The organism is Colwellia sp. M166 (assembly GCF_024585285.1).
Classification (GTDB): domain Bacteria; phylum Pseudomonadota; class Gammaproteobacteria; order Enterobacterales; family Alteromonadaceae; genus Cognaticolwellia.
Genome location: NZ_CP040755.1, coordinates 2,422,198 through 2,479,868, shown reverse-complemented (window position 1 = coordinate 2,479,868; position 57,671 = coordinate 2,422,198). Strand labels below are relative to the sequence as shown.

Here is a 57,671-nt window from a genome sequence, read left to right as displayed (position 1 = left end):
CATGTTTAAAGGTGGTAAGCTTTTTCGAATCAGGAGACCATTTTACAACCGGTTTATCATTACGGATCCAACCGGCATTATTGGTGGCATAAGCGAAGTTCTCTATGCCGTCTGTGGTTAATTGCTTTTTGCTATTATCACTTAGCTTACGTAACCATAAGTTGTTGTCATAAATATAAACAGCATACAGGCCATTTGGTGCGACTAACTCATTATTATTAACTGTGTTTTTTGATTGTTGACATGAATAACGCACAATATCACATTGATATAATTCATCTTTTATTTTTACAGAGATCGTTTTTTTATTGATTAAATCAAAAGATATAAAAGGGAATTTTTGAGCTTTAATTTCTTTTTTCGTGGTGAGTGATAGCGCAGCAGCAAGTTTTTGATGATCGAACGCCAAATTCTTTTCTTTGGTTACAGCATCAATAATAAAAAACTGCTCACCTTGCTTGGTATGGCTGCGATAAGTGAGTTGGTTATTATTGGTCCACTGGGGGTGATCTAGTGTGCCAGTCACTAATTTCTCGGTATATTTACTGAGTTGTTGTTCTGCTTGATAATATTTATCAATACTTAACGCTTGAGCATTAGCACTAAAAGTTATGTTGGCTAAACAGGTGAAAACTACTACCGGTGATATATGTTTTATTATAGAAACCATGAATAATCTTGTTTTATCAGTTATAAAATTAGGATTTTCAATATTCTATCATTTCTTCTCTCAATGCTGCTGCAATTATCGACCAGTAGATAAGGTCTTGCGATAATTAACCATCATAGATAGCTAGAATGTATTGAGCGTTGCTAGGGGCTGTAATATTTGGGCTATTTATACAATATGTCGTGCAAATATAGCACTAAAAAATTTAGCGTAGTATAAAAAACAGTATCTGCATGCTACTCAAGTAAGTCAGCGCTAACTGCTCTTTGTTGTTGGGTTTATTGATGGCTTTGTTGTCGTCCACTATCCGTATACCGGCGTTAAGAGCAGCATAACTTTACATTTACCGGAAAGTACAATAGGGCTTCATAAGACAGTAAAATGAAGAAGATTTTTAACTGGTTTTTTAAGCATTTTCTGCCTCAACCTAGACTAAAGTCTATTGCATTTATTTGCTAATGTAGACTTAGGTCTAATTTATAAGTTTGCTCTTACTCTCTAGTGTTAACAATATAAAAAATATTTTGCTTGAAATTTACACAAAATAATAAAAGAGATTAATATGACTAATCAGAGTGTTCAACAAGCACAACTATCTTGGTTGCAATCGAGCAATGGTGAGTGGTTGTATTTCCTTGATGAGAGTCTTGCCAGTGAAGATATGATGTCAGTGATCGAACAAGATTATATTTGGTTAGTTTCTCAGGCGACATCTGCTCATAAAATCAGTGGCTACCGTATTGCCAATGAGACTATTGAAATGTTTATCAACCAATTAGCAGGTGTTGAGCAGGTCGTGGTATTTGGCCTTCCTCACGAGCAAAAAGGTAATGCACTTCATATCTATATTGAATTAAGCAGCACAACAATTGAGCTATCAACATTATCAAACGCTATTAATGCCAAACTTGCTGGCTGTATAGGAGAGTTTGCACATGCAGATGTCATTAAATATGTTGAACAACTGCCAGTGGCTAAAGATAAAGCTATTGCTAGAAAAATATTGAAATCACAAAATATTACCATGAATTACGCAGCATAAAATTATAAAAATAACGATAACGGTTACTTACCGCGATAAAAAGTAAACACGTTATCAAAACTAATAAAACAATAAAAACGCCAGCGAGTAGAGCTATTTTTACTCTAAGGTTAATAATAATTATCGAATAACATAGTGATAAACTGTTGAATTCGATTAGGATCACACATGGGGAAAGTAAAAATGTTTAATAAGAAAAAGCTTCTATTAGCAACAGGTTTATTAACTATGGCTGGCGTTGCACATGCTAGTTATGAAATTAAGTTATCAGATGAGGACTCGATTACTTTTGGTGGTTATATTAAATTAGATACTCGCTATGTTGATGGTAACATCGACAGTATTACTAAAGATTATTGGGTTGGTGCTGGTAACGTTGGTGATATTTCTAAAGTTAGTTTTCGCGCGACAGAATCACGTTTTAACACAAAATATGTACATGGAGACGTAACTGGCTTTATCGAACTTGATTTCCATGGTGGTGGCGGTAATGAAATTGTTTCAAACTCATCTAATCCACGAATTCGTCACGCATTTATCAAATATAAAAATATTCTTGTTGGCCAAACGTGGTCAACTTTTGTTAATACTAGCGCTTTAGCTGAAGGTGCTGATTTTGGTGGTCCACTTAATGCCTCAGCTTTTATCCGACAAGGCCAAATTCGTTATACTCAGGGGAACTTCCAAGTTGCGATAGAAAACCCAGAATCTGATCAAGGTGATCCGAGCCAAGATTCTATACCTGATGTTATCGCTAAATATACCTTTAAAGGTGATTGGGGTAATGTTTCAGTAGCAGGTTTAGCTCGACAGTTAAACACGCTTGGTGGTAATTCTGAGTCAGCATTTGGTTATGGTATTGCCGGTAAAATTAACATTTTTGGTAAAGATGATTTGCGTTTTCAATACCACGGTGGTGAAACCGGTCGTTACGTTGGTGTTGTTGCTGCTCGCGACTTAGTGGGTGAAGAAGTAGAAGAAACCACATCATATATGGTTGCTTATCGCCACTTTTGGTCAGAAGACATTCGCAGTACCGCCTTTTATGGTAATACTTCTACCGATGTTTCTGATGCTGATAGAACCCACTGGGGGGTGAATATCTTTAAAAATTATACCAAAGAACTTTCGTTTGGTTTAGAGGTAGGTAATTTTGACTCAGCTGATCAAAACGCTGATTCAGATTATGTACAGTTCTCAGCTAAATATGTTCTTTAGTGTTAAATTCAGTATTGTTATGGTGTCGCCGTTACCAGTACAAATAGCTTGCGTTAGTTAACCTCCAACCGAGGTTGTTTTTGGGGAAGCTTTTGCTTCCCTTTTTTTATATTCAAAGTGAAAAATGGCGATGTTTATACCAATATATCTAAGAAAGTGCGCGCTTAGCGAGAACTTAAAAGCTTAATTGCACCTTTGTAATTGTATTAGCTAGCTAGAAGTGCGGCAGCAAAGCCAATAAATACACCGCCCGTTGTTTTACCCACCCAGCGTTGACCAATAGCAGATAAGAAATAGTGACGAAAGCGAAAGGCAATAGCAACATAAACAGAAGTAAAAACAAAAGCATTGCACAAGCTTGTGCCAGCAAGCAGTACAAATTGTGGCAAAATAGCTTGCTCTGGCTGTATAAACTGTGGGAATAAAGCTGAGAAAAACACTAAAGCTTTTGGGTTACTGAGCCCTAATAAAAGGCTTTGTTTAAATAAGGTGCGTTTTGCTGGAATTTGAGCATTTTTATCGGCGAATGACCACTGACCTTTACTACGCCAAATCGCAATACCTATATAAATTAAGTAGCCAGCGCCAGCGTATTTAATAAACGCAAACGCTAACTTAGATGTCATTAAAATCAAACCGAGTCCTGAAGCTGAAATGAGCGCTAAAATCATCACGGCACTGACATGACCTAAAACACCCGCTAAGGCTTTTTTACGACCGAAATTTATACCATTACTCGCTGCTAGGATTACTGAAGGACCAATACTGATTGAGGCAAGCAGCGAAATACTAAAATAAAGATAATAATTGTGAAGTTCCATGGTATTCCGCAGAAAATTTAACTGATACCAATTATACTAAGCTCTGAGTGGGAAGAAACTTAATAGACTTGGTATGATATGCCTTAAAGGTGGCTATGGTAGCGGGCTAGCTTAAAAGTGCAAGTTTTAGATGGTGCGGAATGACGTTTTTTTGATCAGTGCCTTTATTACCATGAAAAAAAGCCGCAATTGAGCGGCTTTTTGAATATTTACCAAAGGGTTTAGCTGATTATTTCTTTAGCTTGGCAAAAGCGTCAGCAAAAGCATTACCCATGGCGGCATTATTTTCCACTTTAGGTTTTTGCGTCCTAGTATGGTTTTTATGTTGCTTATTTTTGTGATCTTTATGCATTGCTTTAGGCGCTTTTTCTGGCGCTTGACTGTTAACTTGTGGCGTAGCTTCATCTAAACGCATGGTTAAACTGATACGTTTACGCTGAGGGTCAACCTCAGTAACTTTTACTTTAACCACTTCACCGGCTTTAACAATTTCATGTGGATCACTGACAAACTTATTAGTTAGGGATGAGATATGCACTAAGCCGTCTTGATGAACCCCAACATCAACAAAAGCACCAAAATTAGCAACATTGGATATCACACCTTCTAAAATCATACCGACTTTTAAATCAGCAATAGTGTTTATCCCCTCTTGAAATGTTGCGGTTTTAAATTCAGGGCGTGGATCGCGACCTGGCTTTTCTAACTCGCTAATAATATCTTTTACCGTGATGGCACCAAATGTTTCACTAGTTAGGGTGTCAATATTGATGTTTCCAAGCGCTGATTTATTACCCATGAGATCAGTAATAGTATTTTTATGCTGCTTTAATATCGCCTCGACTACAGGGTAGGTTTCTGGGTGAACCCCTGAACAGTCAAGAGGATTATTACCCTCAGTAATACGTAAAAAACCAGCTGCTTGTTCAAAGGCTTTTGGTCCTAAACGTGCGACTTTTTTTAATTCGTTACGGTTATTGAAGCGGCCATTTTCATTACGAAAATTCACGACATTGTTTGCCATGGTTTTATTTAAACCTGACACTCTTGCAAGTAAAGGCGCAGAAGCACTATTTAAATCTACGCCAACTTTGTTAACACAATCTTCGATAATATTATCTAACGTTTGGCTCAGTTGGCTTTGACTTACGTCATGCTGATATTGTCCAACACCAATGGCTTTAGGGTCAATTTTTACCAACTCTGCAAGTGGGTCTTGCAAGCGTCTAGCAATAGATACAGCGCCGCGTATTGATACATCAAGCTCTGGAAATTCATCTGCGGCTAACTCCGACGCTGAATAAACTGATGCGCCGGCTTCACTCACGATGACTTTTGATAGTTTATGGCTTTCTATTTTAGTGATCACCTCAGCAACTAACTTGTCACTTTCACGAGACCCGGTACCATTACCAATAGCAACCAGTTCTACCTTAAACTGTTGGCATAAGTTAACTAAGGTACGAACAGATTTATCCCAGTGATTTTGTGGAGCATGTGGGAAAATTGTCGCGGTTTGTAATAATTTACCTGTGGCATCTACAATGGCGAGTTTACAACCGGTGCGCATACCCGGATCTAAACCTAAGGTGGTTTTGGGACCCGCAGGAGCAGCCATAAGTAAATCATTTAAATTACGAGAAAAAACTTTTATTGCTTCTACTTCGGCTTGCTCGCGTAAGCTGCCAAGTAGTTCTGTTTCTAAACTTTGGCTAAGTTTTAATTTCCAAGTAGAGCTAACCACTTTCGTTAAAAACTCTGCTGCCGCTTGTCCTGTTAAACGTAAATTGAAATGTTCAGTAATTAATTGCTGGGCACTAGAGAATGCGCCTTCTTGCCCAGGATTAGCATCAATGCGTAATGAAAGAAAGCCTTCGTTACGACCCCGTAACATGGCTAACATGCGATGCGAGGGTACACTTCTTAAAAGCTCTGAATGCTCAAAATAGTCTCTATATTTTGTGGCTTCGCTAGCTTTGCTTTTAACCACTTTGCTGCAAAGGTGAGCTTGTTTAAGTAAATGTCGACGTAACTTTTGGATCAAATTGGCATCTTCAGCAAAGCGCTCGACTAAAATAAAATGAGCACCTTCAAGTACCGATTTTTCATCTATAAAACCGTGCTCTTTATTGATAAATGCTACGGCTTCAAGTTCAGGATTAAGCTGCCAATTATTATAAATATTATTAGCTAAGGGCTCTAAACCACCGGTGATGGCTATTTGCCCTTTGGTTTTTCGTTTTGGCTTAAAGGGTAAGTATAAATCTTCCAAGCGAGTTTTATTATCGGCCTTATTTAGCTCTGTTGTTAATGCTGGCGTTAATTTTCCTTGCTGCTCTATGCTAGCAATAATAACGCTTCTACGAGCGGATAAATCTCTTAAATAGCTTAAACGCTGAGCCAAGTGGCGCAAGTGATTATCGTCAAGGCCTTGTGTGGCTTCTTTACGATAACGAGCGATAAAAGGCACTGTTGAACCTTCGTCTAATAAATTTATCGCGGTATTTATTTGGCTCGTTTTTACATCAAGTTCTTTGGCTATTTGCTCAGCAATTGGCGTCATTTATCGGGGGTCCTAGTGCAATAAGTAATGGGTATGCTTATCGTATTTTCTGTGTGCGTAGTATATACCCAAATAGCGTTGATATGCGATATTCAAGTACTTGTTCTTTTAGCTAAAATAAAGTGAGTTAATTTAACTCACTACGTTGATAGTATTTTAATCGTGTGGCACTTAAAATAACGCTACAATGTTTTTATTCATCACCTAATTATATATAAAACGGAATTATTATGGCTCTCTCTGTTGTTGTTTTAGCCGCGGGTAAAGGTACTCGCATGCGTTCTTCATTACCTAAAGTACTTCATGCTGTTGCTGATAAACCTATGGTAGCGCATGTTATTGATGCCGCCCGCCAAGTTGAAGCAACAAATACCTATGTAGTTTATGGTTTTGGCGGTGATGTGTTAAAAAGTAAAATTACCGGTGATGATTTAATTTTTGTCGAACAAAAAGAACAACTTGGTACTGGCCATGCCGTTGATATGGCATCACCATTTTTAACTGATGAAGAAGATGTGTTAGTGCTTTATGGCGATGTACCTTTAACGAAAGTGAGTACATTACAGCGTTTAATTGCCGCTAAGCCTGACAATGGCATGGCATTATTAACAGTACATTTAGCGAACCCTGCTGGCTACGGTCGCATTATGCGTGATAGCGTCGGCACCGTAGTGGGTATTGTTGAGCAAAAAGATGCCACCCCAGAGCAATTACTTATTAACGAAGCCAATACCGGTATTTTGTTAGCGAATGGCGGTGACCTAAAGCGTTGGTTATCAAACTTATCCAGCGATAATGCCCAAGGCGAGTACTATTTAACCGATATTATTGCTGCATGTCATCAAGAGGGTAAGCTAATTGCTACCGCTCATCCAGATAGTGAAATTGAAGTGGAAGGTGCTAATAACCGCGTACAATTGGCCGGTTTGGAACGCGCATATCAATTAAGGAAAGCGGAAGAGTTAATGATTGCTGGCGCTACGTTACGTGACCCTAATCGCATCGATATTCGCGGTAAGGTTACTGTCGGCCAAGAAGTTGTCATTGATATTAATTGTATTTTTGAGGGCGATGTTGAAATTGCAGAGCATGCTATTATTGGCGCGAATTGCATTCTTAAAAATTGCCGTATCGGTAAAAATGCTGAAATTAAGCCAAATAGCATTGTTGAAGATGCCATTATTGGTGAATTAGCCTCTGTTGGTCCTTTTGCGCGTATTCGTCCTGGTTCAGAATTAAAACGTGATGCCCATGTCGGTAATTTTGTCGAAATGAAAAAAACGACTTTAGGTGAAGGTGCAAAAGCAGGTCACTTGTCTTATTTAGGTGATGCTGAAATAGGCCCTAAGGCAAATATCGGTGCAGGCACGATTACGTGTAATTATGATGGCATAAATAAATCGAAAACCATTATTGGTGCTGGCGCTTTTATTGGTTCAAATACTTCATTAGTGGCACCGGTGACCATTGGCGAAATGGCAACAACAGGCGCAGGTTCAGTTATTGTTAAAAATGTTGCGGATAATGAATTAAGTGTTGCACGAGGTAAGCAGCGTAATATTCCTGGTTGGCAACGACCTAGCAAAAAATAACGTAGTAACGACATTAATCACGACATATTTTGCTATAAATGCACTAGTTTAAAAGCTAGTGCATTTTTATTTTTACTTTATTGAAAAATCATCACCTCACAGCAATAAAAGATGAATAATAGAGATAACACGAGGTTACTGTGCAAACGTAACTAAGTTTATTGATTTTCCTCATATATTGATGTCCGATCTTTAGATAAATATTGTTTTTATTTTCAGCTTTTGTTTTAATAGCTAAGTTTTAAATCGAAACTTTTTAAGAGTAAAACGAAAGCAATGTCAAAACGAAATACGCAACAACGCCGCCATACTATTATTGCGGAGTTAAGCAACCTAGGTGAAGTAAGTGTTGATAGCCTTGCAAAAAAGTTTGATACCTCAGAAGTTACCATTCGTAAGGACTTAGCCGTATTAGAAAATAGTGGTTTACTGCTACGAAGGTATGGTGGTGCGGTACCATTACCTAATGAAATAATTGAACCTAAAACCGAAAAAGTTTCGAAACGAAAGATAATTATAGCGAAAACGGCAGCGTCGCTGATCCGAGATCATAATCGTATTATTTTAGATAGCGGAAGTACAACATCAGCTTTGGTGCGAGAACTAAGTGCTAAACAAGGCTTAGTTGTGATGACCAACTCGCTTGCTATTGCTTCTGACTTACATGCCTTAGAAAATGAACCGACATTATTGATGACCGGTGGTACTTGGGATCCGCATTCAGAATCTTTCCAAGGGCAAGTCGCAGAAAGTGTTTTACGTTCTTATGATTTTGATCAGCTATTCATTGGTGCTGACGGTATTGATTTAGCACGTGGCACAACAACATTTAATGAATTATTGGGCTTAAGCCGTGTCATGGCCGAAGTGTCGCGTGAAGTTATTGTCATGTTAGATTCAGAAAAACTTAATCGAAAAATCCCTAATTTAGAATTACCTTGGGGCAAAATTCACACGTTGATCACAGATGCAGATATGCCTGAAAACGTGCGAAATGAAATAATTAAACAGGGTGTTAACCTCGTTATCGCCAGTTAAAAAAGGATAGAGAATATGTGTGGAATTGTTGGTGCTGTCGCACAACGTGATGTAGCAGACATTTTAGTAGAAGGCTTAAAACGATTAGAATATCGTGGTTATGATTCTGCTGGTGTGGCGATTGTTGATAATGATAATCAACTTAAGCGTGCTCGTCGTTTAGGTAAGGTGCAAGAACTTGCTGATGCGTTACAAGCTAGTCCAATTGTTGGTGGTACTGGCATTGCGCATACACGTTGGGCAACACATGGCGCACCAAGCGAAATTAATGCTCATCCACATGTATCATCAGAGACGATAGCTGTTGTGCACAATGGTATTATTGAAAACCATGATGCTTTACGCACACGTTTACAAGCTTTAGGTTATATCTTTACCTCTGAAACAGACACCGAAGTTATCGCACATTTAGTTCATCATGAACTAAAAACGGCTGATAGCTTGTTAAGTGCGGTGCAAATTACAGCTAAGCAATTAGAAGGTGCTTATGGCACAGTTGTTGTTGATACTCGTGATAAAGACCGTGTTGTGGTTGCGCGTTCAGGCAGCCCATTAGTGATTGGTTATGGTGTTGGTGAAAACTTTATTGCCTCAGACATGTTGGCGCTATTACCTGTTACTCGTAAATTTTCCTTCTTAGAAGAAGGTGATGTTGCAGAAGTTACCCGTTTTGAAGTTAATATTTTTGATACTGACGGCAAGCCAGTAGTGCGCGAAGCAAAAGAGTCAGAAGTGAGTCATGACACGGGCGATAAAGGTGAATACCGTCATTACATGCTAAAAGAAACTTACGAGCAGCCGACCGCTATTCGTAACGCTTTAGAAGGTCGTTTATTAGGTAATGTACTAGATATTCAAACTTTTGGTGATGGCGCCGATGCTATTTTTCAAGAAATTGAACATGTGCAAATTATTGCCTGTGGTACAAGCTACCATTCAGGTATGGTGGCGCGTTATTGGTTAGAAGCCCTTGCAGGTGTTTCATGTAATATTGAAATTGCCAGTGAGTTTAGATATCGCCAATCTCATGTGCCTAAAAATGCCTTACTAGTCACTATTTCACAATCGGGTGAAACCGCTGACACTTTAGCTGCTTTGCGTTTAGCAAAAGAAATAGGTTACCGTGCAAGCTTAACTATTTGTAATGTTGCGGGCTCTTCTTTAGTACGTGAATCAGATTTGGCCTTTATGACCAAAGCGGGTGCAGAAATTGGTGTAGCATCAACCAAAGCCTTTACCACACAACTTGTTGGTTTGTTAATGATGACCTTAGCCATTGGTCAACATCACGGTATGTCACAAGATAAGCAAAACGAAATTGCACTATCGTTGATGACTTTACCTAATAAGCTTGAAGAAGTATTAGCGCTTGCGGGCTCTATTGAAGACTTAGCTGAAGATTTTGCTGACAAGCAGCATGCATTGTTTTTAGGCCGTGGCGATCAGTACCCTATCGCAATGGAAGGTGCATTGAAGCTGAAAGAAATTTCATATATTCATGCTGAAGCTTATGCTGCAGGTGAACTTAAACATGGTCCATTAGCGTTAATTGATGCCGAAATGCCGGTTATTGTTGTGGCACCAAAAAATGATTTAATTGAAAAATTAAAATCAAATGTTGAAGAAGTTCGTGCACGTGGCGGCTTAATGTATGTCTTTGCTGATGCTAGTGCTAACTTTAGTAGTGATGACACCATGAAGGTTATTAATGTTCCGCATTGTGACGATATCATTGCACCCATCGTATATACCTTACCACTACAATTATTGTCTTACTATGTCGCAATAATTAAAGGTACTGATGTTGATCAGCCGCGTAACTTAGCAAAATCAGTGACGGTTGAATAATATAAGCACTTATTAGTAATTTTTTTGTCGCAGGACAATAAAGGGGCGAAGCGATCACCCCAAGGTTACAAACTTTATTGTTTTTCGACATTTTTTAAATTCTAAATAAGGTTGGAAAGTGGAAACTCTGATCGAGTTTCCACTTTTTTAAAATTTTATCCGAAGGTAGTTGTTAAAATTTACAAGCCAATAAAATACGCTACTAGTTTCTCAAGGCCTCTAATTTTTCAAACGCTTTTTGGGCTGTAATTTTTCCTTAATTAAAAGTGTATTGCTCCCAATCAGCAAGATCTTCTGCTAAGAAACTTTCTTCATAATGCTCGGCATTTACTTCACTTCCTATAGCAAAATAACAGTTAGCTAAACTAGCCAAAATCCATTTTCGAGCACTTCTTTCATAAATGTGTACTATGTCGCTTGACCAGAATATCTTTCTTAGTTTTTAAATATAAAAAAAGTAAAACTTGGGGGTGGAAAGTTTAAATCTCAATGAGGAAGATAAAAGAGTTATCGATGACTATTTGATGGTTGTGTGTTGCCAAGACAACTAAAAAGGATGAACTATGTTGCTTAAAATAATTTAAGTTATTAATAACTTTGTTTTTGGCGTCTTGTACCTCGGTTGGCGATAACTTTGCAACACCAACAAAATTTTAATTAGTAGGCTGGGTTATCTTGATCAAGACTTTCACACCACAGCTTTAAATCTAAATCCAATTATTGAAAAATTTATCAATGAACAGTCTTTAGTATTTATCTGATAATTAAAGTGTTTATCAATAATGTGTTTTTATTTGCCAATTTTTGTAACTTATAAGGTTTTTTTGACATCTAAAACTAAAGCATGAAAAACATGCATGCTGATTTTAAATTTAATAACATCTAATGTATCGGGGGTTAATATGTGTAGTACGCCAAGACCTAGAACTAAAGTGAAAGGTAAAGCGGGTAGTAGCGGCAGTATACTATCAACTATGAGTTCTGAGGCTAGAAGTAGCTTTACTGAGCGCGCTAATGCAGCTCAAGAGCGCCGTCATCAAATTTCTATCAAAACCCAGCAAAAAAAACAGCAATCTAACGCCTCTATAAAAAATGCTAAAAAAGTAGCACGTTCGGCTAAAAAGCAAAAAAATAGCTTTAGCTCTTGGTTGCTTAATGCGAGCCTAAAAGATGTTTTTATGATGTTATTCTTTAATAACTCAAAACATACTTAGTTTAATTTATATCGTTATGGTAATGATTTTATTATGAATAATCATGAAAAATCACTTTCAGATTTACGAATATCCTCTATAGCATCTAATAACTTATCGGGTGCTTTTCTGAAGGTACTTGGCCCCTTGCTTGATAGATTATTGGGCATAACAAAATTACGAAAGATATACCTATCTTGTCAATTATCGGGGTTGGACAAACAAAAATTTTCGATGCAGTTGCTAGCAGCATTAGGCGTTCAAATCTCTGGTGGTGAAAGTATTATAGCTAAAACTCCTCTTACTGGACGATGCATTGTGGTATGTAATCATCCTTACGGTATGATTGAGGGGGTTATTATTGCGCACTTACTTACTTCATTACGCTCAGATACTAAAATAATGGCCAATGTCGGTCTAAAAATGTTTAAAGAAATTGATGATTACTTTATTTTTGCCAACCCCTTAAAACCTCAAGTAGCAATAAATAACTCAGCAATTAAGCAGTGTTTTAGACATATCAAACATGAAGGATTATTAGTTATTTTTCCTGCAGGAAGAGTGTCTTTTTATCATTCCGATAAACAACGAATAACAGATGGTGATTGGAATCGGTTGGCCGTTAAAATTGCCACTAAAACAGCAACCCCCATTTTACCTGTGTTCATATCTGGCACTAATAGTAAGCTATTTCATCGAATGGGCCGAATTTATTATCGCTTTCGTTTATTAATGCTGGCGCGTGAAATGTTGAAATTACAGCAGCATCATATCAGCTTAAAAACAAACAATTTAATTCAACCTAAACAACTCAAACAATTTGGTGATATTGAAAAAATGAATGATTTTGTTCGACTGCAATGTTATTTAAATGATGAAAATTACTTTAGGCCCTGGCAAAAAAATGATGAAACAAGCTCATTTAGAGACATTATTCCACCGGCAAACAGTTCAGTAATCATAGCTGAGTTATCTCACTTACCAAGTAAGCAACACCTATTAGATTTTAAATCTTTTTCTGTGTATTACGGTTATCAGCATCAAATACCTGTTTGTGTGCAAGAAATTGCCCGTTTGCGAGAAATTACCTTTCGAAAACTAAATGAAGGTAGTGGTGAATCTTGTGATACTGATAAATTTGATGCGACTTATATGCACTTATTCATCTTCGATCATAAAGAGGAAGAAATTATTGGCGCGTATCGAATTGGTCAAACAGATTTATTGCAAAAAAATGGTGGTGTATCTCAACTCTATCTCTCACAAATGTTTCACTTTCAGGCTAAATTTATTAATCAACAACAGCCCTGTTTAGAAATGGGACGATCATTTATCGTAGAAGCGCACCAGAACAGTTTTCATGGCTTGCTATTATTATGGAAAGGCATAGGCGCTTTTGTTGGCCAAAATCCTCGATATAGAACCTTGTATGGTACGGTATCTCTAAGTAAATTATATGACCCACGTTCAGTGGCCTTGATGAATGAAGTTATGGTAACAACGGGCAGTGGCGTTAAGGCTAAAGCAAGGTTTGATGGGCAACTTCATCCTGAAGTAAAAGATTTTATTAACGCTGAGCCACTAGAACTGAGTCAATTATCAGCATTGGTCATGGGCATTGAACAAGACAACAAAGATATTCCAGTATTATTGAAGCAGTATCATAAATTGGGTGCTAAATTTCACTGTACGGGCATTGATTTAAACTTCAATCATACACCGGGTTTACTGCTCAGTGTTGATTTACCTAGCGCCCCTGATAAATTATTAACGCTTTATCTTGGCAATGATAAAAACAAGTACCTAAATTACGGCAAATAGGTTGGGGGCTATTAATAAAACCTATAATCTTAAGCTAATTATTATTGAATATCGTTATTTAGATGTACTTATAAACAAGTAAAAAACACTATCAAGAGTAACTGTTTTGTAAGAAACTTACCTTTCATCCGTCTAATTTAAAGTATTAGAGAGTTTAAGGAGTTAGAACCTCTTGATTGTAAACGATGGTAACTTTCTTTATATAATATTGCGCTCCATTATATAGCGCTGTAAAAAATGAGCTATAAAGGTGCGCGGTTAATGGTAATAAATGATTCAGAAAGGCAAAACTTTGCAACTATAAAAAATAAATTTGACGATGCAGAATTTATGAATAAAGTAAGGCGAGATATGCATAAGTTTGCGTCATTACAATTAAAAGATGAAGGGCTAGCAGAAGATGCTGTGCAAGAAGCTTTGATAGCAGCACACAAAAACAGAGCATCTTTTGGTCGAAAATCAGCTTTCAAAACATGGGTTTTCGCTATTCTAAAGAATAAAATCATCGATATATTACGCAAGCGAAAAAGAGAAATAAACATCAGTGAATTTTCTGATGACGACTCAGATGATATATCAGATACTTTATTTAATGAGCGTGGTTTTTGGCATTTAGAAGAACGACCTATTGGGTGGACAGCACCTATGGAGTCGGTGAAAGACGAACATTTCTGGAGAGTATTCGAAACATGTTTGGCAGGTTTACCTGAAAACTTGGCTCAACTTTTCATGATGCGAGAGTTCCTTGAACTTGAAAGTACTGAAATTTGTAGTACGTTGGATATTTCTACTAGCAATCTGCACGTTATGCTCTATCGAGCAAGAGTTCGCCTAAGAGAATGCTTAGAGAATAAATGGTTTAAACAGGAGTAGTAGCAATGATGAATTGCAAACAAGCAACACGACTTTTATCCGATGCCCAGGAGCGTAAGTTGACTTTGAAGGAAAAAACAACACTAACAATGCATACTGCTATGTGCTCAGCGTGCCGTAATTTTGGCAAACAGATGGAGAGTATTCGACATATTAGTCTCGATTATGTCCGAGGTAATAACAGTAAAGATGAAAATGAGTTCGATGAATAGGGTTTTATACCAATGCTACTAAGTTTGTTCCCGTTCAGTGAAGTTGAAAAGGTTTAGCGGCAAGGCATTGATTGAAGGTAATGGTTATTCTCGACAACTGCTCCTGCGTTGTTCTAATGACTCACATCCTTGTGATAACCTTGTCGACATCAATAACGTGGCCTGTAAGGCTTTTAAAATCAACCTTGGGGAGCTTACCAGCGATTCGATAACCGCCGTTGATTTCCTTCATATAGAACTATATTCACAAAATGATCATTGTTCTCAAAGCGCTGAGTGGGAACAAATCTAATAGACTTGCTATTAGTTCCTATCTAACCGTTATAAATTTAATTATTCTGCTGGTTGCAATTAACAACAAGTAGCTTAATTTTACTTTTTGAGGGGGAGTCAAATTTTGGTTAGTGCGCCGTGATTTTTTACATGTTGGGCAACCAGTCGCAAAGATGTCAATTGAATAGTCGCCACCATTTTTCTGATGTTAGTGCAATAACGCTTCAGTGAAGGGAGGCTATTGCGCACGAGCTGAATGCTCATTAACGCCAGTAAACAAGCTGCAATTTTTTATGAAAACTCTCTTAAGTTAGTTGCTTATGGTCTTATAAAATAACCTGTTGTTGAGACAGCTCTTTCACTATCGACTGACAAAAACCTTTAAATTTCTCATCACATGGACGATTAAATGCTGTTGCTAAGTTCTCATAGAGTGTTGCTTGAGATAAAGGTTTCGCGGCTAGCATTTGTAACAGCAAGATAGTGGCCGAATTTGTTTCAATAAACCTTGTTTCATTATCTATATCTCGGTAAACAATTAAACAAGTTTCTTGTGGTGATTCTGGCTGAAATGCTTTACAAATTTGATGAACGGGCCACTGATAAATTAACGGCAATAATGGCTGATTAAGGGTGATTTCCCCTGCTTGCGGAGCTATTGGTTGTGTGTCTGCAGTGTCAATGTATAGTTCGACCCATTCATAATGGGCCAGCTCAAAAAACCAAGCAGGTAAATCATCCAAAGTGGAGCTTTGCTGAAGGTACTGTAAAAACTCTTCAGGTATATCCTTGAAAAAGGGTGATCTTGCACGCCAATCTTTAAAAAAGGCACGGCTAATGGTTGTCCATACCGCTGAAGTTGTTAAACTTTTTGATACTGGGAAGCAGGTGTTGATAAAACCACTAACATTATTAAACAACAGTTCTTCGTACACCCTAGCTCGTCGAGCATTAATACCAAAAGGTAAAGCTTCTGTACTGGGAAAACGTAAATATTTTCCAAGCGATAATTGGAATGCTCTAAGCTCGTTTGGCACTGTCATAGATGATCCCGTTACGTTTGGTTAATGCTTGATGTTGTAGCTGCTTAATAATTTCTATTTCATTCATTAAGTCATTCATACCTGGATAATTAAAGTCACGCTCTAAGCAGGTAGGTGTCTTCACATCAGAAATTAATGAATAACTGTGGCTAAGGAGTTGCCAAACTGGGTCTATTACTTTAGCACCATGACTATCAATAATAAGCCCGTCAGACTCAGTAAAGTGACCTGCAACATGAATATAACCGACTTTTTGTAGCGGCAAAGCTTCAAGATAGTGATAAGGGTTGAAGTCGAAATTTTGGCTATTCACATAAATATTATTAACATCTAAATGTAAAAAGCAGCCAGAGCGCTTTACAATTTCACAAATAAATTCTTCTTCAGACATTTCCCCATTTGGCGGGCTTATATAGTAGGAAGCGTTCTCTATACCAATTTGCATACCTAATAATTCTTGGCTTTGCTGTATACGGCTTACAACCCACTGAATAGCCTGTTCCGTAAAGGGAATTGGCAGTAAATCATACAAATGTCCGTCATCAGTACACCAAGACAAGTGCTCAGTATAAAATGCAATATTGTGTTTATTGATAAATTGTTTGATTTGGCCTAACAAGTCTATATCGAGTGGCTCAGTGCCGCCTAGAGACAAAGACAGACCATGACAAATAAACGGATATCGCTCAGTAAATGAACGTAGATCTTTTTGATATTGGCCACCTATGTTCAACCAGTTCTCAGGTGCTAGCTCAAAAAAGTCAACATCAGGTGTATCTAATTGCTTTAGATCACTTAACATTTCTCTGCGAAAGCTCAAACCTGCACCTTGAAGTTTTTTCATAAGTCGACCTTATTAATGTTTTAAAAAATGTCTAGAGAGAATAAATGTACCTCTCTAGACCTAAATCAAGTTTGTTATCACTTAGCTAACACGCTTACTTTCACCGCACTTACCTTCACCACATTTACCTTCTTTGGTTTTTTTACTTTCGGTACTGCGCTTACTCTCGCCGCACTTACCTTCACCGCACTTACCTTCTTTAGCTTTTTTACTTTCGGCATTACCTTTACTTTCGCCGCACTTACCTTCACCACATTTACCTTCTTGAGCCTTGGTATCTACTTGGGCAAGTTGGTAGCCTGAGTCAAGTGCATTAGCTGAAAATGGATTGTCGTAGGCCATTGCAGAGCCAGAAGTCAATGCGATAGATGAACTTAATACCAAACTAGTGATTAATGAAGTTTTCATAAATATATACCTTAAATAGATTTTATACTGTTAATTAAATGGCGGTGTTCACTTAAACAGCGCGTTCATCTTAGTAGTCGTAGTAGACACGCTAGTTCTTACACTTTTTTTTATTTATTTTTTTATTAACCATTTTGAATAAGATTAATTATGACTTTGTAAGAGTTATAGGTGACAGCCTCTAAGCTCTGAGTGGGAACAAACTTAATAGACTTGGTATAAGGTTATTTGAAAGGTAAGAATAGTCACTTTTACCATCAGACTAATGTTAGCTAATCTGTTTTAATATTATAGTGTTAATGGCTATAGTGCCTAAAGTAACTGCCTGTATAGATAAAAAAATAATAGTTATGAAAATAAATATAAAAATAGGTAATAATTCTCTGAATAGACGTGCCAATGTTTTTAATATAGGCACTGAATCAATAGTATTATTTAGCATGGCGATATTATCGCCATAAATGTAATTTGGAATGAATAAGCGCTTAATTGATGTGAGTTCTCTTTCTCTCGTGGCCATTTGGTTATCGGTTAAGTCATTAAAAATAAGATTAATATTTTTGGTATTATGTTCCAATGTCATTAATTGATGAAACCAATTTCGAGGAATGTAAATTAGATCTCCCTGCTCCATAATGAGTGAAATGGCTTGCTTCTTCTTCTTTCTTTGAAAAGGTAAGGCAATGTTATAAAAAGGCCAGCACTTTAATGGCGCATCAGGGGGAAGGAGTAACCACTGCTTAGAGCCACTTAAACATATATTTAATAAATCAGTACTCCTTTGATCGTAGTGAAAATAGGATATATTGCCTTTATTATGATGCCACAAACGCATTTTTTCTCTAAATTGAGTATTTGGGTTATCTAATAAACACTTAATAATAGGGAGATTAAATACATAGTTACGAATGGTACTGTCGTCAAAGTAAGTATAAAGAAACGGCGCTGCACCACGTGAGTACAAAGGTTTTATCTTGTCTTTTTTGTCAGTAACTATTTTGTTTAAGGTATTGGGCTTGAAGGCACTTTTAATTAATATTGGTTTTTTAGACTGAATAAAATCACGATAAAAATTGCGGTATTCAATTTCCTGACTATTAATGATCATGATGCTAATTCAGTTTACTTGTTCTTACAATATGAGGATTGTTTTTAAGCGGCGCTTGATAATCATTTAATAATGTCAGCGTCAAACCTTGTTGATTGACCGCAAGCCAAGTATTTTCACCCTGAGGATTTACTGGATAAATAGCGCTTCTAGCTTGATTAAACTTAGGTGAAATAGCGGGTAACCGTGAGCGCTGTTCATCACGATTGAAAAATAACTCATAGCCAATATCAGTAAGTAAATAACTTAAGGTATACATTAAGCTATCAACAACCTTTTTGTTTGATGTTGGTTCGATTACTTGATTGTCTGAGAAAGGTAGCGGTAGCAGGGGCTAAGCCAAATGACTGAGGTTGTGAGTTTTGTTGTGCAAAAGAAATTTGAGCTATCATGGCGTAATGATGTACCGCATGACTGCTAGCAAAAACCAGTTCTCTGGCAACAGAAGTCTGCACGTGTTGAATGTTTTGCTTACTGATAGACACCTCTGTGGCGAGCGTGATTAATTTATTAAGTTTATCTTCTGTAAGCTGCTCAATCCACTCAGTTATTTCATTTAATTTGCCAATGGCTAGTCTTGGTAATAACTCAAACTGGCTGCCACGACTTCTAACATTATAGTCAATCAGTTCCTTGTTTAGACCTGAAATAATGGCTTGATAATGATCAATTATATGTCTCATGTGAGAGCCTGTTGAACTGATGAAATTCGGTGATATGATAGCGGTATAATCTGCTTTTGATACCGACTCAAGATATGAAATACCTTGTTCAATTATTTTCAACTGACTTGCAATCATTTTATTTTACTTCCGACTTTTTTAGCATAAAACTACTTTTTAGTGCGACTTTTCAAAATCACTTCAATCAATTCTTCAGGTATCTTTTCAATTGGATCTTGCTTTATAAAAGCTGATTGAGACATGCGAATGGCATTTTTATAACTTTTAACATAAGCCTGACATTCAGGGCACATACTCAAATGTAGTTTAAACTTAATTTTTTCAACATAGGTTAATTTGCCTTCATGAAAGTCATATATGAAGCTATCAACTTCTTTACAAGTTAACATGCCTGGCACATATTTAGTCATCAACCGTCTAATCATCAGCACTTTAATTCACCTTCCAATTATTTTCTGAGTTTGCTTTGTCATGTTGCTCTAAAATTGCTTTTAGCAGCAATCTGGCCCGGTGTAACTGTGTTTTTACTGACACTTCAGATATAGACAATATTTTTGCTGTTTCTTTGGTATTCATTTCTTGGATGTCTCTAAGCAGTAAAACGTTACAATATTTTTCTGGGAGTTGATAAATAATTTCATTTAGCGATAGTTTTGTTTCATTTTTTTCAAATACAGTTTCAATATTATTCGCTAAACTGCAGCCTAACTCATTGTTGTTACTATCACTAAATGCTGTTCGCTCTCCATACTCGTTATAATGTTGGGTAAAATCCTCAAATGATGTGGTGTTTTGTCTTTTTCGCCGTCTGATCATCATTAATGCCTCGTTGACAGTAATGCGATGTAGCCATGTAGCTAAACTAGAATCCTTCTTAAAAGATGGAATATTCTTAAATACTTGAATAAAGGCTTTTTGTAAACATTCTTGCGCGTCATCATTGGTGCCAAAAAATCGTCGGGCAACGGCATACATTTTCGAGCTGTATTGGCGCACCAATGTTTCATAGGCCAAATTGTCATTTTTCAATAGCCCCTCAATAAGTTTTTTTTCACTATCTAGAGCTACATTGGCAGAAGTTTGTTTTTTCAAAAAAGTTGTAACCTTTTTAATTGAGTGGCATCAAATAACTAAATTAACGAATATTCATCTAAAAATCACTATTTAATAATTTCCAATGTTAAGTAGTTTTTTACAAGGAGTAGACATTGAAATCACTACTAATAAAAACTCATAGTTTATTAAACAAAACCCGAAAAATTGATTTCTTAGCCCCGCTGATGCTGAGAATGTACTTGGTTCCTGTATTTTGGATGGCAGGCACTAAAAAAATTGAAGGCTTTGAAGGAATTGTTGCATGGTTTGGCAATACTGAATGGGGTTTAGGGCTGCCTTTTCCTTTTCTTATGGCCATTTTAGCTACCGCGACTGAATTTTTTGGTGCGATAGCGCTTTTCTTTGGTTTTGCGGTAAGGTGGTTTTCAATTCCACTGATGTTCACTATGGTTGTTGCCGCAGGAACGGTTCACTGGGACAACGGCTGGCAAGCGATTACCGACCCAAGTGCCCCCTTTGCTAATGAACGAGTAATCGAGGCCTCAAACAAATTGGCGATTGTTAAAGAGGTACTGCAAGAGCACACCAATTACGACTATATTACTTCTTCAGGCAGTGTGGTAATGCTAAATAACGGTATCGAGTTTTCGGTTACTTATTTTATTATGTTATTAGCTTTATTGTTTATTGGCGCTGGACGTTATGTCAGTGTTGATTATTGGGTTGAACGTGCCTTATATAAAGAGCAAAAAGCACTGGCATCCAAAGCATAAACATTGATGTATATTGCTCATGATATGAAAATTAAAAATATTATTCTACCTGCAATCGACGGGACAATATTTGATATGCATAGCATAGCAGGGAAACCTTTTATGCTATCGTTCTTTCGCTTTGCGAGTTGCCCTTTTTGTAATATGAGAATGCATGAACTGGTCAAACGATATGGTGAGTTAGGGGATGATTTTACTATTGTCGCCCTTTTTGATTCACCTATCGATAACTTGACACTACATGCGGAAGGACATAATGCGCCATTTCCTATTTTAGCTGATGAAGATAATTGGTATTACAAGCAATATGGTATTAAGCATTCAGTTCTAGGCGTTATTAAAGGAATGCTTTTTAGAATGCCAACACTGATACAAGGGATGGCAAAGGGTTATATACCCACCACTATTAAAGGCAGCATGACAACAATGCCAGCAGATTTTCTAGTTACTTCAAATGGTATGGTACATCAAGCGTACTATGGAAAAGATGAGGGTGATCATTTGCCTTTTGATCGTATAAAAGAATTTTCACATCAACAATCATTTGAGTAAGCCGAGTTTGCAAAATGCAAAAAGCCAATTTATTAAATCAATTTCAACGAAATGCTGTGGCGATAATAAGCCTTGTGGTGGCATTAACAGGGCTCGGTTATAACACATGGCGTAATGAGCAAACGGAAGGTAATAGAAACCAACGCTTTGCTTCATTTATGGTGTTATCAAAGCTTAATGAATTACAAGAATTAGTCTTTTACCGCAGATACGACCCCATGCTGGAAACTCAAGGTGACTCAATAAAGGGCTGGGCCTATGTGTTAACTATTCATGATCTAGCACAAGTGTTACCAGCACCATTACCTGATAATGCCGATAAACTCAGTGTAACCTGGGAGCTTAATTGGGAGCAGATTGAAAATGATCAGAAAAGTGCTGATGCTATATTAGCTGAACTTGATGAAATGAGAGATAAGACTATATTGCTCTTAAATACACTTAAATAATTCTTGCTGTTAATCAGGCGAAATTTATGGTGTTAGCGTGTCATGATATAAAAAACGCTTTAACTTAAGGTGACTTCATGCTGAATTATCAGACTAATTACTGCTCAAGTTTAGCCTCAATACTACTATAGGTCGAAACTAAATAAGGGACTAAATAAGTCAACATTATTTTTAATCTATGGTGCAGTTCAATTTCTCCAGAAAAAAATAATATCACCATGATTAATTAACATCAGTAGTGTTCCAACGATCGTTGCTACTTTTATACCAATTCTATTAAGTTTCTTCCCAGTCATTGAAGTTTAAAAGGTTTAGCGGCACAGGTTCACAGTGCCAGATTGAACCAAAGTACCTACACTCATGTAGGCAAGGTATTGATTTTGATAATGGTTATTCTCGACAACTGCTCCTGCGTTGTTCTAATGACTCACATCCCTGTGAGAACATTGTCAAAATCAATAACGCGGCCTGTAAGCCTTTTAAAATCAACCTTGGGGAGCTTGCTAGCGATTCGATAACCGCCGATAATTTCTTTCATATAGAATAACTATATTCAAAAAAATGATCGTTGTTCTCAAACCGCTGGTAAGCGCTGAGAGAGAACGAACTTAATAGGTTTGGTATTATCGAGCGCTTTAAGGTATTTCTTTTAATCGCCAAAGAAAATCAATGTATTATCTTGTTCACGTCGATAAAGCCTTAATTAATATTTTCTATGGCTGCGTTTGCCATGAAAGCAATGAGTCTATCTTGCTCCAACGGCTTGCTATACCAGTAACCTTGGATCTCATCACAGTGAATGCTTTTTAAAAAATCAACATGAGCTAATTCTTCTACGCCTTCAGCAATTATGGTTAAGTTAAGATTTTTCCCCAAGGCGACAATGGTACTAATGATTGCTTTATCTTCATCATTAGTGTGGCAGTTTTTAACAAACGATTGATCTATTTTGAGTTTATCTATGGGAAAACGTTTTAGGTAAGATAATGATGAATAACCTGTTCCAAAATCATCAATAGAGAGTTGTATGCCATTTTTCTTCAGTTGATTAAGTACACATAAGGTCATCTCTTCGTTATGCATAAATACACCCTCAGTGATCTCAAGCTCTAAGTTTTTTGCATTTAGTTTTGTATCTTTTAATGTCTGAAGAACTAATTTTAAAAAATCAGGATGCGAAAATTGTCGTGGGGATACATTTACCGCGACCACTATGTCTGCATGACCTAAACTCACTAACTCTTTAGTAAACCGACACGCCTGCTCAAGAATCCATTGGCCAATAGGAACGATCAAACCAGATTGTTCTGCTAAAGGTATAAATTCGGCTGGCGATATTATGCTACCTTCGCGCTTCCATCTAACGAGGGTTTCTATGCCTGTTATTTCTTGTTGGGCTAAATTTAACTGCGGTTGAAAAACTAGAAATAACTCATTTTTTACAACCGCATTTCTCAAATCATCGATCATGTTGGTATTTCGGAAAATTTCATACTCAACTTCAGTGCAAAATAATGAAAAATATTCATGCTGATTAGCGTGGGCAACAGATAATGCTGAAAATGCATTTTTGATTAAACGGTTTTTGTCTTCTCCATGAGTTGGGTATAAACAAAAACCAAAGTCTAATTCAATAAAGAACTCACCATATAGTGTAATTAGTGGTTTTTCAGCAATATAAATAATTTTTTTAGCGATTAATTGCAAAGAGAGTTCATCATTTTTCCCCCGGTAAATTAAAGCAAACTGATTTTCATTAAGGTGATATAAAAGTAGTTCATCAGGGAGGGTTGTTTTTAGATGATCACAGAACTTATCAACTAAAACATTACTGACCTCAACACCGTATGCAGTTACTAGCTTATTAAAATTTCTAATTGAAAAAACACCTAGAGAAAATTCTTTTTGGCGTGTTATTTCTGATACTAAATCATCATTGAGCTTGTATTGGTTGGGGAGATTGGTTACTTGATGATAAAAAGCTAATCTTCTAACTTTTTCTTCCGCTATTTTTCGTTCAGTGATATCAATTATATGGATATCATAAGCGTCGATATCGGGTAAATAATTAATATTGTACTGCAATACATATTTTTTTATCGTTTGCTCAACAGATATAGACTGCAGTTTTCTTTTATTTATTTTCTGGCAAAGCGTAGAATAATTTTGAGGTAGCAATTTATTTATTTCTTTATTGGTGTAATCTAGTTGAAGTAATAATGCTTAACATGCAGGGTTAGAAAAAACTATATTTCCTTTGTTGTTAATGCTCAAAATGGGGTTGGGATTGCGATGAGGAAATAATGCTAAACGATTCATTTTGGCATTATTTACAATAGATTGTCTAATATACCAGGCAATAAGAGCACCAAGAAGAATTATACTGAAACTATAAAGAGCCACCACAGTATGACTCTTTGCCACTTGTTGATGTGTGGCGTTTTTTGCGTTTATGACGTTCTGCTGAGTTGACATTTTTATCGCTGCTAATACTGGCGTCATCTCACGTCTGGTAGCGGATATTTCGGCTAATATTATTCTTAATTCGTCCCAGTAATCATTTTCATTATACCGGTTTCTGTTTTGTATTGTGGAGTGAAAGTTCTCGAATAGCGCGGTTATTTGTTTTTGGCTTTTAAAGAGTAATGTACTTTCATTTGCGAATGCTCCTTGTTGCGTAATAAGTAAGTACTGTGCTGCAAGGGTCTGATTGAATTCATTTTGCTTTGCTAAAAATAATGAATTATTTTGTGTGACAAAATATTCATAAATATTTCGTTCTTGAGCCATTAATATTTCAATGATTTGGCCAGTACTATTTAAAATAGGAATATAGTTGTTCACCAGTTCAAAAGTGTTTTTTTCCACTTTTGTTGACGACTTATAAACAATATAAGAAAGCGATAGCCCTAATATAAGCGCTAGACCAGAAAATAGTGTTGCTCGAAACAAATAGGGTTTTAAAAATCCATTCATTTAAAATACTTAATTTTTATTCCATAAATTATAGATAGGTTTTTTCAGTAATTTATTTCCACTTTTACTGAAAAGCTTCAATTTTATTCAGCTAATACCAAGTCTATTAAGTATTTTCTTATATATAAATTCTCTGGTTTGATTAAAGCTTAAAGTTGCATTTGTCGTGTTTACAGCTCAACACTCAAATGAAGTACCGTTAAATGATTTAAAAACTCTTGCTTTAACTACTTAACCTGAGTCTGGGGTAAGCTAAGTCCGTCAATGCGACGATTTCTGCGTGTATCAGCGTTAAATTTGCTACTAATAGCTCGCTATTAGGTACACAAATCAGCCTTGATTCACGCAAAACTTATCACATTGATAATAAACTATGCGCCAAATTTTATAAAAATTGACTAAAGTGATTGTAAACATTGTATTATACTAATTTCTTCGCACATCCATTATCCCGAACTCAGGTTACCTAGGGTGATGCTTCTTTATTTCGTTCTAGATGAGTTAATTACTCGCTGATACTGCAAGTTATACACGCTTAGCCTGTAAATATTTCACTTTGTGCTATATACCAGTAATCATATAACAAGTGCTTTTTAAATTAATATTGTTTATTATCAATAGTTTAATTTTGTTTTGTTTGTTGGCATGAATTACGCTTTAAGTTAACTGTAGTTTTATACTTAATGAACTGAGGAGAATGTTATGTTGAATTGGGCACTCACTTTTTTAGTTGTTGCTATTATTGCCGCAATCTTCGGCTTTGGTGGTATCGCTGGTGCAGCAGCAGGTATTGCGAAAATTATTTTTTTCATCTTCGTTGTATTGTTGGTTATCTCATTAATCGCCAATGCTGTTCGTGGTAAATCACCCAAAATTTAGGAAGAAATTTATGACTTTTATAAAAAAAATATCAAGCTTACTTATTATCTCTGTTGCAGTATTTGGCTTAGCCGCTTGTAGTGATGATAAAGCTGAAACGACAGGTGAAAAAGTAGATGAAATGGTGCATGATGCAGGTGAAGCTGCTGAAAATGCCGGTGATAACGTCGGCGATATGGTTGACGATGCCGGTAATGCGCTTGAAGAAGCTGGCGAAAAAGCCAGTGATATGGCAACAGATGCTGGTAATGCACTTGAAGATGCTTGTGAAAAAGCAAAAGAGAAAGTTAACGCTGAAGATAAAGATTGTTAATCGGCAGCAACTAAGTTTCAAAAGGCCTGAATAGGCCTTTTTTATTGCCTAGAAAATAGCAATGTGCCGATAAGCTCTGAGTGGGAACAAATTTAATAGACTTGGTATAATATCGTCTACGGCCTATTCATTGTTAATATGGTGTTATCAAATATTCAGCTAACAGCTACACTATATATGCCTAATAGTGAATTTAAATGATTCCTAAAATGTATTACAACATTGTAGCTAAAATTTGATTAGTGATGCTGGTGATTGTGGCGCAATGACTTTTTTATATCTAAAGCAAGGGATCGGCAATGAATAACAAACTCGCTCCACTCATTGAAAAAACGCAGTCCAGTTTTTGGTTTGTACCAAGTTTAATGATTATACTTTCTTTTTTATTGGCTGCTATAACACTCTACATCGATACTACGCATAGCCAAGCGAATAAAGGTGCTATCAGCTTCTTGTATGCAACAGATGTCAATGCTGTGCGCTCGTTGTTAGGTACAATCGCTGCGGCAATGATCACAGTAACCAGTATTGCCTTTTCCATTACTATTGTGGTTTTAACGCTGGCTTCTTCACAATTTGGCCCGCGTTTAATGCGAAATTTTATGATGGATAAAGGTACCCAGATAGTACTAGGTACCTTTATTGCTACTTTTTTATTTTGTATCGTAATATTTTGTGCGCTCAGTTTTAAGGCTCCCTATGCTTTTGAGCCTGGTATAACCATAGCGGTTGCTATTGTGATGACCTGTTTTAGTGTCTGTATATTAGTTTACTTTATTCACCATGTTGCAATGTCAATTCAGGCTGATGTAGTGATTGATGATGTTTATTGTGAATTACAGCAGAATATAGCAAAGCTTTTTCCCAGTGCGACAAATGAAAATGTTGTTAATTCAAAAGTTTCACTTGAGCAAAAAAAATGTCATTTGGCTAAGTTTGAGGTGATAGCTCCATTTAGTGGTTACCTGCAACTCATTGATAAAGATAGCTTAATTGATTTGGCGTCACAGTCACATTGTGTTATACAACTGCACTTTTCAGCAGGTGACTTTATTGTGGAAAAAACAATAATTGCCACTGTTCATAGCAGCAATAAAACAGATCTGGATATCAGCGAAAATATTATAGCGCATACAATTTATGGCTCGTGTAGAACGCCAGTTCAGGACCCTGAGTTTGCTGTACATCAACTGGTAGAAATTGCATTAAGAGCCTTATCTCCAGGCATTAATGATCCATATACCGCGATTACCTGCATAGACAAACTGTCTGCAGTACTTTGTGGTTTAACAGATAAAACTTTTCCTCAGAAAAATATTCTAGCCAATGGCGTCCTTCGTTTAGTCTGTAAAGAGCTAACGTTTACTGATATTGCGAAAGCGGCTTTTGATCAAATCAGGCAACAATGTGAAAGCAACCTTGCGGTTACCATAAAAATGCTGGACTCTTTGCAAGTACTGGCAACGCAAGTAAAGTCAGATGAGCAGCGTAGCTTCGTTTTAACTCAAACAGAGATGATTAAGCAGCAACAAGCAAAACAGTCTTTGAGTGCTCATGACCGAGGTGAACTATTACTTAGAATCGAAAAAATATCCCTCCCACAGGCTAAAAATAATTTACGCTAGCTGTACAAAATGTGCTGGCAAAGCACTGTGAAAATTTTACATAATACTTTGTAATTATCACTAAGTTGAAAAACAAAGACTATGCTATTTTTATTTTTATTGTTATTAATCAATACTATAGATTTTGGCATTATTATCGCATTAAGTAATGTGACCTAATTACAAGGAGATTAATATGAAGCATTCAATTTGTTCTTTATTCGTAGTAGCAGCATTAAGTAGTGTCTCGGTATCAGCTTTAGCTGATAACACATGGAAGGATAGTGCTAAAGACGCATGGATTGATGGTAAAGCAGAAACAACGCTATTACTGAATGGTAACCTTGATTCGTTTGATATCAATACCGATGTTAAAAATGGCAAAGTGACACTCACTGGTAAAGTTGAAAGTGATGTTGATAAAGCGCTTGCGGCAGAATTAATTGCAAACTTAGAAGGCGTTGAAAGCGTTGAAAATAAACTGACTGTGTTGAATAACGACACTATTTCAGACAAAGATATAATGCAGACGCTGAAAGATACCAAAGTCGAAACAGTAGTAAAAACGCGCTTACTTTTTGAATCTGAGGTCCGTGGCACAGACATTGAAGTAGAAGTTGACCGCGGGATAGTAACGCTCACTGGTACTGTTAAATCTAAAGAAGCTAAAGACTTGGCTGGCGCTATCGCTAAAGGTGCAACAGACGTCACTAAAGTGGTTAATGAACTGAAAATATTACCGAGTTAATTATATTAATCCCAACGCGGAATGAAAAATCGCTCAATAAGTTAATTTGAGCCAGATCAGCGCTGACCTTGCTAATAATAGCCAGTGATTAAGCTCCTCTTCTTCTAGAGGAGCTTTTTTATTGTAGCGAAAATAAAGCTCATAATAATTAGTAGTGATATGTAGTGTGCTATACGTTGTTTAAACGGACAAAAAATGTTCGTGTCTCACATATTTCAACCTGTCAATATGTGCCGATAACGTGAAGTTGTTGCTGTAAATATCTCCCAAAAAGATGTTTTCGAGTCTTTTTCATATTGGATAAGTTGCTTTTTAAGCTTGAATGCCATTTTTGTCTGTGATCTAATTAATTTAAATAGCACAATAAATAGCAGACACCCACTCAAACGGTTATTCAGTTTGATGACAGCTAAGCTTAGTCACAGCTGCTTTGATGTCAGATTAAATATTAGCTTGCTTATAACAGTAAGCTAGCGCCAGTTTTGTCTGGCGCTCAAAGGTTTTCGCTCACTAATTATTATCCCTCAGCGGCGTCTTGAATGACTTCTCCCGCACTTTCTATATCTTTTCCTGCGCCTTCTATTGTGGCGCAAGCACCTAAGGCACTACTCAGTAATAATACAGTTAGTACTGATTTTATCTTGCTATAGTATGTTTTATATTTCATTTTTTGTTCCTCTTGGTTTATGAGCTTAACTATCACGAATAATATTCGTTTTTTTTCAGTATCAGTATGGCGTAACTAGGCTTTTTTGCCTTCGACATTTTTTTCGTCCGGAGTGTTTGATTCAGTATCCTCCGTGCCTTTTTTTTGTCTTTCAATATTGGCTTTTTTCTGCCACATGGTATTAAGTTTCTCTCCACCTTTAGCGCCAAAGTCGAGAGTTCTAATTGGAAAGGGTATTAATATATTTGCTTGTTCTAGTGCGGTTTTTATTGTTGCTAGCGCGGTGTGCCTAGCTTGCATAAATCCGGTTTCACCTGGGTAATCTATCCATAACCAAACCAATAAGTTGACACTGCTGTCACCAAAGCTTTCGCCATATACGGCAGTTTCTTCTTTTTTGATAATAAAATCACAGTCATTTAATGCCTCTACAATAACCTTGGCTGCCACTTCAGGATCATCTGCATAAGAAATGCCGACTGGTATTTCGATACGCCTAATGCCATTAGTTGTGTAGTTTGTCAGGATATTTCTAAACAGAATTTTATTGGGAATTATTTTGAGTTGTCCAAAAAAAGTTTCAACGAGGGTATTACGTAAATTAATGGTTTTTACCGTACCAAAGACTTTTTCTGCTTCAATAATATCGCCGATTTGAAAGGGTTTTCTGATGCCCATCGCAATACCGGCAATGAGGTTTTCGGTCATATCTTGGAAGGCAAAGCCGATTGCTAAGCCGATAATACCGGCACCAGCCAGTAGCGAGGTTACGGTACCTTTTAAGCCAATAAAATCTAATGCGACAAACATGCCTGTCAGTAATACACATACTTTGATTATTGACGATAATAAGTCTGCTATTTGTCGAGAATCTAAAGTTTTTCGTAATACATTTTGAGTTACCTGACCAACAATTCTAGCGATGATAGCAAATACAATCGCGATCAAAATGGCTACGACGATATTAGGCAAATGTTTAACGCCAGTTTCTAACCAGAGTTGCAGTTTTTCGTTAATAAGTTGCCAAAATTTTTCTAGTTCAATCAGTTCCATTTTTGTCCTTACTTTCTGGTTATTGGCTTTTTAGTCAATTTTATGGCTCCTAGATATTGCCATTAAACTGCTTGCAAATTATTGATAGTAAAGTTGTTAAGTTGCCAAGCACTATGGTTAGCTGGCAAGAATACTTAATGATTTAGGTATAATCTCAATATGTAAGTCGTCGGCATGAAACACTTCACCGTCAATAACATATTCAATTTCATGGTCGGCAGTTATCGCAATTTTCTTTGCGCTTATATGCTCACTCTGTAAAGGGTTAACTTGCTCAGATAAACCTGAAAGCGCTAATTCAGCTAAGCTCAATACGTTATTTGTCATATCTTGTTGAGGAGGTATCCAGGTGATGTCAAGTAAACCGTCATCAATACCGGGCTCACCGCCTCCTTGTGCTAATATGGTGGTAAAAGGTGCGGCATTAGCGATGACGAGACTCGCCGTTTCAATCGTTTTTGAGGGTAAGTCATCAATGCTAACTTGTAGCGTTAACATTTTATTTCTGCTAACGGCTTGCCACAAGGCTTGCAGATAGGCAAGTTGGCCACTGACATCTTTTGCTTCTCGATTAGCGCTGGCTATCATCTTATGTTCAAACCCTAAACCCACTAGTAACAACATCAGTGCATCGTTGCATTTTGCACTATCAATTTTTTTAACTTGTCCGGCAACAATGACATCACAAGCGACACCGACGGGAATTAATTTGGTGCTAAAGCCTAACAATACATGAGCAAGTGCATTGGCTGTGCCCATAGGTAATATGGCCATCGTTATGTCAGTGCTAACTAACTCTCCAGCTACTTCGGTTACAGTACCGTCACCACCACAGGCGATAATAGTTTTAGCGCCATCGTTAATTGCTTGCTGTGTTAATGTCGCTGCTGAAATTTGTTTGGTAGTTTCTAGAATATGCAGCAAGAAATAAGGCGATAAACGCTCAATAACTTCAGCTTTATTTTCGGGCCATTTACCGCCACCAGACACTGGATTAGCAATTATCCATAATGGTGCTTGCAGTTTAAATAAGCCCTCTTGATGGAAACGTTTTAAGGCATTTAACTGTACTTTGTTTAAGTTTGCGGTGGCGCGTATGCCTTGAATTTTCGCTAATGCTTGCTCGACTGACCAAGATTGATTTTTACTCAATAAATAAGCCGCCATCACTAATACTGATCTACCACGGCCTAATGCACAATGAATAACTACGCCACGGGTATTAGAAATATGATTTTCAAGCCAATAAATTGCTTTTATCAGCTCTTCCGCCTTAGGGCTTTTATGATCTAATACCGGCAAGTTTAAGTAATCTAATTGCTCATTTTCTGCTGTCCAATCAAGGCCATCAAACTCTGCGGTCACATCCAATATTGCAGTCACTCCTGCTTTTTGCAAAGTAGGAATGTCTGAAGGAAACAGTCGACATGCTAGGAATAATTGCTGATCAATTTTTTGGATGGCAGGCACTTTGTCATATTTCCTCGCATAAAAGTTATATAGCTGTGACCCCAGTAGAAACGGAATAAAAAGCCAACGAATATAAAAAGGAATACTGCCATTGATTTTCTTTCTGAAAATCCACGGTAAATCAAAAACATAGGCTAGACTGACTAGCGTTAATGACAGCCCGATCCATGCCCAAATCACCTTGAAATATAACTCAGTACTGAGCAATAGAGAGATAAAGGCAAGGATTGCACCGACAATGTAATATTTTACAATGAACATAAAGCTGCTCCAATTTGTTATTGTTGAATAAGTTACTAGATAAATTTAAGCTGAATACCAACACCTACTCGCTCTTGGTGACGGTTATAGTCCACTAGTGAATCGCCGTAACCATTAAAGTATTGCAATAAAAAATCGTATCTTGTATTGATTGGGTAAGACAAATTAAGTTCTACACTACCTTTGTTCTCGCTAGTTTTAAGGTTATTTCTAACTAACGCCATAATATTAACTTTGCCTAACTTAGTGCCGTAACCAAACTCGGTATGACCCATAAATGTGGTGATATCAGGGTTGTCATCACCGTTGGAGTCAAAGGGATTATTTTTTTTATCTTCCTTAATGCGGTACCAAGCTTTAATGTGATAAAACGAGTCATCGTCACTGAACATGGCAGAAGCAAATACTCGATTCCAACTGCGAGAACGCAAACCACTTTGGCCATTTGACTGATGACTTAACCCTAAGCGAATTTGGTTAAACTTAAATCCCGCGAAAGAAAGTTGATTTCTCCAAGCATAAAACAATTCAGGTTCATAGTTTGTTTCTCTAAACGGTTTTGAGGCCTCACTGTTATAAACTTGCCAATAAGACACGGCGGTAAACCCCATGTAAAGCCCAGAGCTACTTAAGTATTCTTGATAAATAGGTAGCTTTACACTGATTTGATATTTGGCTTCCATATGATCAACATTTTCAGTATTTAAACCACTAGCACTAAGCGTGTTAGGGCTACTGACATAGGTGAATGGCAATATATAGTTTAGTCGATGTTGTGATAAAGCAAAGGGATTAGCTACGGCTTGATTAACCGACTCTGCACGCTCATCAAATATTGATACCGTGCTTGTTTCAATGTGTTTTTGTTGTGCGATAACATTGAAACTAACAAGAAAAATAGCGGTTGCGGTGAATAATGTTTTTTGGCAAGTTAAAATTTTTTTAAACGTTAATTTATTAGAAAAATTATTAGAGAAAAATACTACTGATTTGATCATAATTATCCTATTAATGGGTCGCTGCTAAATTACAGCGACCAGCGGTATTCGAGCGTGTGGTTTAATGGCTCATCTCAGCTTGATATTGTACGGCCAAGTCAGTTTTTTCCGTTGCGCTAAGGTTTTTGCCTGCTTGTTGGAAAAACTCTCTTTCTTCTTCAGCTAAATGATGCAGAACCTTATGCTGTAAGGACTTCATGATTTTAAGCCAAGCAGGAGAGTCCATATCTGTTTGTTCTAATTGGGCAAGAAACTCATCTATTTCGTGATGTTCAGCAATAGCATGTCGAGCTAATTCGATAGTGCTATCGAGTTGCATTAATGGCGCATAAAAATAGCGTTCTTCGGCAAGTGAATGTTGAGTTAATTGCTGCTTTAAATCGATAAAAAAATCTCGACGACTCGCAGAATCACCTGTGGTTTCCACCAGCATTTTCATCAATAAGCGTTGTTTTTCATGATCGCTACGCAGAGCGGCAAAAATATCCATGTTGGTACCTCTATTTATTGATTAACTGATTATAGTTAAGCGAGATATGTACCAAATAATCGTTCTGTTGGTATGTGATTGTTTTATTTTAGTTTATTTTAGTTTATTTGTTTTATTCTTGTTTTTGTGTGTGTAAACAGTAATGATTTTTTTGATGAGTTGGCAAAAATTACACGGTGTAGAGTAATTTTTTTATGGTGCACAAAGCGCCATATAGCTGTAAGCGGAGAGCTAAAGTTGAGCTAGTAGGTTTTGCAAAATCTCACGATTAACTGGTTTTAATATCGCTTGAGTAATTCCGGCTTGTTTTAAGGCTTGTTCAGGTACAGTTGCGCCACTAACGAGTATGAGCTCTATAGCAGGATAAGCATGCTGGATAGTACGTGCTAAATCTAGCCCGTTGGCGTCAGGTAAGTGTAAATCAAGTAATATTTTGCTCCAATTTTCTTCAGTGTTAAGTAGGGCTTGGCATTGCTGTGCGCTGGTGGCTTTTACCGCTTTGGCGCCTAGCGACTCAAGTAGCAGTACGGTAATATCAGCAGCATCATTATCGTCTTCAACGACAATAATACGTTGTTGTAGTACGGTTGCGTTGTTATTAAACATAGCATTAGCGCTGCTGCAAGTGCTTTGATTATCAAGCTTAAGGTAACTTGCTAAGCCACGATATAGCTCAGCCTTGTCAATAGGTTTAGGCACTATCAAGTTAAAGCCAATGTCTATGAGTTCTTGCTTTACACCTTTCATTGTTGCAGCAGTAATAGCGATGATCGGCTTATTAAAGCCTAATTTTCTTAACGCCTTTATCGCCCGTTTGCCGTCTAATTTAGGCATATGAATATCCATCAGCATAAGGTCGAATGGTGTTCCACGAGCACCTGCTAATTTAAACTGTTCAAGCGCTTGTAAGCCATTAGCGGCATAACTTACCGCTAAGCCAAATGATTGGCAGTTATGGCCGATAAGTAAGCGAATATCATCCATATCATCAACCACTAATACCCGTCCCTGTAACTGAGGGAGTGTTAATGCTGTGCTTGATGAATGCTGTTGGTCAAAAGCAAGTGTGGTGCGCGGTTGCGCGGTAATATCGCCGGGGTCAATGCTAAAGGTAAAATGACTACCGCTGTTAATTTCTGATGTCACTTGAATGGTGCCACCCATGTGTGCCACTAACTCAGAGCAAATTGATAACCCCAAACCGGCTCCTTGCTCTTTTCTAGAAATAATATCTTCAACTTGTTCAAATGGTTTAAAGATAGTTTCTAGCATATTTTTTGGGATGCCTTGGCCGGTGTCTGAAACGGTAAAACTGAGCATTTCTTTATTATTGACTATTGTTATGCCGATATTGGGTACAACTTTACCTTGCTCGGTAAACTTAATGCTGTTGTGAATCAAATTAATTAACACTTGCCGTAGCCGTACCGAATCAGCTTGAATGCATAGCGGCAGTGGTGTTTTTGTATGCAAGACCAGCTCAAGTGCTTTTTCAGCGGCGTGCACTTTCATTAAAGAAAAAATATCAGCAATGAAACTGTCTAGTTTTATTTTACCAACATTATATTCAAGTTTTCCGACGGCAATTTTAGATAAATCAAGCACATTGTTTAGCAGTCCGAGTAAGTGTCGACCATTATTTAAAATGATATTGAGCTCAGACTTTGCGTTTGGTGCTTTATTATCATTTAGTAATATTTCGGTATAACCGAGTATTGATGTTAATGGTGTGCGGAGTTCATGGCTTAAATGTGCGAGAAAGCGATCTTTTGATTGGTTGCGAGTTTCAGCGTTAATGCGCTCAACGCGTTCATTTTCAATTTCTTGTCGTGCTAAGGCGTATCTGATTGCACGGGCAAATCGTGAGGTGGTAATTTCGCCTTTAACAAGGTAGTCAACCGCTCCGGCCGCGAGTGCAGACTGATCTAAAGCATCGTCAGATTGTCCGGTCAGCATAATAATAGGGATAGAGCAGCCACTTTTTGAGGCTTTTTCTAATACCGTTAAGCCATTATAAGCACCCAATTGATAATCGAGCAGGCAAATATCATGCTTACCTAAACTCAGTTGCTCAAGTGCTTTTGTTGGGTTGGTTACCCAATCAATCTCAAACTGGTGTGAGTCTAGTTGTCTGAGGTAGTCGCTGGTAAGAATATAATCATCTTCGTCATCTTCAACGAGGAGTACTCGAGCGATTTTATCTGCCATATGCTTCATATCTTAGTGTTATTTATTAGGTAATTTATTCATTGGGTAGTTCAACAAACTCTATCCAATATCGACCTAGTACTTTCATTAGCTCAACCAGACCTTCAAAATTTACTGGTTTAGCAATATAAGAAGCGGCACCTAAATTGTAGCCTTTAATTTTATCTTCTTCTTGTACTGAGGTGGTGAGAATAACCACCGGTATGTTTTTTAGTTCTGGATCGGCTTTAATTTCTTTTAATGCTTCTCGGCCATCTTTTCTTGGCATATTAAGATCAAGTAATATCAAGCCAGGTCTTGGCGAATCTTTTTTATCACTGTACTTACCTTGTCTGCGCAGATATTCAAGCAATTCTACGCCGTCTTCAACGCAAAATAGTGAGTTTCGTACTCGACTTTCTTTTAAGGCATCTTGCGTCAGTATGCGATCATCTTCGTCATCATCAGCCATTAAAATAGTGATAGGTTTGGCGTTACTGTTGTGCATTTAAATTATCTCCGATTATGTTAATTAAAGCGTTATCAACAGGGATTTCTATCCTGAATAATGTGCCATGACCTAGTTCACTGCGGGCTGAAATTTTTCCGCCATGTCGTTCTACTATTCGTCGACAAATGGCTAAACCAATGCCGGTACCCTTGTATTCAGCTCTAGCATGTAATCGCTGAAAGGGCACAAAAATTTTGTCAGCAAATTCTTGTTCAAAACCAATACCGTTATCTTTCACGGTAATAATATGCCATTGCTCCATCGCGACTTCTGCTTGGCAGTATTGTATTTCGACCACAGGTTTAATATCGGGCTGACGAAACTTAATCGCGTTAGAAATTAAGTTGATAAAAAGGTGATGCATTTGGCTTGGATCGGCATTGATGATAGGTAATGCACCTAACACTATGCTTGCATTACTCTCTTTGATGCTGATCTCAAGATCTTCAATAATACTTTCAATAACTGGCTGTAATGAAACCGCTATAAAAGGTTTTCCGCGGGTTGAAATACGAGAGAACTCTAGCAAATCATTGATTAAATTTGACATTCTCTCTGCTGCGTTCCCCATTCTGTTGATGTAATCGGCGCCAGTTTTATCGAGTAATTGGCCGTAATTGCTGCGTAATCTATCACCGAAAGCACGAATTTTTCGTAGCGGTTCTTGTAAGTCGTGTGACGCGACAAAAGCAAAGTCTTCTAATTCTCGGTTACTGCGTGATAGCTCATCTGAATACAGGGTCAGCTCTTTAGTGCGCATAGCAACTTTTTCAGCTAACATCTCATTTTGCTGTTCAAGCTGTAAGCGATGTTTAGCTTCACTTCGGGCATTTAATTTAGCAAAAAATGCCAAACCTAATAGTAATAATGCACTGGTTATGCCGGAAATAATAAAAGTCGCTTTAGCTTCACGTTCAACCGCGGAAAGTACGGTAAACAATGAGTTTCTGTAGTTTATTTCCAACGTTTTTATTTGCTCAAGTTCAGCTCTTAGCTCTTTGTATAGATCTCGGCCTCTACCCGTCATTACTTGTTTTAGCGCGCTTTTTTCTTTCTCAGCTAAGGCTAATTCAACGGTTTTTGTTAATTCATTTATTTTTTGTTCAACAAGTAGGATTAATGATGCGATACGCTTTGCTTGCCCTGGCACTTCAGAACGTAGTTTCTTGGTATCATTAAGCTGTGCGCATAAACGACCTAAAGCATCTTGATAAGGCGTTAAATACTCTGTTATTTCAGTTAGTAAATAACCCCGTTGGCCGGTTTCAGCCATTAACACTAAGTTATGTAAATCATCTAATTCAACAATGATATCGCCGGTATTATATAAGCTATTTTGGGTGGAGGATAAGTCTTCAATGGTTTTTAAAGCCAATATACCATTAGTAATTATCATCAAGATAACAATAGAGGAAATTAAAACCCAGTTGAATACTGCGTTTTCAAAAAGACTTTTAATCGGCATAGTTACTCACTTTGGGTTAAAAACGATCAAGTTAATGTTTTTAGCGATTATTAAAGGTACTTATCACTTGCTTGGTAAAAACTCTGTAATATCCTGTAAGCTCTTGCTGCAATCCTGGCAAGCAATAATAATTTTATTAACCGCCTCTAAGGCTTTTTCCTTCGGCATATCGTTTTCTAGCACCATTTTTATCAGTTCCGCTTGCATGGATATTCTATTAAGAGGACCTCGGGTATCATGTACCAATTGATTGATATCATTTTCTGCTTGATTCACTATACTTCCTTCTTTAGTTTGCTGACAAACTTCGAATATAAAAATATTAAACGCTAAAGTCACCATAGGCATGCAACCTGTTGTACAGGGTTTTTGTGCTAATACCTAACATTTCAGCTGCTTGTGTTTTGTTACCGTCAACTTTATTCAGTGTTACACGAATGAGTTCTTTTTCAAGATCTTCAATCGTTTGACCGGCGGATACTGCAGAAGATGCTTTAGTTTTTGAGGCAAATGGTGAAATAAAAGTATCAGGTAATTGTATTTTTTTACCCGTAGGATCACTCATGATAAAGGCACGGTGGATGGCGTGCCTTAGCTCTCTAACATTACCGGGCCAAGCATTGTTTTTTAGAATATCTAGTTGTTCAGCAGACCATGAAAAATCAGTATTATTTTCACTGTTGAGCTGCTGTAGAAAAACCGCTGCTAGTAATGGAATATCTTCTTTTCGTTCACTCAATGGTGGAATGTTGATAGGAAAAACAGCTAAGCGGTAGTAAATATCCTCTCTAATAATATTACCTTGTGCTAATTCTGACATTTTTCTATTGGTGGCGGATACCACGCGACAATTGACCTCAATCTCGCGTGTACCCCCAACCGGAATAACACGTTTATTTTCTAATACACGTAATAAGTTAGGTTGCATATCTAGCGGCATTTCAGTAACTTCATCGAGAAAAAGTGTGCCGTTACCTGCTCGAACAAATACGCCATCTTTACGGGCGATAGCACCAGTAAACGCGCCCTTCTCATGGCCGAACAGTTCACTATTAATAAGCTCTTTTGATAAAGCGCCACAATTGGTTGCTACGATAGGATCTGTTCCGCCGGTAGAGGCATGAATGGCATTAGCGACCACTTCTTTACCAACGCCACTTTCGCCCATTAACATAACATTAGCAGATGTTTTGGCTACACGTTCAATCATCGTGTATAGCTCTTGCATGGGCTTTGATTCACCCACCAGACAACCAAAGTGTAGTGTTGGCATATTGCTATTTATTTTTTTTGTTTGCTTAGTATTTTTATTCAGTGTTGCTTCAATGTCTTCACGCTGTAATGGTTTGACAATAGAGTTAATTTTTGGACCGCACAAACCGGCAAGCATACCTTTAACTGAAGGATGGCCGGTAATTAAGGTAACATCGGGAGTTAGGTCGTTTTTAGTTAAATAATCAATCAGGTGCAAACCGCTACCGTCCGGTAACATAAAATCGAGCAACACATGATCAAATTTTTGTTGTGCTAACCATTCTTTAGCTTCTTTAAGGTTTGCCGCTACACAGACATCGTGACCAAGAAACTCTATTATTTGGCATGCAACTTCGGTAAATTCTGAGTCGTCATCAACCAAAAGTACTTGTAGCATATTATTTTCCTTTGCAAACGTCATTCATTAACGCTTTTTATAATACGGTGATAGTAACAAATAACACTGACTTACATCTATGCAATTATTTAGGCATAAAATTCATAATGATCAGACAGTGCCAGTGTGGTTAGCGTTACAACATATTTTTAATCAAGTGATTATCTTAGTTTTAAAATTGTTAATATAGTGTTAAAAATAAAACAATAATATGTCAGAATTTCTTTATCTAGAAGCAGTATTGTTAGATAATGTTGTTTTTAAAAGGAATATATTAGAATGGAATTAAGTAGAAAAAAGTCGTTTGGTTTATTTTTAGCGTTGGCGACACTAGTTTCTGGTTGTGCCACAGAAACCTATCAAAAAGTTGCTGTTACTAAAGTAGAAGCTAATAGAACAGCGTATACCGGTCTTAAATCAACGCTTGTATTAGGTGAGTTTAATAATCGCTCAAATTATATGCAAGGGCTATTCTCGTCGAATATAGATAAGCTAGGTAATCAAGGAAAAACAATCCTGAAAACTCATTTACAACAAACCAATCGCTTTAAAGTTGTTGATAGAGAAAACTTAGCAAATTTGCAAAAAGAGGCTGAGTTATTAGGAGTTAAACAAGAAATTAAAGGTGCTCGTTATGTTATCAGCGGTGGTGTTACCGAATTTGGTCGTAAAGTTATCGGTGATAAGCAGTTGTTTGGCATCTTGGGTTCAGGAAAAAGTCAAATTGCTTATGCTAAAGTTTCGTTGAATATTATTGACGTTTTAACATCTGAAATTATCTATTCGACTCAAGGCGCAGGCGAGTTCCAATTAAATGAGAGACAGGTGGTCGGTTTTGGCTCTAAAGCTGGTTATGATGCTACTTTGAATGGCAAAGTATTAGATTTTGCAATTAAAGAAAGCATTAATAATATGACCAAAGACCTAGAAAACGGCACACTTAATTTTGTTTTATAATAAGAGAAATATATGAAAAATAAAGTATTAGCTATATTTACAGCCGTTTTATTATTTTCAGGTTGTGCGTCGAATAACACTCAGTATTACTGGGGAGAGTATGAGAATTTAGTCTATAAAACACATCACACTCCGGGCGAAGTACCACCAAGTATTCAGATTGAGCAATTACAAACAGACATTGAAAAAGCACAAGCTGAAGGTAAACCAATTCCTCCTGGTGTCTATGCTCATTTAGGGTTGATGTATGCTGCAAATGGCAATAAAGAGCTGGCTTTAGCGTCATTAACTAAAGAAAAAGAACTTTTCCCCGAATCTTCAACGTTTATTGATGGTTTAATCAAACGTTCATTAACTAATAGTTAAAGAGTGAAAATGAATACAAATATCTTAAAAATCACATTAATAGCACTTCTCATATTGTCGGGCTGTGCTGCTGTTGAACCATATAATTACAGTGCTTTAAAACAAGAAGCTCCTCGTTCTATCTTAGTACTCCCTCCGATGAATAGTTCGGTTGAAGTCAATGCCCCTTATTCTTATTTGTCGACTATTTCTCAACCGTTAGCTGAGAAAGGTTATTATGTATTTCCTGTTTCAGTAATTGATACATTTTTGAAAGAGAATGGTTTACCGACACCGGCAGAAATGAACGGAATTGCTTTAGATAAAATTGATGAAATTATTGGTGCCGATGCTGTGCTTTATATTGATATCCAAGATTGGGGACAAAAATTCCAAGTTTTATCATCTGTTACTGTTGTGCAAGGCCATATAAAACTTGTTTCTGTTAAAACGGGTGAATTATTATGGGATTCAGTGATTAGTGCGCAATATAATCCTAATAATAATAGCGGTGGCGGTTTAGTTGGTGCATTAGTTGGTGCTGTTGTTTCACAAATTGCCGGGGAAATTTCTGATAATTCACCACAAGTTGCTCGATTGGCAAATGCTGCGGCACTTAATTCAGCAAAGCGTGGTTTACTTACTGGCCCATATAAAATAGAGAAAAAATAAAAGCTAATATTTAGCGGCTGTTGATCTTTCACTTTATAGCTCTGTTGCACTTGAAAAACTTGGCAATCTAGGCGTGTCATATAATATTTGGTTGCTCCAAATGCATATTAAGCACAGCTTACCGCGTCCTGCTCGCCAACAAAGATTAACGCTTTTTCAAGGCAAGCCAAGGGGCTATGGCTTATTTTCAACCTAACACCGTTAGTAGATAACGACATCGCATACTTTTCGCCTTGTTATCTCAAAAATTAGCTAATAGCAGGGACTAAAATGAAAGCTCAATAGCCGCATAGTAACTATGTCAGGCCTTTGTTTTATTTCAGGAGCTTTTTTTGTTCTGAAATTGGCAATGAAAGTTCAATCGGTATAAGCAAACAAAATTTTCGGTCATTGACAGTTTGGATAGTGGTGGGATTTAGCAAGCTCAAGGCAGGTGGATACTTGCATCAGTATTAGAATAATAGTTAGGTAAATGCAACCTAACTATTATACTTTTAATATATGCGGTAAGCATTGTACTTTGGGTGCACTTCTAGGTAATCACACCAAGTGCTAAAGTTTTTATAATTAAAGCGTTTATCGGTAGCGGTGATCCAGTTTGTAGATGATTTAGGACGCAATTGAAATTTTACTTTATGGTCATCAATAGCGACATAACAAGCTAACATTTCAAAGGTATCATTATGAATTTGTATCCGAGCGAAACCACTTTCGGATTCACTGAAGGTAAGATTAACTTTCGGTAAGGCCATGCTCATCGGGCTAATAATCGTTAAAGCCAAGCAAAAATATTGGATGATTTTCATATATTAGCATTCTATTTTGAATTTATTTAACAGTTATTGGCTATGTAAATTAAAATTATCTACAGATAATTTTAATTATACCATTGAAAGCACTGCAGGGTGTCTCCATAATTATTAGTAACAACAAAAAAGTGTCTAAAACGACAACGATTAAAGACGCAGTAAAAAGAGAAATTATTAATGGCCAACGTTACCCCGATTAAAAAAGAAACTCATCAAAGTATTAAAATTGCCGCTAAGCGCGATTTATCACATGCAGAAAAGCAACATATTGCACCGATTACTGCTTCAGAATATACACAAGCAGCAACAAGCTATCCTATTGTTATAGTTAAAGATCAAGGTACTGAGCGCTACCGCAGTGTAGTAATGCTAGGTCTAGAAGCGGGTGAAAACTTATATCATAAAAAAGAAGCTTGGAATGCGGTTTATATCCCGCAAAGTCTTTCAATTGCACCATTTTCTTTAGGCTTAGATCCTGAAAAAGAAAAAACATTAACCGCTTGTGTTGATTTAGATAACCCGTTTGTTGGTGAAGATAAAGAGCATGAGTTATTTGATGCCGAAGGTAAAGACAGCGAATTTTTTAAAGGCGTGCAAGATTCGTTAGGTCGTTTATATGATAGTGAGGTTGTGAACGAAAAGTTTATTAAAGAACTTGTCGATAATGACTTATTATTAGAGCTTGAATTAAATATAAGTTTTATTTCAGGTGAAACTAAAAAGCTTGTTGGTTTATATAATATTGATGAGAAAAAAGTCCAAGAACTCAGCGACGATAAAGTATTAGACTTCCATAAGCGTGGCTTATTTATTCCAATCCATGCCATGTTAGGCTCTGTTGGTCAAGTTAATCGTTTAGCGCAACTGCGTAATCAAAGTGAATCTCCGATTAAAGTGAATGCCATTCGCTTTGCACCAGTGGCAACTGAAACTAAAAAATAAGTAAATGTAATCTAAACACTCGAGTCTTAAAGTAAATATACTTACTTTGATTTGATGACTAAAAAGGACCTGATGGTCCTTTTTTTGTAGGTTGAATTTAACTTTATAAAGTTTTATCTTTACGAGCAGTAGACCGCATAGCTTTTTGATTGAGAAAAAATGGAACCAGTAAAAAACATTGATACTCTTTTAGCGAAATTGAAAAGCCAAGGCGCTATGACCTCAGGTACTCTAGCAAAAGCACTTAACATGACAAGTATGGGGGCAAGGCAACATTTATTGCGTTTAGAGCGAAAAAATTTAGTTAGCCATTTTCTCGAAAAAGCTAGCATCGGGCGCCCTAAACAAATGTGGCAACTCACCGGGCTAGGTCATCAACGCTTTCCCGATCGACATGCAGATTTAACCTTACAACTACTTGATTCGGTCAATAGCGTGTTTGGTGCACAAGGATTAGTACAACTTATTGCGGTTCGTGAGCAGCAAATGCTTAACAGATATCAGACTGCACTCAGTACTTGCAAGACCTTAGCGAGTAAAGTGTCGGCCTTAGCGCTTATTCGCAGTGATGAAGGTTATATTGCGAGCGTGGAAAAAATCTCCGCCCAACACTATTTATTGATAGAAAGTCATTGTCCTATTTGTGCGGCAGCAAGCCAATGCCAAAGCTTATGTCGTTCAGAATTAGCTATTTTTCAACAATGTTTGGGTGAAAAATATATCGTTCAGCGTAGTGAATATTTGCTGACGGGTGATCGGCGTTGTAGTTATAAAATTAGCGTTAATGATTGAGTACTCGCTTAAATTTATCGCATTTTAAGCACACAATGATATATGCCAATATATATCAATAAAGGCCTTAATAGTTGCGCTTTCAATGCTACTGAAACTCGCATCTTTAGATAGTTTGGGTATATACTCACGGTCTATTTTTTATCATTAATTATGAGATTATACGTGGCGATTAACCTACCTTTGACAAAACTGAGCCAATGGCAACAAGTTGCATTTTGTGCTGCATTACTTGAACGCATGTTACCTAATTATCAAATGTTTGCTGAACACGTGGAGTTTGGTAATTTTAAGGTGTTAAGAAACCAACTTGATCTTGTTTGGCAATGGTTAGATAAAGCTAACCGTTGCAAAATTAACTATGATGCGCAAATTAATAAGCTTGAAGAACAAGTACCTGATCCAGATGCGTTTGATTTTTTAGGTGTTTTTCCTGCTCTTGATAGTGCGATGGCACTAATGTCGTTATTCCAAGCAATGCAAGACCCTGAAAGTGATGGTTTCATTAATGTGAGTAAGTTATCAGAAAATAGTGTCAGTTATTATGTAGAGCTGAGCTTGGCACAAGAACTTGATGAAACTACGCCTAGTGAAGATGAAATCGAAATATCCTCAGAACAAGTTGCTGACCACCCATTGATGCAATGGGAAATTGCCACGCAGCACGAACTTTTTGACTTTTTAAGTACTGCCAGCGAAAACAAAGCCAGTTGCATAAAAGCGAAAGCTATGGTGCTTGAAGAAGGCTTATCAAATTTAGGTATAGAAATTAGCGCTTAATTTCTCGTTGTAGGATTGCTATGCCGGTTATTAACTACCAAAACATGACCATTATTCAGCGGCTATTTTTGTTACGAACTGTCGCGATTATTATTCAATTATTAACGGTTTTGATTGTTTATTTTGTCATGTCGCTGCAAATAGCCCTGTTACCTTTAATGGTGGTTATCATTGTTGAAAGCTTATTTCATATTCTCAGTATTTTGATTTTTAGGCAGCGTGATGCGGGTAATGTCGCGATTGTTTTACAATTAATAGCGGATGTGATTTTTTTAACGGTTTTATTATCACTCAGTGGCGGTGCTACTAACGCTTTTGTTTCACTGTTACTGTTACCTATCGTGATTGCTGCGGTCAGTTTACCGGCCAGTTATTTGTTGTTTATTTCGTTTTCTGCCATTGCCTCCTACAGTGCTTTGCTGCTGACTATGCCTGAACATACCATGCACCATATGGACATGAGCAACCACTTTATTGGTATGTGGGCGAACTTCTTATTATCAGTGATTGTGGTCACTTTTGTGGTTGGTGCTATGGCGCGAGTGATCACCAACCGAGAGCGAGCTATTGCCTTACAACGTGAAGACCAGCTGAAAAGTGAGCAGTTGTTAGCGTTAGGTGTAGCATCAGCACAGGTAACTCATCAAGTTGCAACACCACTTGCTAATATCCAGTTACTTTATGAAGAATTGGCAGAAGATTATCCCGAACATGAGGCGATAATCGCTATGGCCCAACCTTTGGCTGCATGTACTAATCAACTCGGCTATTTTCGCTCATTAGCAACCTCTATTAGAGAAAACAAAAAAACACAATTATCAGTTACTGAATTACTTGAGCAACTGGTTGATCAAATGCATTTTCATTTTCCTGAGCAAGCGCTTGATATTATTCAAGCTGACTCTGTGCATGGCTCTATTATCTCTGATGCTATGTTGTTGCCAGCCCTGTTAAATTTAATTCAAAATGCTATTCGTGCCAACGAAGAGAGCCAACAGCAGCACATAACCTTAACGGTTAGTCGCATTAATAACACTTTATCATTGCAATTACGGGATTTTGGCGCAGGTATTGAGGCGAATATGAGCCAAGCGCAACGTGAGGTTTTAGGTGAGCAAATGGTGGTAAGTAAGTCTGGGCTGGGTATGGCTGTTTTCTTATCTAACTCTACATTTCAACGCTTAGGTGGAAAGTTAAAACTTATTAATCATAGTGAGCAAGGTTGTATTGCGTTAGTTACCCTCCCCTTACTGCTCGATAACAAGGAAGATGAGTGATGAAAAAATTATTGATTATTGAAGATGATGTTTCCTTTGCTGCCACGTTAGCACGCCGTATGTCTAAATATGGCTTTAGCTGCCAACAAGTTCATCAAGCTGATCAGGCTCTGCACGCTTGTTTACAGCAAAAACCCGACTGTATTTTACTGGATATGAAATTAGCGGCTGATAATGGTTTAACGTTAATTAAACCGATCAGAGCAACGTTACCTAAAGTCAAAATAGTTTTACTTACTGGCTTTGCCAGTGTGGCAACAGCCGTTCAAGCTATGCGTTTAGGTGCGGATGACTACTTAGCAAAACCGGTTAATACTCAAATGCTGTTAACCGCGTTAGATACCGAACAAGCGCCGAATCACACTATTGATACAGATATTGATAGCGATACTATGTCGACAGAGCGCGTTGAATGGGAGCATATTAATCAGGTACTAAACAGTAATGACGGTAATGTTTCGGCAACTGCTCGTCAATTAGGTATGCATCGTCGAACGTTACAAAGAAAATTACAAAAAAAACCAGTATCAAAATGATACTGGTTTTATAGCCATACAACTTAGCGGTGTGTGCACTACCAAGTTATATGATTATCCAACAGCAAAATATTGGTCATGGCAGAGTGTAACCATGAAACATAGCTGTTAAAACTGGTAGTCCATAGCAAGATAAACATTTCGGCCCATCGCCGTGACTCTTTCACCAACGGCAATATCACTGCCATCAGCGCGATTAACACCGCCTAAGTGATCATTGTATTGTTTGTCTAATAAGTTGTTAGCACCTAAACGTACAACTAAGCCACTACTGACAAAGTAATCAACTTGCCAATCAACAACGGCATATCCAGCAGAAACTTGTTCATTATTTAATGCTGAAACATCATCTTGCGAAGCATATGCATGAACCGCTAAGTTACTTTGCCAATTTTTATAGTGATAAAGTAAGTTGATACGCGTGTTTAATGGTGAAATACGGTATAAATCGTCATTAATATCATCTCGTTCACCTTTAACGTAACTGACAATACCAGATAGCTTAAAGTGCTCATTAAGACGATAATGCCAATTCATATCTACACCGTAGAGAGTAGCGTCGATATTATCGAAGGTTAATGGGCTATCATCACCCATCATGCCGGCGACCATTTTCACGCGCATATCTGTCGAAGGAGTACCTTGAATATAATCATCCACTTTTTGATAGAAAAACTGTGGTGCGATGGCAAAATCACCTTGTTGATATGAAAGTCCGGCATTAATTTGATAAGCGGTTTCAACATCTAAATTAATGTTACCCACGTAAGTTTTACCATCAGCTAAACCGCCAGTTGCTTGCATTGGCATCCATAAGTAACGCTCTTGATAGCTCGGCGCTCGTTGTTTAATCGCCACGGCATAGTTTAAGGCTAATGCATTACTCCATTGATATTCACTATTTAGCGCGAGATCAAAGGTTGTATCTGAAACATCACGATCAGCGTCATTAAACTCATCACGCAGGGCTTTAATATTGGGGTTCATCATTGCCATTGAGCTTGATACTTCACCGGCATCAGCACGGTTATCTTTTAAGCGTAAACCTAAGGTATGTGAAAACTTGCCACTACTTGGTGTCCACTCTACAAAGGCACTATTACGCTGATTTTTTACTTGGTTAAAGTTAGCGATACTAAACATGGCATTTTCAGGGTTGCTAATGTCAGCGTTATGATCTGAATCGTAACCTTCAAGCCCAAATAGCCAGTTGCCTTGACTAAGTAAAAACTTATAATTGCGAGTTTTAGCATCGGTAGTATTGTAGCGATACATGCTGGTATCCATACTGACACGTTGACTGAAGCTATCCATGCCATGAACGGCATCTTGATAACCTAGTTGCCAACTTAATTGCCAGTCACTGAGTTGTAATTTACCATCAAGGCTATATCGATCAGATTCGATATAATCAATATCCATCGGTAATGCCGGTGTGCCTGAATCATCAGTTTCGGCATGGTGCCAGGTTAGACCAATTTCCCAGTCATCTTGCTGGTGACGTAAGTCTGCACCATATTGTTGTTTGTTATATTGAGTTGAAGAGATAGTATTACCATCACCATCTTGATAGTCATCGCCTTGTTGGTCGGTTAAATACAGTAAGACACCGGTATTTTCATTACTGATATTAAGATCACCAGCAAAAGTAGAGGCGTCGTTAATATCGTTATAGCTTAAGGCTAAGTCGCCCCCAAGTGTTGCGCCAGTATCCACTTCTGCTTTTTTTAAATTTACTTTAATGGCCCCGCCAAGTGTATCAATACCCGCACTTACTGGCGCAATACCTCGATAAACGGCAACTGATTTCACCATGATCGGGTTGATGTAAGTCAAAGGGGCATCCATCGCATTTGGTCCGGCACTGACGATGTGTTGACCACCAATGTTTTTCGCTACGCGTTCACCAAACATGCCGCGGTATTGTGCAATACCGGTAATAGGACCATTTTTATTGATGTTGGCACCCGGCACGGTTTTAAGCCAATCAGCGACATCAGGCATAACTAAATTACCTTCTGCCAACGCAGTATCTGACTGAGCTAATTTAGGCGCTTCAATGGTAATAACTTCAATACTACTTTTCGTTATATCTTCAGCGAAAGCAGTCGTTGCTGTCACCGATAAAACAACAGCAAGCGCTTGGGAAATTTTAGAGATCTGCATTTTTTTACATCCTGATGAATAAGCGTGAGTGGCTAACAGGACGATTTTTACTGATATATTGGTTAAAAACAAAAGGAGTTAAACAGAGTGCGACATTATGTCGCAGTTGCGTTTGATGTAGATCAAAGTTGTAGAAAAATACTAAGCCCAGCAATGATTATATTGAGCTTTTATTAATAAAATTAAACGACTAAGTTGCTCAAGCATATAGCAAGCTATGAAAAAAATGGTTTGTTATTTGCTGATTAAAATGACTAACTTTGCAGGCAAATAATTAGTTCGCGAACGACTTTCGCGGCAAAAACATCACTATTACCTGTCGGGTCTATTTTTGGAGAAAGCTCAACCACATCGCAGCCAACTAAGTTTTTATGCTGTAATATTTTGCATAAGCTGACAAATGAATGAAAATCTTCACCACCGGGCTCAGGTGTGCCTGTGCCGGGGAAAAAACTCGGGTCAAAATAATCAAGATCTAAGGTTAAATATATTGCTTGTTGATCATCAATATCAGCAACACTTTGTAAAAATTCTGCCCGTGAATGTTTTAAGCTCTTATGTTGCTGCATCCATTGATATTCAGCTTTTGTGCCTGAACGAATACCGTATTGTATCAGTTGATGTTTTGGACCAAAATGATCATGTACACGACGGATAATTGAGGCATGAGAATGATGAAAACCAAGATAGCCGTCACGTAAATCAGCATGAGCATCTAAATGAAGCAAGATAAGATCATCGTACTGTGCTAAATACGCAGTTATAGGCGCGTAAGAAATCGAATGTTCACCACCTAAGGTGATAACTTTTACTTTATCATTAACTAAGTCTACGGCAGAAAAAAGCTTGCTGAAGTCATTACTAGCACTTTGCCATTGCTGCTCTATAGCACTATGTTCATCACCAGTTTCGATGGTATCGCAAGTAAGGTTGCCTAAATCAAAAAAATTAATATCTGCTATATCGGCATCTAAATAAGGCGAGTATGATTCAATACCATCTGAAACATCGCGTAAGGCATTGGGGCCGTCTTTGGTACCTTTTCTAAAACATGCTGTGCCGTCGAATTCAAAGCCAATTAAATGTACGCTATTGCTAAATATACCGTCACTTAAGTTGGCACACTCAAAGACTGTTTCAGGTTTATTTAAAGAGATATTTATATCGAAAATTTTAGTTTGCATAAGCAAAGTACCTGTTGCGTTATTCACTGATGCTATCAAGTGAGTAATGGCTAGGGCCAAACGGAATCATTGTTTATTGCTAAAGGCTTAATAAACACGTCTGCTTGGTCACGATTAAAATAGCGCAATTATGCTTAAAAGCTCGGTAAAGTATAGCGTTTTTTGTCGATAATTTATTTGTTGAAAAAACAAGTAACTTTTTATTGTAATTGAGATTTTTTTTTGTAAAATAGCGCGCACTTTTTTGCCCATTAATTAGGCAACTTAATTACGCAATCAGCATCGGCTGTTTGGCGTTGAGGATATGTTTTTGTTTTTTGAAGGCTCTGAAAAAAAAGCTGAAATAGTTGTCAAAGCAACGCAAATTTCACTACTTGATGACATTGAAGATGATTTTTGGCCGGTATTGGTACAATGCTGTAATGCACAAATTTTATCGTCAATTCGCAACCATGATTGTAAAGCATTTCTGCTTTCTGAATCGAGCTTGTTTGTTTGGCATGATCGGATATTAATTCTAACTTGTGGCAACACGCGTTTAGTGCATTCAGTAGAGTTCTTTATTCAGCAAATAGGCATGGATAATATTCAACAAGTTATTTATCAACGTAAAAATGAATATTTTGCGCATGCTCAGCCAAGCAGTTTTGGTGATGACATTAAGTTATTGGGGCAATATGTTGCGGGAAAAGCTTATCGCTTTGGTGAGCTAGATAGCCATCACAATTATATTTTCCACCAAGACAATAATTTTCAAGCAGATAATTTAGATAAAACTTATGAATTTCTTGCTTATCAGATCAGCCAACAAGCCTCTGAGAAGTTAACCACAGTAGGGTTAAAAGCCGAAGAAATTCGTCAATTTTTACAGTTAGATAAGCTGATTGGCGACTTTTTATTGGATGATTTTGTTTTTGACCCCTTTGGTTATTCGGTTAACGCCATTAAAGGTAAACATTACCTCACTATACATGTTACGCCACAAGCAAACAGCAGCTATGTCAGTGTTGAGTCGAATATTAATTTAAGAGCGCTTACGGAAAAGTTTTTAACCATATTAGCGCCAAAATCATTTGATTTATTAAGTTTCAATGATTTTGATTTTGTTAACTTAACTGATGAATTTATCCCAACGAATTATGTCAGCAAGTCACGAGTCAGTGAGCATTTAAGTAATAACTACTTAGTTTGCTTTGCTAACTATATATTACCGCAGCAAGGCTTTGCAAAAGCAAAAGCGTTTGATATCGCAGGAGAAAAGCATGCACTCTGATTTATGGGTAGAAGAAAAGTTTCAAGATTTTTTAGGCTTGAAATTTAAAGTAGAAAAAGTCCTTTTTTCAGGAAAAAGTGAATTTCAAACGGTTGACGTCGTTGAAACCAAAGGCCATGGCAAAATGCTACTGAACGATGGCTTAATTATGGTGACCGAGCGTGATGAATTTGCTTACCACGATATGATCACTCATGTGCCTTTGTTTGTTCACCCGGCACCAAAAAATGTTTTAGTTATTGGTGGCGGAGACGGTGGTACTGCCCGTGAAGTCTTGCGTCATAAAGGCGTTGAAAAATGCACTATGGTAGAAATTGATGCCATGGTAGTTGATGCTTGTCGTCAGCATATTCCACAAACGTCAAAAGATTTAGACCATGAAAAAATGCAATTAATTATTGGCGATGGTGTTGAATTTGTTAAGCAAACAACAGAAAAATTCGATGTAATTATTGTTGATAGTACTGATCCTATCGGCCCTGCTCAGCCTTTATTTGGCGAAGCTTTTTATCAAGATGTTTTTAATTGCTTAACAGATGACGGTATTGTGGTTTCTCAAGGTGAATCGTCATGGTATGCCATGGATATTCAGCAATCATTACTGACAGTGCTTAATGCAGTATTTCCACAAAACTACTTATATTCGTTTAGTAATTTAACTTATCCTGGTGGTTTGTGGAGCTTTACTTTCGCCAGTAAACAATACCATCCAGTAAATGACTTTGATGAGCAACGTGTTGCTGCTAGTGGTTTGGATTTTCAGTATTACAACCAAGCATTACATAGTGCAGCATTCGCCCTGCCCAATTTTGTTAAAAAAGGTTTAACTGGATTAATTGATAACAGCTAAAGTTTAGCTGTTATGCATAATAAGCCATAACTTAAGCCATAGTACGGCGCTAAGTTACGGCTTTTTTATTTTTATTGTTTCCTACCCTTACCTCAAAATGTAATTGCGATATGCCCAATTCGAATACTGGTCAGCGTTGGAAGTTTCGGTTACGGTATTGGTCATTAACGCCTATTTGTTAATGGCGTACAAATGGGGAATACTTTTTAGGATCAAAAAATAAAGGTATTCCCTGATTATGAGCTTTTACTTGGCGCTATTTTGATAAAGTCGGTAAACCACTTGTCCGGCTACCTTTTCTTTCAAAAGCTGCCAATGACTCGGCATCACTTGTGCGTTAGTGTCGGCTTCCATTTCGACATATATTAAGGCGTCTTCATCTAAGCCTTTTATAGACAATAATTCTACTGCTTGTTGGGCGAGGCCTTTTCTAAAAGGGGGATCAATAAAAACTAATGAGAAGCTTTGTTGGTTCGTTTGCAAAAAATCTAAAGCGTTTTGTTGCACTACTTGGATGTTATCGATTTTTAGCAGCGCTTTGTTATCTTTTAATTGCTGAGCCGCGGCTTTATTGAGTTCAACTAAGGTCAGTGATTCTGCACCACGCGACATCGCTTCAAAACCAAGACCACCAGAGCCAGCAAAGCAATCTAAACAATTAGCATCTTGTACATAGGGCATCAGCCAATTAAATACCGTTTCTTTCACGCGATCGGTCGTTGGACGTAAACCATCTGCAATTAGTACCGGTAATTTTCGACCACGATGTTGACCTGCAATAATACGGATATGACCGGTTTTGGTGTTTTTATCTGATTGTTTTTTGAGTTTGCTCATAACTTAAACAGCTTTTATTTTTGTGTCGGCAGGTTAGGTGATACTATATCGATAATTTTATCCTTGTTTACTTGTGAATACCATCTGATCTATGAATTGTTCAAGTTGCAACAAACCTTAGATTAATGATTTCAGTAGTAAACGTATACATCAAATACATTTAATTAAGATTGTAAATACATTTATGTCGAAGAAAAAAGGTATGTTTTCCTGGTTAGGTCTAGGCAAAAAAAAGCAAGAAGAAGTTGCTCCTGTCGTTGAAGATGTTAATGAAAATATCATCGAAGAAACTGAGCAAGAGTCGGTTGTTGCGGAACAAGTAACAACTGAAACAGCTACCTCTGAAGAATTTATTGAAAATAATATGCAATCATCAGCAAAAGCACTTGCTATTGATGAACCTGTTGTTGAAGAATTACCTGCAGAGCCAGAGCCAGAGCCAGAGCCAGAGCCAGAGCCAGAGCCAGAGCCAGAGCCAGAGCCAGAGCCAGAGCCAGAGCCAGAGCCAGAGCCAGAGCCAGAGCCAGAGCCAGAGCCAGAGCCAGAGCCAGAGCCAGAGCCAAAAGTTGGCTTTTTTGTGCGCTTAAAGCAAGGATTAACAAAAACACGACAAAACTTTGGTGGCGGACTGTTTAGTCTGTTTCGTGGTAAGAAAATTGATGACGAGCTCTTTGAAGAACTTGAAACTCATTTGTTACTAGCTGATGTTGGGGTTGAAACCACAACAAAAATTATTGATTCTTTAACTGAGTCTGCATCACGTCGACAATTAAAAGATGCTGATGCACTATATGATTTATTAAAAGCAGAACTGAAAAAAATTATTGAACCCGTCAGCCAACCGCTAGTGATTAAATCGGATGATGGCCCTTTTGTGATTTTAATGGTTGGCGTTAATGGGGTTGGTAAAACGACCACTATTGGTAAGTTAGCTAAGCAATTTCAGGCTGAAGGTAAGTCAGTGATGTTAGCGGCAGGTGATACTTTCCGCGCCGCTGCCGTTGAACAGTTACAAGTGTGGGGTGAGCGTAATGATATTCCGGTTATCGCTCAACATACCGGCGCAGATAGTGCTTCGGTTATTTTTGATGCGATTAGTGCAGCAAAATCGCGAGGCATTGATGTATTAATTGCAGACACAGCTGGACGTTTACAAAATAAAAATCATTTAATGGAAGAGCTGAAAAAAGTGGTTCGAGTGATGAAAAAACTTGATGTTAATGCTCCCCATGAAGTGATGCTAACGCTTGATGCTGGCACAGGGCAAAATGCCTTGAGCCAAACTAAGTTGTTTAATGAAGCAGTAGGCTTAACAGGCCTAGCGTTAACAAAACTTGATGGTACCGCAAAAGGTGGTGTCGTTTTCGCGGTTGCCGATAAACATGCTATTCCTATTCGCTATTTAGGTGTGGGTGAAGGCATTGATGATTTACGTCCATTTAATGGCAGCGACTTTATTGATGCACTGTTCACTCACGAAGCACAAGAATAATACGGCTTATGATCCGATTTAATAACGTTAGTAAAACTTATCCAGGGGGCTTTTTAGCGCTCAAACAAGTGAGCTTTACTATTGCTCCGGGTGAAATGGCGTTTTTAACGGGGCACTCGGGCGCTGGTAAAAGTACTTTGCTGAAGCTGATGAGTATGATGGAAAAGCCCAGCGTTGGTAGTATTGAAATTAATGGCAGTGAATTATCAACCATTAAGTATCAACAAATACCTTATGTACGTCGAGGTATTGGTATGATTTTCCAAAACCATAATTTGTTATTAGATCGAACCGTATTCGATAATGTTGCTTTGCCGCTAATTATCGAAGGTTATAGTCATAAGGAAACCCGTAAACGGGTTGAAGCTGCGCTTGATAAAGTACATCTGTCGAGCAAATTAAAATGTTTTCCGAATATGCTTTCTGGTGGCGAACAGCAACGAGTGGGCATAGCACGCGCTATTGTTAATAAACCGCCAATTTTGTTAGCTGATGAGCCTACAGGTAATTTAGATCCTAAATTATCTTTGGATATTATTCGATTATTTGAAGAGTTTAATGATATGGGCGTCAGCGTTTTAATTGCCACTCATGATTTAGGGTTGATTGCTCGCATGAAGTATCGCACGCTGACGTTAAAGCAAGGCCATATGATCACCGATGGTATTGTCGATGGCTTACAGGCTGCAGGTGACCTAAATGCAAACTAATTTTAGTCGTCAAAGTAAGCATCAGCTAGGTTGGACCGGTCGAATTACTGCCCGCGTTATTCGTCATTTACAACAGGGAATAGGTAGCTTAGGTGATTTATGGCGTACGCCGTTTACATCAGTGATGACAGTTTTAGTGTTAGGCATAAGTTTAACTTTACCGGCAACATTGCACCTTTTTGTGAAAAATACTCAAATGGTTACTGAGCAGTGGAACTCTGCATCGGAAATCACACTGTTCTTAAAATTATCAACACCTGATAAATCAGCTCAAAATCTCGTACAACGTATTAAGCTTTATCCTGAGGTGGCTAATGTTGTTTATATTTCTGCTGATCAAGCGCTAACTGAATTTAAAGTGGCGTCTGGCTTTGGCCAAGCGCTAGAATATTTAGATGAAAATCCGCTACCTGCAACTTTATTAGTTACGCCCACCAAGCGTTTTAGCCAAGTACAAGCAGCACGTGAGTTATTACTTAAATTAGAACAAGAGCGTGGTGTTGATCAAGGTAAACTTGATCTTGAATGGTTAACTCGTTTGCAAGCGATGGCAGCACTCATTGAAGATGTAGTGATAGCGATAGCTGTGTTGTTGTGTTTGTCAGTGGTACTGATTATTGGCAATACAATTCGCTTAGCCATTTTAAATCAAAAAGATGCTATTGCTGTGATGAAATTGGTCGGGGCAACCGATAGCTTTATTCAACGGCCATTTTTATATGCTGGAGTTTGGTATGGTGTGCTTGGTGGCTTTGTTGCGAGTATCTGCGTCGCTATTTTAGCGAGTTATATTTCTGGTGCCTTGAGTCAATTAACCGAGCTTTATCAAAGTCAGTTTGTTTTATCGGGCTTATCTTTTACTGAATTAGTTGTTTTGCAGCTTTTAGCTATTGGCTTAGGTTTGTTAGGGAGCTTTATTTCAGTACGCCAACATATACGCGCTATCGAGCCAACAGCAGATTAAATTGTGTAATTAACCTCAGATCGGGTTAAGCCCTAACCATAGCATTCTTCTCTACGTCACTAATATTAAGGGTTGGCTTATTTTCTTTAAGGCAATAAGCCACTAAACCTGCCAGTAAATTCAACATAAAACTATTAGGGCTACGATGACGCGAATGCTCTATTTGAGATATATTCTTCAATTGATCATTTATCGTTTCAATAATAAACCGTCTAGATAACATTGCTCTATCCCATAACGACATAGCTTTGGCTTTCATATTACGGCGCACGGTTGTTATCAAATCAACTCCTTTTTCCTTCAAACCAACTGTTAATTTTTTTGCTTATATAGCCTTTATCTGCATATAACTTCCCTTTTAAGTTTTTAGCTAAGGCTAATACGGGCTTTGTGTCGTGAACATTGCCAGTAGTTAATTTAGCCTCAACTATTTCACCTCTAAAGTTAGTGACTAAATGTAGTTTGAACCCATAAAACCAACCCATTGTTCCTTTGCCCCGTTCGGCTATACCGTCAAATGTTTTATGTCTAGGAATTCTTAAGTTATGGCATACTTTTATGCTTGTAGAGTCAATAAACTCAATACCTGTAGACTCACCTTTAAGTATTGAAAAGTAGCTAGAAAGTGGAACGACCGCTTTAGGCATCACTTCTAAAAATCGAGTGTAGCTCAATAAGCTAGGGAAATGTGAACGATAAAACTTAGCAATATAACCTTTATAATAATTTTTAAAGTCGCGATGATTTGATGTATGAAAAGCAATTAATATAGTGATTATCTCACTCATAGCCATACGGCATGGACGATTTCGCTTGATACTTCCATCAGCAATTAATTGTTTCTCCCATTGTGGGATAAATACGCGACAAAAATCATCGACATCACAGAATATTTCAACTAGTTTATTCATGCCCGTTCCTTATTATCTTTCTGTTTTTTCTTGGTCGAAAGATCGGATCGTGGAACGGGCACTTAGTTCAATTTAATTAATTCTTATCCCGAGCTGAGGTTAATTATTTAAACTGTTAGTAAATAGACCTGCGTTTAATCTTGCAACATTTCATCAGCCCAAGTGATTGCTTTGGTATGCGCGATAAAGCACTGCTCATGAGTTAGTGCTAGTTGTTCAATCAGTAAATCACTTGCTTGCCAATGTCCCATCTCAATACTTTTGGCTAGATTTAAGTAATGGGCTAAATAATTGTCATTAGTCATTAGTGCCTGTTTAATATCAGCATGGACTGGCAATATATTTAATAATGTTGCTAACGTATGATCTAAAATGCCATCGATAAAGGATAAAATACCGGTTAAAAATGCTTTTGGTGGGTTTTCTTGGTTTTTCTGTAACAAAGAAATCTGTTCACAAAACTTAGCTCTTATTAAAGACAAGCGAATAATTTCAGTTGGCTTGTTGTGATTAAGATCAGCTAAGGCTAATAAGGCAATAAATTTCTTTAATTCTATATCACCAAGATATATCAATGCATGTTTTAATGAGGTTATTTCTTGGCTTCTTCCGTAGCAAGGATTATTGATAAAGCGTAATAATTTATATGTTAGGCCTGGATCTGAGCTAAAGATCTCTCCCATAGTGTCAAAGTTTAACTGTTCACAACTTGCATGACCTACTAACTCTAAAATCTTTTGTTTTGTACTCGTCACTTTCTTTTGTTTCAGCATTTCGGGCTTGGCAAAGAAATAACCTTGAAATAAGGTGAAACCCAGTAG

The 57,671-nt window shown here is 37.5% G+C and carries 58 protein-coding genes and 1 pseudogene (2 of these 59 only partly in view); 29 read left to right on the top strand and 30 right to left on the bottom strand.

The window, feature by feature from the left end:
- On the bottom strand, positions 1-670 hold the beginning of the coding sequence (locus tag FGD67_RS11290; RefSeq protein ID WP_257171297.1) for a S9 family peptidase. The gene continues 1,625 nt to the left of window position 1, outside the view; only the first 670 of its 2,295 coding nucleotides appear in the window; its start codon is at positions 668-670; its stop codon lies off the left edge, out of view.
- A gap of 562 nt (positions 671-1,232) precedes the next feature.
- Between FGD67_RS11290 and FGD67_RS11285 the strand changes: the two genes are divergently transcribed.
- Together FGD67_RS11285 and FGD67_RS11280 are read left to right on the top strand one after the other, a co-directional pair.
- Positions 1,233-1,712, top strand: coding sequence for a hypothetical protein (locus FGD67_RS11285; protein WP_257171296.1), 480 nt, complete (start codon positions 1,233-1,235; stop codon positions 1,710-1,712).
- Between the two features lie 168 nt (positions 1,713-1,880).
- Positions 1,881-2,930 carry a DcaP family trimeric outer membrane transporter gene (locus FGD67_RS11280; RefSeq protein ID WP_257171295.1) on the top strand — a complete coding sequence of 350 codons (1,050 nt, stop codon included), beginning with the start codon at positions 1,881-1,883 and terminating at the stop codon, positions 2,928-2,930.
- A 206-nt stretch (positions 2,931-3,136) separates the two neighbouring features.
- Here FGD67_RS11280 and FGD67_RS11275 read toward each other — a convergent pair whose 3' ends face one another.
- Together FGD67_RS11275 and FGD67_RS11270 are read right to left on the bottom strand one after the other, a co-directional pair.
- Positions 3,137-3,751, bottom strand: a complete 615-nt coding sequence (locus tag FGD67_RS11275) for a LysE family translocator (RefSeq protein WP_257171294.1) — start codon at positions 3,749-3,751, stop codon at positions 3,137-3,139.
- Between the two features lie 229 nt (positions 3,752-3,980).
- Positions 3,981-6,314 carry a Tex family protein gene (locus FGD67_RS11270; protein ID WP_257171293.1) on the bottom strand — a complete coding sequence of 778 codons (2,334 nt, stop codon included), beginning with the start codon at positions 6,312-6,314 and terminating at the stop codon, positions 3,981-3,983.
- 230 nt (positions 6,315-6,544) lie between these two features.
- Between FGD67_RS11270 and glmU the strand changes: the two genes are divergently transcribed.
- The 7 genes from glmU to FGD67_RS11235 all read left to right on the top strand — a co-directional run bounded on the left by glmU (position 6,545) and on the right by FGD67_RS11235 (position 14,891).
- Positions 6,545-7,906, top strand: a complete 1,362-nt coding sequence (gene glmU / locus FGD67_RS11265) for a bifunctional UDP-N-acetylglucosamine diphosphorylase/glucosamine-1-phosphate N-acetyltransferase GlmU (RefSeq protein ID WP_257171292.1) — start codon at positions 6,545-6,547, stop codon at positions 7,904-7,906.
- Positions 7,907-8,182: 276 nt separating this feature from the next.
- On the top strand, positions 8,183-8,944 hold the full coding sequence (locus FGD67_RS11260) for a DeoR/GlpR family DNA-binding transcription regulator (RefSeq protein WP_257171291.1): 762 nt from the start codon (positions 8,183-8,185) through the stop codon (positions 8,942-8,944).
- Between the two features lie 15 nt (positions 8,945-8,959).
- Positions 8,960-10,792: a glutamine--fructose-6-phosphate transaminase (isomerizing) gene (gene glmS, locus FGD67_RS11255; protein ID WP_257171290.1), complete on the top strand. Its 1,833-nt coding sequence runs from the start codon at positions 8,960-8,962 to the stop codon at positions 10,790-10,792.
- 857 nt (positions 10,793-11,649) lie between these two features.
- Positions 11,650-12,006: a hypothetical protein gene (locus FGD67_RS11250; protein ID WP_257171289.1), complete on the top strand. Its 357-nt coding sequence runs from the start codon at positions 11,650-11,652 to the stop codon at positions 12,004-12,006.
- 33 nt (positions 12,007-12,039) lie between these two features.
- On the top strand, positions 12,040-13,806 hold the full coding sequence (locus FGD67_RS11245) for a lysophospholipid acyltransferase family protein (RefSeq protein WP_257171288.1): 1,767 nt from the start codon (positions 12,040-12,042) through the stop codon (positions 13,804-13,806).
- Positions 13,807-14,043: 237 nt separating this feature from the next.
- Complete coding sequence (locus FGD67_RS11240; protein ID WP_306556743.1) at positions 14,044-14,679, top strand: sigma-70 family RNA polymerase sigma factor; 636 nt, start codon at positions 14,044-14,046, stop codon at positions 14,677-14,679.
- Positions 14,680-14,684: 5 nt separating this feature from the next.
- On the top strand, positions 14,685-14,891 hold the full coding sequence (locus FGD67_RS11235; protein ID WP_257171286.1) for a zf-HC2 domain-containing protein: 207 nt from the start codon (positions 14,685-14,687) through the stop codon (positions 14,889-14,891).
- 599 nt (positions 14,892-15,490) lie between these two features.
- On the opposite strand, the gene FGD67_RS11230 is transcribed toward FGD67_RS11235, so the two are convergent.
- The 8 genes from FGD67_RS11230 to FGD67_RS11195 form a co-directional block, all read right to left on the bottom strand.
- Positions 15,491-16,207 (bottom strand): DUF2063 domain-containing protein, encoded by a 717-nt coding sequence (locus FGD67_RS11230; RefSeq protein WP_257171285.1) that lies wholly within the window; start codon positions 16,205-16,207, stop codon positions 15,491-15,493.
- Positions 16,185-17,051 (bottom strand): DUF692 domain-containing protein, encoded by an 867-nt coding sequence (locus FGD67_RS11225; RefSeq protein ID WP_257171284.1) that lies wholly within the window; start codon positions 17,049-17,051, stop codon positions 16,185-16,187. Before FGD67_RS11225 ends, FGD67_RS11230 begins: the two co-directional genes overlap by 23 nt.
- Positions 17,052-17,132: 81 nt before the next feature.
- Positions 17,133-17,459, bottom strand: coding sequence for a hypothetical protein (locus FGD67_RS11220; RefSeq protein WP_257171283.1), 327 nt, complete (start codon positions 17,457-17,459; stop codon positions 17,133-17,135).
- Positions 17,460-17,727: 268 nt separating this feature from the next.
- Complete coding sequence (locus FGD67_RS11215) at positions 17,728-18,567, bottom strand: cupin-like domain-containing protein (protein ID WP_257171282.1); 840 nt, start codon at positions 18,565-18,567, stop codon at positions 17,728-17,730.
- Positions 18,568-18,571: 4 nt separating this feature from the next.
- Positions 18,572-18,826, bottom strand: coding sequence for a hypothetical protein (locus FGD67_RS11210; RefSeq protein ID WP_257171281.1), 255 nt, complete (start codon positions 18,824-18,826; stop codon positions 18,572-18,574).
- A gap of 7 nt (positions 18,827-18,833) precedes the next feature.
- A complete protein-coding gene (locus FGD67_RS11205; protein ID WP_257171280.1) occupies positions 18,834-19,367 on the bottom strand; it encodes a DinB family protein in 534 nt (177 codons plus the stop codon).
- 32 nt (positions 19,368-19,399) lie between these two features.
- A complete protein-coding gene (locus tag FGD67_RS11200) occupies positions 19,400-19,675 on the bottom strand; it encodes an anti-sigma factor (protein ID WP_257175103.1) in 276 nt (91 codons plus the stop codon).
- Positions 19,676-19,682: 7 nt separating this feature from the next.
- On the bottom strand, positions 19,683-20,342 hold the full coding sequence (locus FGD67_RS11195; RefSeq protein WP_257171279.1) for an RNA polymerase sigma factor: 660 nt from the start codon (positions 20,340-20,342) through the stop codon (positions 19,683-19,685).
- A gap of 116 nt (positions 20,343-20,458) precedes the next feature.
- Between FGD67_RS11195 and FGD67_RS11190 the strand changes: the two genes are divergently transcribed.
- From FGD67_RS11190 to FGD67_RS11180, 3 genes are read left to right on the top strand one after another with little or no spacing between them, the layout of a single operon-like run.
- A complete protein-coding gene (locus FGD67_RS11190) occupies positions 20,459-21,079 on the top strand; it encodes a DoxX family protein (RefSeq protein ID WP_257171278.1) in 621 nt (206 codons plus the stop codon).
- Positions 21,080-21,103: 24 nt separating this feature from the next.
- Positions 21,104-21,631, top strand: a complete 528-nt coding sequence (locus FGD67_RS11185; protein WP_257171277.1) for a redoxin domain-containing protein — start codon at positions 21,104-21,106, stop codon at positions 21,629-21,631.
- A 14-nt stretch (positions 21,632-21,645) separates the two neighbouring features.
- The gene (locus FGD67_RS11180; protein WP_257171276.1) at positions 21,646-22,080 is read left to right on the top strand and encodes a hypothetical protein; all 435 of its coding nucleotides are present in this window, start codon (positions 21,646-21,648) and stop codon (positions 22,078-22,080) included.
- A 188-nt stretch (positions 22,081-22,268) separates the two neighbouring features.
- Here the strand turns inward: FGD67_RS11180 and nrtS are convergent, their stop codons facing one another.
- From nrtS to FGD67_RS11170, 3 genes are all read right to left on the bottom strand, one after another.
- Positions 22,269-22,376 carry a nitrate/nitrite transporter NrtS gene (nrtS, locus tag FGD67_RS21900; protein ID WP_373567759.1) on the bottom strand — a complete coding sequence of 36 codons (108 nt, stop codon included), beginning with the start codon at positions 22,374-22,376 and terminating at the stop codon, positions 22,269-22,271.
- A gap of 403 nt (positions 22,377-22,779) precedes the next feature.
- Complete coding sequence (locus tag FGD67_RS11175; protein WP_257171275.1) at positions 22,780-24,258, bottom strand: bifunctional diguanylate cyclase/phosphodiesterase; 1,479 nt, start codon at positions 24,256-24,258, stop codon at positions 22,780-22,782.
- A 45-nt stretch (positions 24,259-24,303) separates the two neighbouring features.
- A complete protein-coding gene (locus FGD67_RS11170) occupies positions 24,304-25,056 on the bottom strand; it encodes a hypothetical protein (RefSeq protein WP_257171274.1) in 753 nt (250 codons plus the stop codon).
- A gap of 702 nt (positions 25,057-25,758) precedes the next feature.
- Here FGD67_RS11170 and FGD67_RS11165 point away from each other — a divergent pair.
- The 4 genes from FGD67_RS11165 to FGD67_RS11150 all read left to right on the top strand — a co-directional run bounded on the left by FGD67_RS11165 (position 25,759) and on the right by FGD67_RS11150 (position 28,600).
- Complete coding sequence (locus tag FGD67_RS11165) at positions 25,759-25,935, top strand: DUF1328 family protein (protein ID WP_257171273.1); 177 nt, start codon at positions 25,759-25,761, stop codon at positions 25,933-25,935.
- A gap of 6 nt (positions 25,936-25,941) precedes the next feature.
- Positions 25,942-26,016: a hypothetical protein gene (locus FGD67_RS21895; protein ID WP_373567882.1), complete on the top strand. Its 75-nt coding sequence runs from the start codon at positions 25,942-25,944 to the stop codon at positions 26,014-26,016.
- Positions 26,017-26,547: 531 nt separating this feature from the next.
- Positions 26,548-27,873 carry a DUF2254 domain-containing protein gene (locus FGD67_RS11155; protein WP_257171271.1) on the top strand — a complete coding sequence of 442 codons (1,326 nt, stop codon included), beginning with the start codon at positions 26,548-26,550 and terminating at the stop codon, positions 27,871-27,873.
- Positions 27,874-28,048: 175 nt separating this feature from the next.
- Positions 28,049-28,600 (top strand): BON domain-containing protein, encoded by a 552-nt coding sequence (locus tag FGD67_RS11150; protein ID WP_257171270.1) that lies wholly within the window; start codon positions 28,049-28,051, stop codon positions 28,598-28,600.
- A 517-nt stretch (positions 28,601-29,117) separates the two neighbouring features.
- On the opposite strand, the gene FGD67_RS11145 is transcribed toward FGD67_RS11150, so the two are convergent.
- From FGD67_RS11145 to FGD67_RS11100, 10 genes are all read right to left on the bottom strand, one after another.
- Positions 29,118-29,267 (bottom strand): entericidin A/B family lipoprotein, encoded by a 150-nt coding sequence (locus FGD67_RS11145; protein ID WP_257171269.1) that lies wholly within the window; start codon positions 29,265-29,267, stop codon positions 29,118-29,120.
- Between the two features lie 75 nt (positions 29,268-29,342).
- Positions 29,343-30,320: a mechanosensitive ion channel family protein gene (locus tag FGD67_RS11140; protein ID WP_257171268.1), complete on the bottom strand. Its 978-nt coding sequence runs from the start codon at positions 30,318-30,320 to the stop codon at positions 29,343-29,345.
- Between the two features lie 117 nt (positions 30,321-30,437).
- Positions 30,438-32,051, bottom strand: coding sequence for a diacylglycerol kinase family protein (locus FGD67_RS11135; protein ID WP_257171267.1), 1,614 nt, complete (start codon positions 32,049-32,051; stop codon positions 30,438-30,440).
- 35 nt (positions 32,052-32,086) lie between these two features.
- Positions 32,087-33,049 carry a phospholipase A gene (locus FGD67_RS11130; protein ID WP_257171266.1) on the bottom strand — a complete coding sequence of 321 codons (963 nt, stop codon included), beginning with the start codon at positions 33,047-33,049 and terminating at the stop codon, positions 32,087-32,089.
- A gap of 61 nt (positions 33,050-33,110) precedes the next feature.
- A complete protein-coding gene (locus FGD67_RS11125) occupies positions 33,111-33,539 on the bottom strand; it encodes a hemerythrin domain-containing protein (RefSeq protein WP_257171265.1) in 429 nt (142 codons plus the stop codon).
- 231 nt (positions 33,540-33,770) lie between these two features.
- The gene (locus FGD67_RS11120) at positions 33,771-35,747 is read right to left on the bottom strand and encodes a response regulator (protein ID WP_257171264.1); all 1,977 of its coding nucleotides are present in this window, start codon (positions 35,745-35,747) and stop codon (positions 33,771-33,773) included.
- A 34-nt stretch (positions 35,748-35,781) separates the two neighbouring features.
- A complete protein-coding gene (locus FGD67_RS11115; protein WP_257171263.1) occupies positions 35,782-36,234 on the bottom strand; it encodes a response regulator in 453 nt (150 codons plus the stop codon).
- Positions 36,221-37,702: an ATP-binding protein gene (locus FGD67_RS11110; protein ID WP_257171262.1), complete on the bottom strand. Its 1,482-nt coding sequence runs from the start codon at positions 37,700-37,702 to the stop codon at positions 36,221-36,223. The genes FGD67_RS11115 and FGD67_RS11110 overlap by 14 nt, the downstream gene beginning before the upstream one ends.
- A gap of 63 nt (positions 37,703-37,765) precedes the next feature.
- On the bottom strand, positions 37,766-37,978 hold the full coding sequence (locus FGD67_RS11105; protein WP_257171261.1) for a histidine kinase: 213 nt from the start codon (positions 37,976-37,978) through the stop codon (positions 37,766-37,768).
- Between the two features lie 46 nt (positions 37,979-38,024).
- Positions 38,025-39,353 (bottom strand): sigma-54 dependent transcriptional regulator, encoded by a 1,329-nt coding sequence (locus FGD67_RS11100; protein WP_257171260.1) that lies wholly within the window; start codon positions 39,351-39,353, stop codon positions 38,025-38,027.
- A 279-nt stretch (positions 39,354-39,632) separates the two neighbouring features.
- Here FGD67_RS11100 and FGD67_RS11095 point away from each other — a divergent pair, with 279 nt between their 5' ends.
- Genes FGD67_RS11095 through FGD67_RS11085 form a run of 3 tightly spaced genes read left to right on the top strand, consistent with a single transcriptional unit; the run spans position 39,633 to position 41,327 of the window.
- Positions 39,633-40,310: a CsgG/HfaB family protein gene (locus FGD67_RS11095; protein ID WP_257171259.1), complete on the top strand. Its 678-nt coding sequence runs from the start codon at positions 39,633-39,635 to the stop codon at positions 40,308-40,310.
- Between the two features lie 12 nt (positions 40,311-40,322).
- The gene (locus tag FGD67_RS11090; protein ID WP_257171258.1) at positions 40,323-40,676 is read left to right on the top strand and encodes a DUF4810 domain-containing protein; all 354 of its coding nucleotides are present in this window, start codon (positions 40,323-40,325) and stop codon (positions 40,674-40,676) included.
- Between the two features lie 9 nt (positions 40,677-40,685).
- The gene (locus tag FGD67_RS11085; protein WP_257171257.1) at positions 40,686-41,327 is read left to right on the top strand and encodes a DUF799 domain-containing protein; all 642 of its coding nucleotides are present in this window, start codon (positions 40,686-40,688) and stop codon (positions 41,325-41,327) included.
- Positions 41,328-41,821: 494 nt separating this feature from the next.
- On the opposite strand, the gene FGD67_RS11080 is transcribed toward FGD67_RS11085, so the two are convergent.
- On the bottom strand, positions 41,822-42,133 hold the full coding sequence (locus FGD67_RS11080) for a hypothetical protein (protein ID WP_257171256.1): 312 nt from the start codon (positions 42,131-42,133) through the stop codon (positions 41,822-41,824).
- Positions 42,134-42,313: 180 nt separating this feature from the next.
- Between FGD67_RS11080 and FGD67_RS11075 the strand changes: the two genes are divergently transcribed.
- The 5 genes from FGD67_RS11075 to FGD67_RS11055 all read left to right on the top strand — a co-directional run bounded on the left by FGD67_RS11075 (position 42,314) and on the right by FGD67_RS11055 (position 46,463).
- Positions 42,314-43,078: a SapC family protein gene (locus FGD67_RS11075; protein WP_257171255.1), complete on the top strand. Its 765-nt coding sequence runs from the start codon at positions 42,314-42,316 to the stop codon at positions 43,076-43,078.
- Positions 43,079-43,237: 159 nt separating this feature from the next.
- On the top strand, positions 43,238-43,870 hold the full coding sequence (locus FGD67_RS11070; protein WP_257171254.1) for a metalloregulator ArsR/SmtB family transcription factor: 633 nt from the start codon (positions 43,238-43,240) through the stop codon (positions 43,868-43,870).
- A 165-nt stretch (positions 43,871-44,035) separates the two neighbouring features.
- Positions 44,036-44,650: a YjaG family protein gene (locus FGD67_RS11065; RefSeq protein ID WP_257171253.1), complete on the top strand. Its 615-nt coding sequence runs from the start codon at positions 44,036-44,038 to the stop codon at positions 44,648-44,650.
- 20 nt (positions 44,651-44,670) lie between these two features.
- The gene (locus FGD67_RS11060) at positions 44,671-45,927 is read left to right on the top strand and encodes a HAMP domain-containing sensor histidine kinase (protein WP_257171252.1); all 1,257 of its coding nucleotides are present in this window, start codon (positions 44,671-44,673) and stop codon (positions 45,925-45,927) included.
- Positions 45,927-46,463, top strand: coding sequence for a response regulator transcription factor (locus FGD67_RS11055; RefSeq protein WP_257171251.1), 537 nt, complete (start codon positions 45,927-45,929; stop codon positions 46,461-46,463). Before FGD67_RS11060 ends, FGD67_RS11055 begins: the two co-directional genes overlap by 1 nt.
- 108 nt (positions 46,464-46,571) lie before the next feature.
- Here the strand turns inward: FGD67_RS11055 and FGD67_RS11050 are convergent, their stop codons facing one another.
- Together FGD67_RS11050 and speB are read right to left on the bottom strand one after the other, a co-directional pair.
- Positions 46,572-48,629 (bottom strand): TonB-dependent receptor, encoded by a 2,058-nt coding sequence (locus FGD67_RS11050; protein WP_257171250.1) that lies wholly within the window; start codon positions 48,627-48,629, stop codon positions 46,572-46,574.
- 254 nt (positions 48,630-48,883) lie between these two features.
- The gene (speB, locus tag FGD67_RS11045; protein ID WP_257171249.1) at positions 48,884-49,813 is read right to left on the bottom strand and encodes an agmatinase; all 930 of its coding nucleotides are present in this window, start codon (positions 49,811-49,813) and stop codon (positions 48,884-48,886) included.
- A 304-nt stretch (positions 49,814-50,117) separates the two neighbouring features.
- Between speB and FGD67_RS11040 the strand changes: the two genes are divergently transcribed.
- Together FGD67_RS11040 and speE are read left to right on the top strand one after the other, a co-directional pair.
- Entirely contained in the window at positions 50,118-51,086 is a 969-nt protein-coding gene (locus FGD67_RS11040) for an S-adenosylmethionine decarboxylase proenzyme (RefSeq protein WP_257171248.1), read from the top strand.
- Complete coding sequence (gene speE / locus FGD67_RS11035) at positions 51,076-51,936, top strand: polyamine aminopropyltransferase (RefSeq protein WP_257171247.1); 861 nt, start codon at positions 51,076-51,078, stop codon at positions 51,934-51,936. The genes FGD67_RS11040 and speE overlap by 11 nt, the downstream gene beginning before the upstream one ends.
- A 246-nt stretch (positions 51,937-52,182) precedes the next feature.
- Here the strand turns inward: speE and rsmD are convergent, their stop codons facing one another.
- The gene (gene rsmD / locus FGD67_RS11030; RefSeq protein ID WP_257171246.1) at positions 52,183-52,773 is read right to left on the bottom strand and encodes a 16S rRNA (guanine(966)-N(2))-methyltransferase RsmD; all 591 of its coding nucleotides are present in this window, start codon (positions 52,771-52,773) and stop codon (positions 52,183-52,185) included.
- Positions 52,774-52,957: 184 nt separating this feature from the next.
- On the opposite strand from rsmD, the gene ftsY reads away from it, so the two are divergent.
- From ftsY to ftsX, 3 genes are read left to right on the top strand one after another with little or no spacing between them, the layout of a single operon-like run.
- Positions 52,958-54,265 carry a signal recognition particle-docking protein FtsY gene (ftsY, locus tag FGD67_RS11025; RefSeq protein WP_257171245.1) on the top strand — a complete coding sequence of 436 codons (1,308 nt, stop codon included), beginning with the start codon at positions 52,958-52,960 and terminating at the stop codon, positions 54,263-54,265.
- Positions 54,266-54,273: 8 nt separating this feature from the next.
- On the top strand, positions 54,274-54,975 hold the full coding sequence (gene ftsE / locus FGD67_RS11020) for a cell division ATP-binding protein FtsE (RefSeq protein ID WP_257171244.1): 702 nt from the start codon (positions 54,274-54,276) through the stop codon (positions 54,973-54,975).
- Positions 54,965-55,939, top strand: a complete 975-nt coding sequence (gene ftsX, locus FGD67_RS11015; RefSeq protein ID WP_257171243.1) for a permease-like cell division protein FtsX — start codon at positions 54,965-54,967, stop codon at positions 55,937-55,939. The genes ftsE and ftsX overlap by 11 nt, the downstream gene beginning before the upstream one ends.
- Positions 55,940-55,964: 25 nt before the next feature.
- Here the strand turns inward: ftsX and FGD67_RS11010 are convergent.
- A pseudogene (locus tag FGD67_RS11010) lies at positions 55,965-56,850 on the bottom strand (IS982 family transposase).
- A 134-nt stretch (positions 56,851-56,984) separates the two neighbouring features.
- Positions 56,985-57,671: the 3' portion of an EAL and HDOD domain-containing protein gene (locus FGD67_RS11005; RefSeq protein ID WP_257175047.1), read on the bottom strand. 525 nt of this gene lie beyond the right edge of the window; 687 of the gene's 1,212 nt are visible here — the last part of the coding sequence; the start codon falls outside the window, past its right edge — the gene reads right to left on this strand; its stop codon occupies positions 56,985-56,987.

Excerpts from the sequence above, each read along its gene's own strand:
- FGD67_RS11285 (WP_257171296.1), top strand. The coding sequence starts at position 1,233 with ATGACTAATCAGAGTGTTCAACAAGCACAACTATCTTGGTTGCAATCG.
- FGD67_RS11280 (WP_257171295.1), top strand. The coding sequence starts at position 1,881 with ATGGGGAAAGTAAAAATGTTTAATAAGAAAAAGCTTCTATTAGCAACA.
- FGD67_RS11275 (WP_257171294.1), bottom strand. The coding sequence starts at position 3,751 with ATGGAACTTCACAATTATTATCTTTATTTTAGTATTTCGCTGCTTGCC.
- FGD67_RS11270 (WP_257171293.1), bottom strand. The coding sequence starts at position 6,314 with ATGACGCCAATTGCTGAGCAAATAGCCAAAGAACTTGATGTAAAAACG.
- glmU (WP_257171292.1), top strand. The coding sequence starts at position 6,545 with ATGGCTCTCTCTGTTGTTGTTTTAGCCGCGGGTAAAGGTACTCGCATG.
- FGD67_RS11260 (WP_257171291.1), top strand. The coding sequence starts at position 8,183 with ATGTCAAAACGAAATACGCAACAACGCCGCCATACTATTATTGCGGAG.
- glmS (WP_257171290.1), top strand. The coding sequence starts at position 8,960 with ATGTGTGGAATTGTTGGTGCTGTCGCACAACGTGATGTAGCAGACATT.
- FGD67_RS11250 (WP_257171289.1), top strand. The coding sequence starts at position 11,650 with ATGCTGATTTTAAATTTAATAACATCTAATGTATCGGGGGTTAATATG.
- FGD67_RS11245 (WP_257171288.1), top strand. The coding sequence starts at position 12,040 with ATGAATAATCATGAAAAATCACTTTCAGATTTACGAATATCCTCTATA.
- FGD67_RS11240 (WP_306556743.1), top strand. The coding sequence starts at position 14,044 with ATGAGCTATAAAGGTGCGCGGTTAATGGTAATAAATGATTCAGAAAGG.
- FGD67_RS11235 (WP_257171286.1), top strand. The coding sequence starts at position 14,685 with ATGATGAATTGCAAACAAGCAACACGACTTTTATCCGATGCCCAGGAG.
- FGD67_RS11230 (WP_257171285.1), bottom strand. The coding sequence starts at position 16,207 with ATGACAGTGCCAAACGAGCTTAGAGCATTCCAATTATCGCTTGGAAAA.
- FGD67_RS11225 (WP_257171284.1), bottom strand. The coding sequence starts at position 17,051 with ATGAAAAAACTTCAAGGTGCAGGTTTGAGCTTTCGCAGAGAAATGTTA.
- FGD67_RS11220 (WP_257171283.1), bottom strand. The coding sequence starts at position 17,459 with ATGAAAACTTCATTAATCACTAGTTTGGTATTAAGTTCATCTATCGCA.
- FGD67_RS11215 (WP_257171282.1), bottom strand. The coding sequence starts at position 18,567 with ATGATCATTAATAGTCAGGAAATTGAATACCGCAATTTTTATCGTGAT.
- FGD67_RS11210 (WP_257171281.1), bottom strand. The coding sequence starts at position 18,826 with ATGTATACCTTAAGTTATTTACTTACTGATATTGGCTATGAGTTATTT.
- FGD67_RS11205 (WP_257171280.1), bottom strand. The coding sequence starts at position 19,367 with ATGATTGCAAGTCAGTTGAAAATAATTGAACAAGGTATTTCATATCTT.
- FGD67_RS11200 (WP_257175103.1), bottom strand. The coding sequence starts at position 19,675 with ATGATTAGACGGTTGATGACTAAATATGTGCCAGGCATGTTAACTTGT.
- FGD67_RS11185 (WP_257171277.1), top strand. The coding sequence starts at position 21,104 with ATGAAAATTAAAAATATTATTCTACCTGCAATCGACGGGACAATATTT.
- FGD67_RS11180 (WP_257171276.1), top strand. The coding sequence starts at position 21,646 with ATGCAAAAAGCCAATTTATTAAATCAATTTCAACGAAATGCTGTGGCG.
- nrtS (WP_373567759.1), bottom strand. The coding sequence starts at position 22,376 with ATGACTGGGAAGAAACTTAATAGAATTGGTATAAAAGTAGCAACGATC.
- FGD67_RS11170 (WP_257171274.1), bottom strand. The coding sequence starts at position 25,056 with ATGAATGGATTTTTAAAACCCTATTTGTTTCGAGCAACACTATTTTCT.
- FGD67_RS11165 (WP_257171273.1), top strand. The coding sequence starts at position 25,759 with ATGTTGAATTGGGCACTCACTTTTTTAGTTGTTGCTATTATTGCCGCA.
- FGD67_RS11155 (WP_257171271.1), top strand. The coding sequence starts at position 26,548 with ATGAATAACAAACTCGCTCCACTCATTGAAAAAACGCAGTCCAGTTTT.
- FGD67_RS11150 (WP_257171270.1), top strand. The coding sequence starts at position 28,049 with ATGAAGCATTCAATTTGTTCTTTATTCGTAGTAGCAGCATTAAGTAGT.
- FGD67_RS11145 (WP_257171269.1), bottom strand. The coding sequence starts at position 29,267 with ATGAAATATAAAACATACTATAGCAAGATAAAATCAGTACTAACTGTA.
- FGD67_RS11140 (WP_257171268.1), bottom strand. The coding sequence starts at position 30,320 with ATGGAACTGATTGAACTAGAAAAATTTTGGCAACTTATTAACGAAAAA.
- FGD67_RS11135 (WP_257171267.1), bottom strand. The coding sequence starts at position 32,051 with ATGTTCATTGTAAAATATTACATTGTCGGTGCAATCCTTGCCTTTATC.
- FGD67_RS11130 (WP_257171266.1), bottom strand. The coding sequence starts at position 33,049 with ATGATCAAATCAGTAGTATTTTTCTCTAATAATTTTTCTAATAAATTA.
- FGD67_RS11125 (WP_257171265.1), bottom strand. The coding sequence starts at position 33,539 with ATGGATATTTTTGCCGCTCTGCGTAGCGATCATGAAAAACAACGCTTA.
- FGD67_RS11120 (WP_257171264.1), bottom strand. The coding sequence starts at position 35,747 with ATGGCAGATAAAATCGCTCGAGTACTCCTCGTTGAAGATGACGAAGAT.
- FGD67_RS11115 (WP_257171263.1), bottom strand. The coding sequence starts at position 36,234 with ATGCACAACAGTAACGCCAAACCTATCACTATTTTAATGGCTGATGAT.
- FGD67_RS11110 (WP_257171262.1), bottom strand. The coding sequence starts at position 37,702 with ATGCCGATTAAAAGTCTTTTTGAAAACGCAGTATTCAACTGGGTTTTA.
- FGD67_RS11100 (WP_257171260.1), bottom strand. The coding sequence starts at position 39,353 with ATGCTACAAGTACTTTTGGTTGATGACGACTCAGAATTTACCGAAGTT.
- FGD67_RS11095 (WP_257171259.1), top strand. The coding sequence starts at position 39,633 with ATGGAATTAAGTAGAAAAAAGTCGTTTGGTTTATTTTTAGCGTTGGCG.
- FGD67_RS11090 (WP_257171258.1), top strand. The coding sequence starts at position 40,323 with ATGAAAAATAAAGTATTAGCTATATTTACAGCCGTTTTATTATTTTCA.
- FGD67_RS11085 (WP_257171257.1), top strand. The coding sequence starts at position 40,686 with ATGAATACAAATATCTTAAAAATCACATTAATAGCACTTCTCATATTG.
- FGD67_RS11080 (WP_257171256.1), bottom strand. The coding sequence starts at position 42,133 with ATGAAAATCATCCAATATTTTTGCTTGGCTTTAACGATTATTAGCCCG.
- FGD67_RS11075 (WP_257171255.1), top strand. The coding sequence starts at position 42,314 with ATGGCCAACGTTACCCCGATTAAAAAAGAAACTCATCAAAGTATTAAA.
- FGD67_RS11070 (WP_257171254.1), top strand. The coding sequence starts at position 43,238 with ATGGAACCAGTAAAAAACATTGATACTCTTTTAGCGAAATTGAAAAGC.
- FGD67_RS11060 (WP_257171252.1), top strand. The coding sequence starts at position 44,671 with ATGCCGGTTATTAACTACCAAAACATGACCATTATTCAGCGGCTATTT.
- FGD67_RS11055 (WP_257171251.1), top strand. The coding sequence starts at position 45,927 with ATGAAAAAATTATTGATTATTGAAGATGATGTTTCCTTTGCTGCCACG.
- FGD67_RS11050 (WP_257171250.1), bottom strand. The coding sequence starts at position 48,629 with ATGCAGATCTCTAAAATTTCCCAAGCGCTTGCTGTTGTTTTATCGGTG.
- speB (WP_257171249.1), bottom strand. The coding sequence starts at position 49,813 with ATGCAAACTAAAATTTTCGATATAAATATCTCTTTAAATAAACCTGAA.
- FGD67_RS11040 (WP_257171248.1), top strand. The coding sequence starts at position 50,118 with ATGTTTTTGTTTTTTGAAGGCTCTGAAAAAAAAGCTGAAATAGTTGTC.
- speE (WP_257171247.1), top strand. The coding sequence starts at position 51,076 with ATGCACTCTGATTTATGGGTAGAAGAAAAGTTTCAAGATTTTTTAGGC.
- rsmD (WP_257171246.1), bottom strand. The coding sequence starts at position 52,773 with ATGAGCAAACTCAAAAAACAATCAGATAAAAACACCAAAACCGGTCAT.
- ftsY (WP_257171245.1), top strand. The coding sequence starts at position 52,958 with ATGTCGAAGAAAAAAGGTATGTTTTCCTGGTTAGGTCTAGGCAAAAAA.
- ftsE (WP_257171244.1), top strand. The coding sequence starts at position 54,274 with ATGATCCGATTTAATAACGTTAGTAAAACTTATCCAGGGGGCTTTTTA.
- ftsX (WP_257171243.1), top strand. The coding sequence starts at position 54,965 with ATGCAAACTAATTTTAGTCGTCAAAGTAAGCATCAGCTAGGTTGGACC.